This window comes from Streptomyces sp. NPDC089915, from assembly GCF_040684675.1.
In the GTDB taxonomy this organism is placed as follows: domain Bacteria; phylum Actinomycetota; class Actinomycetes; order Streptomycetales; family Streptomycetaceae; genus Streptomyces.
In genome coordinates this window covers 1-57,528 of the sequence record NZ_JBFBGN010000032.1, presented here as the reverse complement: position 1 = coordinate 57,528, position 57,528 = coordinate 1, and the positions used below count along the sequence as shown (strand labels likewise).

At 72.5% G+C, this 57,528-nt stretch carries 50 protein-coding genes and 3 pseudogenes; 32 read left to right on the top strand and 21 right to left on the bottom strand.

The annotated features are described in order from the left end of the window. The 3 genes and pseudogenes from AB0O29_RS13205 to AB0O29_RS13195 form a co-directional block, all read left to right on the top strand. The coding region (locus AB0O29_RS13205; RefSeq protein ID WP_365150630.1) for a helix-hairpin-helix domain-containing protein at positions 1-520 on the top strand (520 nt) is incomplete at its 5' end. A gap of 254 nt (positions 521-774) precedes the next feature. Then, a pseudogene (locus tag AB0O29_RS13200) lies at positions 775-3,120 on the top strand (ComEC/Rec2 family competence protein); the annotation flags it as partial. A gap of 136 nt (positions 3,121-3,256) precedes the next feature. Next, positions 3,257-4,138, top strand: coding sequence for a YceI family protein (locus AB0O29_RS13195; protein ID WP_365150627.1), 882 nt, complete (start codon positions 3,257-3,259; stop codon positions 4,136-4,138). A 20-nt stretch (positions 4,139-4,158) separates the two neighbouring features. On the opposite strand, the gene AB0O29_RS13190 is transcribed toward AB0O29_RS13195, so the two are convergent. Continuing rightward, on the bottom strand, positions 4,159-4,401 hold the full coding sequence (locus AB0O29_RS13190; protein WP_365150624.1) for a hypothetical protein: 243 nt from the start codon (positions 4,399-4,401) through the stop codon (positions 4,159-4,161). Between the two features lie 61 nt (positions 4,402-4,462). Here AB0O29_RS13190 and holA point away from each other — a divergent pair, with 61 nt between their 5' ends. Then, on the top strand, positions 4,463-5,458 hold the full coding sequence (gene holA, locus AB0O29_RS13185; protein ID WP_365150621.1) for a DNA polymerase III subunit delta: 996 nt from the start codon (positions 4,463-4,465) through the stop codon (positions 5,456-5,458). Between the two features lie 264 nt (positions 5,459-5,722). Here the strand turns inward: holA and rpsT are convergent, their stop codons facing one another. After that, entirely contained in the window at positions 5,723-5,983 is a 261-nt protein-coding gene (rpsT, locus tag AB0O29_RS13180; protein WP_030030523.1) for a 30S ribosomal protein S20, read from the bottom strand. Between the two features lie 199 nt (positions 5,984-6,182). Here rpsT and lepA point away from each other — a divergent pair, with 199 nt between their 5' ends. The 3 genes from lepA (at position 6,183) to hemW (ending at position 11,485) form a co-directional block, all read left to right on the top strand. Continuing rightward, entirely contained in the window at positions 6,183-8,048 is a 1,866-nt protein-coding gene (gene lepA, locus AB0O29_RS13175; protein WP_365150618.1) for a translation elongation factor 4, read from the top strand. A gap of 267 nt (positions 8,049-8,315) precedes the next feature. Continuing rightward, on the top strand, positions 8,316-10,208 hold the full coding sequence (locus AB0O29_RS13170; protein ID WP_365150615.1) for a long-chain fatty acid--CoA ligase: 1,893 nt from the start codon (positions 8,316-8,318) through the stop codon (positions 10,206-10,208). Between the two features lie 44 nt (positions 10,209-10,252). After that, positions 10,253-11,485 (top strand): radical SAM family heme chaperone HemW, encoded by a 1,233-nt coding sequence (gene hemW / locus AB0O29_RS13165; RefSeq protein ID WP_365150612.1) that lies wholly within the window; start codon positions 10,253-10,255, stop codon positions 11,483-11,485. 78 nt (positions 11,486-11,563) lie between these two features. Here hemW and AB0O29_RS13160 read toward each other — a convergent pair whose 3' ends face one another. Further along, positions 11,564-12,364, bottom strand: a complete 801-nt coding sequence (locus AB0O29_RS13160; RefSeq protein ID WP_365150609.1) for a DUF3097 domain-containing protein — start codon at positions 12,362-12,364, stop codon at positions 11,564-11,566. A 28-nt stretch (positions 12,365-12,392) separates the two neighbouring features. Next, positions 12,393-13,124: an MBL fold metallo-hydrolase gene (locus AB0O29_RS13155; RefSeq protein ID WP_365150606.1), complete on the bottom strand. Its 732-nt coding sequence runs from the start codon at positions 13,122-13,124 to the stop codon at positions 12,393-12,395. A 180-nt stretch (positions 13,125-13,304) separates the two neighbouring features. Here AB0O29_RS13155 and hrcA point away from each other — a divergent pair, with 180 nt between their 5' ends. The 12 genes from hrcA to AB0O29_RS13095 all read left to right on the top strand — a co-directional run bounded on the left by hrcA (position 13,305) and on the right by AB0O29_RS13095 (position 23,976). Then, the gene (gene hrcA, locus AB0O29_RS13150) at positions 13,305-14,321 is read left to right on the top strand and encodes a heat-inducible transcriptional repressor HrcA (protein WP_365150603.1); all 1,017 of its coding nucleotides are present in this window, start codon (positions 13,305-13,307) and stop codon (positions 14,319-14,321) included. Then, positions 14,322-15,461 carry a molecular chaperone DnaJ gene (dnaJ, locus tag AB0O29_RS13145; protein ID WP_365150600.1) on the top strand — a complete coding sequence of 380 codons (1,140 nt, stop codon included), beginning with the start codon at positions 14,322-14,324 and terminating at the stop codon, positions 15,459-15,461. A gap of 146 nt (positions 15,462-15,607) precedes the next feature. Further along, entirely contained in the window at positions 15,608-16,699 is a 1,092-nt protein-coding gene (locus AB0O29_RS13140) for a nitronate monooxygenase (protein ID WP_365150597.1), read from the top strand. After that, on the top strand, positions 16,696-17,442 hold the full coding sequence (locus tag AB0O29_RS13135; RefSeq protein WP_365150594.1) for a 16S rRNA (uracil(1498)-N(3))-methyltransferase: 747 nt from the start codon (positions 16,696-16,698) through the stop codon (positions 17,440-17,442). Before AB0O29_RS13140 ends, AB0O29_RS13135 begins: the two co-directional genes overlap by 4 nt. A gap of 89 nt (positions 17,443-17,531) precedes the next feature. Next, positions 17,532-17,891, top strand: a complete 360-nt coding sequence (locus tag AB0O29_RS13130; protein ID WP_365150633.1) for a histidine triad nucleotide-binding protein — start codon at positions 17,532-17,534, stop codon at positions 17,889-17,891. A 6-nt stretch (positions 17,892-17,897) separates the two neighbouring features. Then, on the top strand, positions 17,898-18,800 hold the full coding sequence (locus AB0O29_RS13125) for a ribonuclease Z (RefSeq protein ID WP_365150591.1): 903 nt from the start codon (positions 17,898-17,900) through the stop codon (positions 18,798-18,800). A gap of 158 nt (positions 18,801-18,958) precedes the next feature. Further along, positions 18,959-20,056, top strand: a complete 1,098-nt coding sequence (locus tag AB0O29_RS13120; protein WP_365150588.1) for a PfkB family carbohydrate kinase — start codon at positions 18,959-18,961, stop codon at positions 20,054-20,056. 140 nt (positions 20,057-20,196) lie between these two features. Then, the gene (locus tag AB0O29_RS13115) at positions 20,197-21,258 is read left to right on the top strand and encodes a PhoH family protein (protein WP_365150585.1); all 1,062 of its coding nucleotides are present in this window, start codon (positions 20,197-20,199) and stop codon (positions 21,256-21,258) included. 13 nt (positions 21,259-21,271) lie between these two features. After that, positions 21,272-21,769 carry an rRNA maturation RNase YbeY gene (gene ybeY / locus AB0O29_RS13110; protein WP_365150583.1) on the top strand — a complete coding sequence of 166 codons (498 nt, stop codon included), beginning with the start codon at positions 21,272-21,274 and terminating at the stop codon, positions 21,767-21,769. Next, entirely contained in the window at positions 21,766-23,073 is a 1,308-nt protein-coding gene (locus tag AB0O29_RS13105; RefSeq protein ID WP_365150580.1) for a hemolysin family protein, read from the top strand. Before ybeY ends, AB0O29_RS13105 begins: the two co-directional genes overlap by 4 nt. After that, on the top strand, positions 23,070-23,423 hold the full coding sequence (locus AB0O29_RS13100) for an MmcQ/YjbR family DNA-binding protein (protein ID WP_365150577.1): 354 nt from the start codon (positions 23,070-23,072) through the stop codon (positions 23,421-23,423). Before AB0O29_RS13105 ends, AB0O29_RS13100 begins: the two co-directional genes overlap by 4 nt. A 187-nt stretch (positions 23,424-23,610) precedes the next feature. Then, on the top strand, positions 23,611-23,976 hold the full coding sequence (locus AB0O29_RS13095; protein ID WP_365150574.1) for a cytidine deaminase: 366 nt from the start codon (positions 23,611-23,613) through the stop codon (positions 23,974-23,976). A gap of 116 nt (positions 23,977-24,092) precedes the next feature. Here the strand turns inward: AB0O29_RS13095 and AB0O29_RS13090 are convergent, their stop codons facing one another. Then, complete coding sequence (locus AB0O29_RS13090) at positions 24,093-25,394, bottom strand: MFS transporter (RefSeq protein WP_365150571.1); 1,302 nt, start codon at positions 25,392-25,394, stop codon at positions 24,093-24,095. 71 nt (positions 25,395-25,465) lie between these two features. Between AB0O29_RS13090 and AB0O29_RS13085 the strand changes: the two genes are divergently transcribed. Genes AB0O29_RS13085 through era form a run of 3 tightly spaced genes read left to right on the top strand, consistent with a single transcriptional unit; the run spans position 25,466 to position 28,771 of the window. Next, positions 25,466-26,488 (top strand): helix-turn-helix domain-containing protein, encoded by a 1,023-nt coding sequence (locus tag AB0O29_RS13085; protein ID WP_365150568.1) that lies wholly within the window; start codon positions 25,466-25,468, stop codon positions 26,486-26,488. 60 nt (positions 26,489-26,548) lie between these two features. Beyond that, positions 26,549-27,775 (top strand): beta-xylosidase, encoded by a 1,227-nt coding sequence (locus AB0O29_RS13080; RefSeq protein WP_365150565.1) that lies wholly within the window; start codon positions 26,549-26,551, stop codon positions 27,773-27,775. 54 nt (positions 27,776-27,829) lie between these two features. Beyond that, the gene (era, locus tag AB0O29_RS13075) at positions 27,830-28,771 is read left to right on the top strand and encodes a GTPase Era (RefSeq protein WP_365150563.1); all 942 of its coding nucleotides are present in this window, start codon (positions 27,830-27,832) and stop codon (positions 28,769-28,771) included. Positions 28,772-28,826: 55 nt separating this feature from the next. Here era and AB0O29_RS13070 read toward each other — a convergent pair whose 3' ends face one another. The 4 genes from AB0O29_RS13070 to AB0O29_RS13055 form a co-directional block, all read right to left on the bottom strand. Further along, entirely contained in the window at positions 28,827-29,525 is a 699-nt protein-coding gene (locus AB0O29_RS13070) for a class I SAM-dependent methyltransferase (protein WP_365150560.1), read from the bottom strand. A gap of 109 nt (positions 29,526-29,634) precedes the next feature. Further along, a complete protein-coding gene (locus AB0O29_RS13065) occupies positions 29,635-30,444 on the bottom strand; it encodes a GNAT family N-acetyltransferase (protein ID WP_365150557.1) in 810 nt (269 codons plus the stop codon). A gap of 75 nt (positions 30,445-30,519) precedes the next feature. Further along, the gene (locus AB0O29_RS13060) at positions 30,520-30,792 is read right to left on the bottom strand and encodes a protealysin inhibitor emfourin (RefSeq protein WP_365150554.1); all 273 of its coding nucleotides are present in this window, start codon (positions 30,790-30,792) and stop codon (positions 30,520-30,522) included. A gap of 10 nt (positions 30,793-30,802) precedes the next feature. After that, the gene (locus AB0O29_RS13055; protein WP_365150551.1) at positions 30,803-31,882 is read right to left on the bottom strand and encodes a M4 family metallopeptidase; all 1,080 of its coding nucleotides are present in this window, start codon (positions 31,880-31,882) and stop codon (positions 30,803-30,805) included. Between the two features lie 365 nt (positions 31,883-32,247). Between AB0O29_RS13055 and leuA the strand changes: the two genes are divergently transcribed. From leuA to AB0O29_RS13030, 5 genes are all read left to right on the top strand, one after another. Then, positions 32,248-34,020, top strand: coding sequence for a 2-isopropylmalate synthase (gene leuA, locus AB0O29_RS13050; protein WP_365150548.1), 1,773 nt, complete (start codon positions 32,248-32,250; stop codon positions 34,018-34,020). A 201-nt stretch (positions 34,021-34,221) separates the two neighbouring features. Continuing rightward, a complete protein-coding gene (locus tag AB0O29_RS13045) occupies positions 34,222-34,917 on the top strand; it encodes a TerB family tellurite resistance protein (protein WP_365150545.1) in 696 nt (231 codons plus the stop codon). 559 nt (positions 34,918-35,476) lie between these two features. Next, on the top strand, positions 35,477-36,991 hold the full coding sequence (locus tag AB0O29_RS13040) for a nucleobase:cation symporter-2 family protein (protein WP_365150542.1): 1,515 nt from the start codon (positions 35,477-35,479) through the stop codon (positions 36,989-36,991). Between the two features lie 95 nt (positions 36,992-37,086). After that, entirely contained in the window at positions 37,087-37,833 is a 747-nt protein-coding gene (gene recO / locus AB0O29_RS13035) for a DNA repair protein RecO (RefSeq protein WP_365150539.1), read from the top strand. 23 nt (positions 37,834-37,856) lie between these two features. Further along, positions 37,857-38,678 (top strand): isoprenyl transferase, encoded by an 822-nt coding sequence (locus AB0O29_RS13030; RefSeq protein WP_365150536.1) that lies wholly within the window; start codon positions 37,857-37,859, stop codon positions 38,676-38,678. Between the two features lie 106 nt (positions 38,679-38,784). Here AB0O29_RS13030 and AB0O29_RS13025 read toward each other — a convergent pair whose 3' ends face one another. From AB0O29_RS13025 to AB0O29_RS13010, 4 genes are read right to left on the bottom strand one after another with little or no spacing between them, the layout of a single operon-like run. Then, entirely contained in the window at positions 38,785-39,213 is a 429-nt protein-coding gene (locus tag AB0O29_RS13025) for a transcriptional repressor (RefSeq protein WP_150519707.1), read from the bottom strand. Positions 39,214-39,265: 52 nt separating this feature from the next. Then, on the bottom strand, positions 39,266-40,132 hold the full coding sequence (locus AB0O29_RS13020) for a metal ABC transporter permease (protein ID WP_365150533.1): 867 nt from the start codon (positions 40,130-40,132) through the stop codon (positions 39,266-39,268). Continuing rightward, on the bottom strand, positions 40,132-40,926 hold the full coding sequence (locus AB0O29_RS13015; RefSeq protein WP_365150530.1) for a metal ABC transporter ATP-binding protein: 795 nt from the start codon (positions 40,924-40,926) through the stop codon (positions 40,132-40,134). Before AB0O29_RS13015 ends, AB0O29_RS13020 begins: the two co-directional genes overlap by 1 nt. A 29-nt stretch (positions 40,927-40,955) precedes the next feature. After that, entirely contained in the window at positions 40,956-41,927 is a 972-nt protein-coding gene (locus AB0O29_RS13010) for a metal ABC transporter substrate-binding protein (protein WP_365150527.1), read from the bottom strand. A 156-nt stretch (positions 41,928-42,083) separates the two neighbouring features. Here AB0O29_RS13010 and AB0O29_RS13005 point away from each other — a divergent pair, with 156 nt between their 5' ends. Then, positions 42,084-43,466 (top strand): glycine--tRNA ligase, encoded by a 1,383-nt coding sequence (locus AB0O29_RS13005; RefSeq protein WP_365150524.1) that lies wholly within the window; start codon positions 42,084-42,086, stop codon positions 43,464-43,466. A 74-nt stretch (positions 43,467-43,540) separates the two neighbouring features. Here the strand turns inward: AB0O29_RS13005 and AB0O29_RS13000 are convergent, their stop codons facing one another. The 4 genes from AB0O29_RS13000 to AB0O29_RS12985 form a co-directional block, all read right to left on the bottom strand. After that, positions 43,541-44,257 carry a VC0807 family protein gene (locus AB0O29_RS13000; protein ID WP_365150521.1) on the bottom strand — a complete coding sequence of 239 codons (717 nt, stop codon included), beginning with the start codon at positions 44,255-44,257 and terminating at the stop codon, positions 43,541-43,543. A gap of 145 nt (positions 44,258-44,402) precedes the next feature. Next, positions 44,403-44,996 carry a TetR family transcriptional regulator gene (locus AB0O29_RS12995; RefSeq protein WP_365150518.1) on the bottom strand — a complete coding sequence of 198 codons (594 nt, stop codon included), beginning with the start codon at positions 44,994-44,996 and terminating at the stop codon, positions 44,403-44,405. 21 nt (positions 44,997-45,017) lie between these two features. Further along, entirely contained in the window at positions 45,018-46,082 is a 1,065-nt protein-coding gene (locus AB0O29_RS12990) for an aldo/keto reductase (RefSeq protein WP_365150515.1), read from the bottom strand. A gap of 103 nt (positions 46,083-46,185) precedes the next feature. Continuing rightward, a complete protein-coding gene (locus AB0O29_RS12985; protein WP_365150512.1) occupies positions 46,186-47,730 on the bottom strand; it encodes an MFS transporter in 1,545 nt (514 codons plus the stop codon). 51 nt (positions 47,731-47,781) lie between these two features. On the opposite strand from AB0O29_RS12985, the gene dusB reads away from it, so the two are divergent. From dusB to AB0O29_RS12965, 4 genes are all read left to right on the top strand, one after another. Continuing rightward, complete coding sequence (gene dusB, locus AB0O29_RS12980; RefSeq protein ID WP_365150509.1) at positions 47,782-48,924, top strand: tRNA dihydrouridine synthase DusB; 1,143 nt, start codon at positions 47,782-47,784, stop codon at positions 48,922-48,924. A 366-nt stretch (positions 48,925-49,290) separates the two neighbouring features. Beyond that, complete coding sequence (ppdK, locus tag AB0O29_RS12975; protein WP_365150506.1) at positions 49,291-51,999, top strand: pyruvate, phosphate dikinase; 2,709 nt, start codon at positions 49,291-49,293, stop codon at positions 51,997-51,999. Positions 52,000-52,407: 408 nt separating this feature from the next. Beyond that, positions 52,408-53,436, top strand: a complete 1,029-nt coding sequence (locus AB0O29_RS12970; RefSeq protein ID WP_365150503.1) for a helix-turn-helix domain-containing protein — start codon at positions 52,408-52,410, stop codon at positions 53,434-53,436. Positions 53,437-53,627: 191 nt separating this feature from the next. Further along, positions 53,628-54,035: a VOC family protein gene (locus AB0O29_RS12965; RefSeq protein ID WP_365150500.1), complete on the top strand. Its 408-nt coding sequence runs from the start codon at positions 53,628-53,630 to the stop codon at positions 54,033-54,035. A gap of 9 nt (positions 54,036-54,044) precedes the next feature. Here the strand turns inward: AB0O29_RS12965 and nirD are convergent, their stop codons facing one another. From nirD to AB0O29_RS12945, 4 genes and pseudogenes are all read right to left on the bottom strand, one after another. Further along, entirely contained in the window at positions 54,045-54,377 is a 333-nt protein-coding gene (nirD, locus tag AB0O29_RS12960) for a nitrite reductase small subunit NirD (RefSeq protein ID WP_365150497.1), read from the bottom strand. Then, positions 54,374-56,899 carry a nitrite reductase large subunit NirB gene (gene nirB, locus AB0O29_RS12955; RefSeq protein ID WP_365150494.1) on the bottom strand — a complete coding sequence of 842 codons (2,526 nt, stop codon included), beginning with the start codon at positions 56,897-56,899 and terminating at the stop codon, positions 54,374-54,376. The genes nirD and nirB overlap by 4 nt, the downstream gene beginning before the upstream one ends. Before the next feature lies 1 nt (position 56,900). After that, positions 56,901-57,434 (bottom strand): annotated as a pseudogene (locus tag AB0O29_RS12950) (FAD-dependent oxidoreductase); the annotation flags it as partial. After that, positions 57,434-57,528 (bottom strand): annotated as a pseudogene (locus AB0O29_RS12945) (ABC transporter substrate-binding protein); the annotation flags it as partial. The pseudogenes AB0O29_RS12950 and AB0O29_RS12945, both read right to left, overlap by 1 nt.

Here is a 57,528-nt window from a genome sequence, read left to right as displayed (position 1 = left end):
CCGGCCGCAGCCGGTGACGGCGCCCGCGGTGCTCGCCCCCGCGCCGCCGCCGACCCCGCCCCCGGTGCCGGGAGCGGGCTCCGGCGGTACGGGGGGCCGCATCGTGGTGGACGTCGGCGGCAAGGTCCGGGATCCCGGTGTGCGGAGGCTGCCCGGCGGCTCACGGGTGGAGGACGCGCTGGCCGCGGCCGGGGGAGTGCGGCCGGGCACCGACACCACCGGGCTCAACCGGGCCCGGGTCCTCGTGGACGGCGAACAGGTGCTGGTGGGCGTCACCGCGCAGCCGGCCCCCGGTGGTGGCGCGGCTTCCGCCGGCGGACCGGGCCCCGGCCCGCTGAGCCTCGGCAGCGCGACCGCCGAGCAGTTGGACGGGCTGCCGGGGGTGGGCCCGGTGCTGGCCCGGCACATCGTGGAGTTCCGTACCGCCCGGGGCGGGTTCCGGGCCGTGGAGGACCTCCGGCAGGTCGACGGCATCGGCGAGCGCCGGTTCGCCGAGCTGCGAAAGCTGGTGCGGCTGTGAGCGCCGCCGGGACGCCGGGGTCGGGGGCCGGGGCCGGGGCTGGGGCTGGGGCTGGGTCGGAGAGTGCCGGTCTGGAGAGTGCCAGGCCGGGCGGTGCCGGGTCGGGCGGTGCCGGGCCCGGAGGTGCCGGTCTGGAGGGTGCCGGGTCGGGCGGTGCCGGGCGGCAGGCCGTCGTGCCGGAGGGTGTCGGGTCGGCGGGGGCCGGGCCGAAGGAGGCCGGGTCGGGGGGTGTTGGGCCGGAGGGCGCCGGGGCTGTGGATGTGCGGCTTGTGGGGCCTGCTCTGGCCGTTTGGGGGGCGGCTGCCCTCGGGTTGGGGGTGCCGGGCGGGTGGTGCGTCCTCGGGGTGGGGGTCGCGGTGGTCGTGGCAGGGGTGTCGTTGGTGGCGGGGTGCCGGGGGGCGGGGCCGGGGTGGCGGGCCGCGACGGCCGTGGCCGCCGCCCTGCTGTGTGCGGCCGCCGGGGCCGGGGTGGCCGGGCTGGAGCGGTCCGCGGCGCGGGCGGGGCCCGTGGCCCGGCTGGCCGGGGAGCACGCCCGGGTGGACGCCGAGCTCACCGTGGGTTCCGACCCGCGCGCCGCCCGCAGCGGGAGCGGGCCGCCCGTGGTGGTGCTGGACGCGGTGGTGACCGGGGTGACCGGCCCCGACGGTGCGCGGACCCGGGTGGAGACCCCGGTACGGGTGCTGGCCGGGCATCCGCGGTGGGCCCGGCTGCAGCCTTCGACCCGGGTCTCGGTGGTGGCCCGGCTGGCACCGGCGCGGGACGGGGAGCGGGCCGTGGCGCTGCTCCGGCCGGCCGGGGACGTCCCGCCCCGGGTGACGGGCGGGCCCGACTCCGTGCAGCGGGCCGCCGGGAGGCTGCGGGCCGGGCTGCGGGAGGCCTCCGACGGGCTCCGGGGGGACGCCCGGGCCCTGCTGCCGGGGCTGGTGGTCGGGGACACCTCGCGGGTCCCGCCCGACCTGCACGACGCCTTCGAAGCCACCGACCTGCTGCACCTGCTGGCCGTCTCCGGGTCGAACCTGACCGTGGTGCTCTACCTGCTCATCGGGTCCCCGGGGCGGGCCCAGTACGTGGAGCGGAGCGGGCTCGCGCCCCGGCTGGGGCTGTCGCTGCGGTTCACCGCCCTGTGCGGGGCGGTCCTGACGCTGGGTTTCGTCGTGGTGTGCCGGCCCGACCCGAGCGTGCTGCGGGCCGCCGCCTGCGGGGCGGTGACGCTGCTGGCCCTGGCCACCGGGCGGCGCCGGTCCCTGCTCCCGGCCCTGGCCGCCGCCGTGCTCCTGCTGGTGCTCTACGACCCCTGGCTGGCCCGCTCGTACGGGTTCCTGCTCTCGGTGCTGGCGACCGGGGCGCTGCTCACCCTGGGGCCCCGCTGGGCCGGGGCGCTGCGGGCGCGCGGTGTGCCGGCGCGGCTCGCCGAGGCCCTGGCGGCCGCGGCGGCGGCGCAGGCCGTGTGCGCGCCGGTGGTGGTCGTGCTGTCGGCCCGGGTGAGCCTGGTCGCGGTCCCGTGCAACCTGCTGGCGGAGCCGGCGGCGGGGCCGGCCACGGTGCTCGGCTTCGCCGCGCTGGCCGCCGCCCCGCTGTCCATGCCCGTCGCGGAGCTGCTGGCCCGGTGCGCGGGGGTGCCCGCCGGGTGGATCGCGTCCGTGGCGCGGGCCGGGGCGCGGCTGCCGGGGGCGGAGCTGCCGTGGCCGGGCGGTCCGGGAGGGGGCCTGCTGCTGGCCGTGGCCGCGGCGGCCGTGGTGGGGCTCGGGGTGAGGTTCGGGCGGCGGCGCGGGGTGCGGGCCGCCGTGGCGGTGCTGCTGCTCGTCGCGGTGCTGCGGCCGCCGCAGTTGACCCGTACGCTCACCGGCTGGCCGCCGTCCGGCTGGAGTTACGTCCAGTGCGCGGTGGGCCAGGGGGACGCCGCCGTCCTCGCGGCGGGGCCGGGGACGGCCGTCGTGGTGGACGCCGGACCGGAGCCCGGCCCGGTGGACGCCTGTCTGCGCGCCCTCGGTGTGAAACGCGTCCCATTGCTGCTGCTGACGCACTTTCACGCGGACCACGTGGGCGGGCTGTCCGGGGTGCTCCGGGGCCGCTCCGTGGGTGTGATCCAGACCACCGCCGTGGCGGATCCGCCCGGGCAGGCCGCGCTGGTGCGGCGGACGGCGGCGGCCGCCGGGGTGCCGGTGGTGGCGGCCGTGCCGGGGGAGCGGCGGCGGGCCGGGCCGCTGGAGTGGCGGGTGCTCTGGCCGCCGGCCGTCGGGCCTGCTCCGCAGGGGCCCAACGACGCGAGCGTGGCCCTGCTGGCCCGCACCTCGGGGCTGACGTTCCTGCTGCTCGGCGACCTCGAACCGCCGTCCCAGCAGGCCCTGCTGAGGGAACATCCGGAGCTGGGGCCGGTGGACGTGCTCAAGGTCGCCCACCACGGCTCGGCCCATCAGGATCCCGCCCTCATGGACCGGATCCGGCCACGGCTCGCTCTGGTCCCGGTGGGCGCGGACAACCGCTACGGGCACCCGGCGCGCGGTACCCTCGCACGGCTCGAAGCCCTTGGGGCGGCTGTGCTGCGCACCGATGAGGACGGCTCCGTGGCCATCTGCGGCAGCGGCCTCGGGATGCGCGCCTTCCCGGCCGGGCGGCGTCCGAAAAGGCGCGGTCATACCGGGCGTGACCGCTCTGTTTGCCCACAACCCGACAGCATGATCGAATGCGTCTTCGCCAGAACCGACCAAGTACACACAGCACGGGGGTGCATCAGCCATGTTCGGTCGCCGACGGGGGACGGATACGGCCGGGAGCGGAAGTTCACAGACGTCCGCCACACTGACTCTGCCGCCCACGGCACGCCTGTTGAGCTGCCGGGTCCTCGACACCGTCCACCAGCCCATCCGCCAGGCCAAGTTCGAGGTGACCGACCCGATCGGCCGACGGGTGGTCAGCGGGGAGACGGATCCGTACGGGGGGTTCACGGCGGCCATGCCGGAGGGGGAGTACCGGCTCTCGGTCAGCGCCGAGGGGTACGCGCCGTTCCACGGGGCGACGCTCGTGGGGGATCCCGCCCAGCCGGGTACCGCGGAGATCATCCTGGACTCGGTGGAGCCGCCGGTGCTCCCGCAGCCGGGCCACTGGGAACTGGACCCGACGCACTCGTCGATCGGGTTCACCGCGAAGCACATCGGCTTCGCCCGGATCCACGGCCGGTTCACCACCTTCGCCGGAGCGGTGCGGATCGCGGAGCGGATGGAGGACTCCTCCATGCACGTCATCCTCGACGCGGCGAGCATCGACACCGGGCTGCGGATGCGGGACGACCACCTGCGGTCGGCGGACTTCCTGGACGCGGCCCGGTACCCGACGGTGGAGTTCTACAGCGAGCGGTTCATCCACCGCGGCGGCAGCCGCTGGGCCGTCGCGGGCGCCCTGACCCTGCACGGGGTGAGCCGTACCGTCACCCTGGACACCCGGTACCTGGGCGTCGGCACGGGCCTGGAGGGCGAGCCGCGCGCCGCCTGCCGGGCCACGGCCGAGCTGAACCGCGAGGACTTCACCCTGAACTGGCAGTCGATGCTGGCCCAGGGGATCGCGGCGATCGGTTCGAGCGTGGAGGTGGCGCTGGACGTGCAGATCGTCCACAAGGCCTGAGGCGGGCGCGTCCGGCCGGCTCAGGGGGCTTCGAGCCAGCCGTCGTACGAGGCGGCGAGCTCGTCCAGGACGGCGGCGTCGAGCCGCTGCCGGGGGTCCTCCAGGACCACCAGCCACTGGGCGTCCTCGGCGTCGTCCTCGCCGGCCAGGGCGTCGCGCACCAGCTGGGGTTCCTCGGGGAGGCCGAAGCGGTCCACGGCCTCCCGGGCCACCTCCTCGGCGGCGTCGCGATCGGGCAGGACGAGTACATGGCGCAGGTTCACCGCATCATTCTCCTGCACCGGGGGCCGGGCGCTGTCAGTGCGCCGTGGGATGCTGGGTCCGATGGCCACCAGGAAGAACCCCACCGACGATCCCCTCGCCCCGATCACCCTCGCGGTGGGGCAGGAGGACCTGCTGCTCGACCGCGTCGTCCGGGACGTGGTGAAGGCCGCCCGCGCGGCCGACGCCGACACGGACGTGCGGGACCTCACCTCCGACCAGCTCCAGCCCGGCACCCTGGCCGAGCTGACGAGCCCGTCGCTCTTCTCCGAGCGCAAGGTCCTGATCGTGCGGAACGCGCAGGACCTCGGCGCGGACACGGTGAAGGAGGTCAAGGCCTACGTCGCCGCCCCGTTCGAGGAGATCGCCCTCGTCCTCCTCCACGCGGGCGGGGTCAAGGGCAAGGCCGTCCTGGACGCCGCCCGCAAGGCGGGGGCCCGGGAGGTCGCCTGCCCGAAGATGACGAAGGCCGCGGACCGGCTCTCCTTCGTCCGGGCGGAGTTCCGGGCGCTGGGGCGTTCGGCCACCCCCGAGGCCTGCCAGAACCTGGTCGACGCGATCGGGGCCGACCTGCGGGAGCTGGCGAGCGCGGCGGCGCAGCTGTGCGCGGACGTCGAGGGCACCATCGACGAGGCCGTGGTGGGCCGCTACTACACCGGCCGGGCGGAGGCCTCCAGCTTCACCGTCGCCGACCGGGCGGTCGAGGGGCGGGCCGCGGAGGCCCTGGAGGCCCTGCGCTGGTCGCTGGCCACCGGGGTGGCGCCGGTGCTGATCACCAGCGCGCTGGCGCAGGCCGTCCGGGCGATCGGGAAGCTGGCCTCCGCCCCGCGCGGTGCCCGGCCCGGCGACCTCGCCCGGGACCTCGGGATGCCGCCGTGGAAGATCGACCGGGTCCGGCAGCAGATGCGGGGCTGGTCGGCGGACGGGGTGTCCGAGGCGCTGCGGGCCGTCGCGCTGGCCGACGCGGGGGTCAAGGGCGGCGGGGACGATCCCGAGTACGCGCTGGAGAAGGCCGTCGTCGCGGTGGCGCGGGCCGCGAGGGCCTCGCGGGGGCGGTAGGGGTTCCGTCGTTCCCTCTGGGGGCTCCGCCCCCAGACCCCCGCGCCTCAAACGCCGGCGGGGCTGGAATGGGCGCGGCACGGCTGGATGTGCGAAGGCCCCGGCCTCTGCCCTGGGGAAGGGCTGAGGCCGGGGCCTTCGGTCACTGCTGTGTGCGCCGCACCCGCGTGGCGAACGCAGGCCGCGTGCGGCGCGGGGTGCCGGTCAGGAGCGGGAGAGAGGGCCCGCTGGGTCCGTCCCGGCGTTCACATCGAGTGCGGAACCTCAGATGGCGGCAACCTTGGAGGCCAGCGCCGACTTCTTGTTGGCGGCGGCGTTCTTGTGGATGACACCCTTCGAGACGGCCTTGTCCAGCTTCTTGGAAGCCAGGCGGGCCGCAGCGGTGGCCTTCTCCGCGTCGCCGGCGAGGATGGCCTCGTTGGCCTTGCGGATGAAGGTGCGCAGCTCGGACTTGACCGACTTGTTGCGAAGGCGAGCCTTCTCGTTGGTCTTGTTCCGCTTGATCTGGGACTTGATGTTCGCCACGAAAGAGCCTTTTCAGGTTCAGAGTATTTTTCCGGATGTGCCCCGTCTGCTTGAGAGGGCATGCGAGACACAGCCACCCAGACTACCAGGCACGCTTCGACCGGCCCAAACCGAGCGCATCGCCCGGTCCATGGGACCATGGGAGCCTGCGTACCGTTCGACAGCAGACCCGACAGCGACCCGAGAATCAGGACACTGCGTGCCCGCCATCCCCAGCCACGTGCCCGAGCCGAGCCGTACCGACCCGGCGCTGATCCGTAATTTCTGCATCATCGCGCACATCGACCACGGCAAGTCGACCCTCGCCGACCGGATGCTCCAGCTGACCGGTGTCGTCGACCAGCGGCAGATGCGCGCCCAGTACCTCGACCGCATGGACATCGAGCGTGAGCGCGGCATCACGATCAAGTCGCAGGCGGTCCGTCTGCCCTGGTCGCCCACCGAGGGCGCGGGGACCGGCACCACGCACATCCTGAACATGATCGACACCCCGGGTCACGTCGACTTCACCTACGAGGTCTCGCGCTCCCTCGCCGCGTGCGAGGGCACGGTCCTGCTGGTGGACGCCGCCCAGGGCATCGAGGCCCAGACCCTCGCCAACCTGTACCTGGCGATGGAGAACGACCTCGCGATCGTCCCGGTCCTGAACAAGATCGACCTGCCGGCCGCCCAGCCGGAGAAGTTCGCCGAGGAGCTGGCGAACCTGGTCGGCTGCGACCCCGACGACGTCCTGCGCGTCTCGGCGAAGACCGGCCTCGGCGTCGACGCGCTGCTCAACCGCGTGGTCGAGAAGGTCCCGGCCCCGGTCGGCGTCAAGGACGCCCCGGCCCGCGCGATGATCTTCGACTCGGTCTACGACTCGTACCGCGGCGTGGTCACGTACGTCCGTGTCGTCGACGGCACGCTCAACAAGCGCGAGCGCATCCGGATGATGTCCACCGGCGCCACGCACGAGCTGCTGGAGATCGGCACCAACTCGCCCGAGATGCTCCCGGCCGACGGCCTGTCCGTCGGCGAGGTGGGCTACCTGATCACGGGTGTGAAGGACGTCCGCCAGTCCAAGGTCGGCGACACCATCACCCAGCAGACCGGCGGCGCCACCGAGTCCCTCGGCGGCTACAAGGACCCGAAGCCGATGGTCTTCTCGGGCCTGTACCCGCTCGACGGCTCGGACTACCCGGAGCTGCGCGAGGCCCTGGACAAGCTCCAGCTCAACGACGCCGCGCTCGTCTACGAGCCGGAGACCTCGGCGGCGCTCGGCTTCGGCTTCCGCGTCGGCTTCCTCGGCCTGCTCCACCTGGACGTGGTCCGCGAGCGCCTGGAGCGCGAGTTCGGCCTCGACCTGATCGCCACCGCGCCCAACGTGGTCTACCGGGTGGTGCTGGAGGACGGCAAGGAGGTCACCGTCACCAACCCGAGCGAGTTCCCCGAGGGCAAGATCAAGGACGTCTTCGAGCCGGTCGTCCGGGCCACCGTCCTCGCGCCCACCGAGTTCATCGGCGCGATCATGGAGCTCTGCCAGACCCGCCGCGGCACCCTGCTCGGCATGGACTACCTCTCCGAGGACCGCGTCGAGATCCGCTACACGCTCCCGCTCGCGGAGATCGTGTTCGACTTCTTCGACCAGCTGAAGTCCAAGACGCGCGGTTACGCCTCCCTCGACTACGAGCCCACCGGCGAGCAGGCCTCCAGCCTGGTCAAGGTGGACATCCTGCTGCACGGCGACAAGGTCGACGCCTTCTCCGCCGTCTGCCACAAGGACGCGGCCTACGCCTACGGCGTGCGCCTGGTCGCCAAGCTGCGCGAGCTCATCCCGCGGCAGGCCTTCGAGGTGCCGATCCAGGCGGCCGTCGGCTCCCGCGTCATCGCCCGCGAGACCATCCGCGCCATCCGCAAGGACGTCCTCGCCAAGTGCTACGGCGGTGACATCTCCCGTAAGCGGAAGCTGCTGGAGAAGCAGAAGGAAGGCAAGAAGCGCATGAAGATGGTCGGCTCCGTGGAGGTGCCGCAGGAGGCCTTCATCGCCGTCCTCTCCAGCGACGACTCCGGCGCCAAGAAGAAGTAGCCGCGGCCGTTCCCATGTCGCGCGAAAAGGGTCCACATGCACACGCATGGGGGCCCTTTTCGTTATGAAGCGGCCGCTCGGGGGCCCTTACGCACCGGGCGGGCGGCCTCTACCCTGATCAAAGCTCGATGGTTACCGGCCAGTTAACCGGCCGGTAATGAAACCGGTAATGAAACATGCCAGCCGCGTACCCGGTGGCTGCACCCCGCCAGTCCCAAGCGCCCCACGCCCACGCCCTGGCCGCGTGGACCCGGTCCGGAGGATGTCGTGAGCGACACACAGACCTTGATCGAGAACCGCCCGCCCACCGTGGCGGCCCTCTTCCTTGACCGCGTCGCCGCCACACCGAACGGGGAGGCCTACCGCTACCCCGTCCCCTCGGCCCGCCCCGGGGGAGGGCCGGACGACTGGAAGTCGCTCAGCTGGCAGCAGGCCGCCGACCGGGTCTTCGCCATCGCCGGCGGACTCATCACCCTGGGCCTGCGCCCCGAGGAGCGCGTCGCCCTCGCCTCCAACACCCGCGTCGAGTGGATCCTCGCCGACCTGGGCGTGATGTGCGCCGGCGGCGCCGTCACCACCGTCTACCCCAGCACCAACGCGGACGAGTCCGCCTTCATCCTCTCGGACTCCGAGAGCCGGGTGCTCATCGCCGAGGACGCCGCCCAGCTGGCCAAGGCCCGCGAGCGCCGCGCCGACCTCCCCGACCTGCGCCACGTGGTCGTCATGGAGGCCGCCGACGCGGTCCCCGCCGAGGGCGACCCGGAGGGCTGGGTGCTCTCCCTCGCCGACCTGGAGGAGCGCGGCAGGGAGTACCTCGGACAGCACCCGGCGGCGGTCAAGGACCGGATCGCGGCCATCACCGCCGACCAGCTCGCCACCCTCATCTACACCTCGGGCACCACCGGCCGCCCCAAGGGCGTCCGGCTCCCGCACGACAACTGGTCGTACATGGCCAAGGCCACCGTGGCCACCGGCATGATCAACAGCGACGACGTCCAGTACCTGTGGCTGCCGCTCGCGCACGTCTTCGGCAAGGTGCTCACCTCCGGCCAGATCGAGGTCGGGCACGTCACCGCCGTCGACGGCCGCATCGACAAGATCATCGAGAACCTGCCGGTCGTCCAGCCCACCTACATGGCGGCCGTCCCGCGCATCTTCGAGAAGGTCTACAACGGCGTGGCCGCCAAGGCCCGGGCCGGCGGCGGCGCCAAGTACAAGATCTTCCAGTGGGCGGTCGGCGTCGCCCGCGAGTACGCCAAGGTCACCCAGGACAACTACCGCCGCACCGGCCGGGCCACCGCCCCCTTCGGCCTCGCCACCAGGCACAAGGTCGCCGACGCGCTCGTCTACTCCAAGCTCCGCGAGGCCTTCGGCGGCAAACTGCGCGCCGCCGTCTCCGGCGCCTCCGCCCTCGCCCCCGAGATCGGCTACTTCTTCTCCGGCGCCGGCATCCACATCCTGGAGGGCTACGGCCTCACCGAGTCCAGCGCCGCCTCCTTCGTCAACCCCGGCGAGGCGTACCGCACCGGCACCGTCGGCAAGCCCCTGCCCGGCACCGAGGTCCGCATCGCCGACGACGGCGAGGTCCTGCTGCGCGGCCCGGGCATCATGCAGGGCTACCACCGCCAGCCCGACAAGACCGGCGAGGTCCTGGAGAGCGACGGCTGGCTGCACACCGGCGACATCGGCGAGCTCTCCCCGGACGGCTACCTGCGCATCACCGACCGCAAGAAGGACCTGATCAAGACCTCCGGCGGCAAGTACGTCGCCCCCGCCGAGATCGAGGGCCAGTTCAAGGCGATCTGCCCCTACGTCTCCGCCATCGTCGTCCACGGCGCCGACCGGAACTTCTGCAGCGCCCTGGTCGCCCTCGACGAGCCCGCCATCCTCGGCTGGGCCGCCGAGAACGGCCTGGAGGGCAGGACGTACGCCGAGGTCGTGGCCGCGCCGGAGACCGACCGCCTGATCGAGACCTACGTACAGACCCTCAACGAGAACCTCCAGCGCTGGCAGACGATCAAGAAGTTCCGGATCCTGCCGCGCGACCTGGACGTCGAGCACGGCGACCTCACGCCCAGCCTCAAGCTGAAGCGGCCCGTCGTCGAGCGCGAGTTCAAGCACCTCATCGAGGAGATGTACGCGGGTTCCCGCGAGGCCTGAGCGAGGGCGTAAACGACCATGGGGCGGTGCGGGACAATGGGCCCATGCCTTCCGCACTGCCCGATGGTGACCCCATGCCCGAAGACGGCTCGCTGCCGTCGCATGCCCTGGCGGGCGCCGGGGGGCGGCCGCTGGGGTTCTACCTGCACGTCCCGTACTGCGCCACCCGCTGCGGGTACTGCGACTTCAACACCTACACCGCGACCGAGCTGCGCGGCACCGGCGGCGTCCTCGCCTCCCGGGAGAACTACGCCGACACGCTGATCGACGAGGTCCGCCTGGCCCGCAAGGTGCTCGGCGACGACCCGCGCGCCGTGCGGACCGTCTTCGTCGGCGGCGGCACGCCCACCCTGCTGCCCGCCCGTGACCTCGTCCGCATGCTCGCGGCGATCCGCGACGAGTTCGGCCTGGCCGAGGACGCCGAGGTCACCACCGAGGCGAACCCCGAGTCCGTGAACCCCGAGTACCTGGCCGAGCTGCGCGCCGGCGGGTTCAACCGGATCTCCTTCGGCATGCAGAGCGCGAAGCAGCACGTCCTGAAGGTGCTCGACCGCACGCACACCCCCGGCCGCCCCGAGGCCTGCGTCGCCGAGGCGCGCGCGGCGGGCTTCGAGCACGTCAACCTCGACCTGATCTACGGCACCCCCGGCGAGTCCGACGAGGACTGGCGGGCCTCCCTGGACGCCGCGCTCGGCGCCGGGCCCGACCACGTCAGCGCCTACGCGCTCATCGTCGAGGAGGGCACCCAGCTGGCCCGCCGGATCCGCCGCGGCGAGGTCCCGATGACCGACGACGACGTCCACGCCGACCGGTACCTGATCGCCGACGAGGTCATGGAGCGGTCCGGGTACTCCTGGTACGAGGTGTCGAACTGGGCCACCTCCGAGGCCGGCCGCTGCCTGCACAACGAGCTGTACTGGCGCGGGGCCGACTGGTGGGGCGCCGGCCCCGGCGCCCACTCGCACGTGGGCGGGGTCCGCTGGTGGAACGTCAAGCACCCCGGCGCCTACGCGGCCGCCCTCGCCGAGGGCCGTTCCCCGGGCGCGGGGCGCGAGCTCCTCTCGGAGGAGGACCGCAGGGTGGAGCGGATCCTGCTGGAGCTGCGCCTCGTCGACGGCATCCCGCTCTCCCTGCTGGCCCCGGCGGGCCTGGCGGCCTCCCGGCGCGCCCTCGCCGACGGCCTGCTGGAGCCGGCCCCGTACGAGGCCGGGCGCGCGGTGCTGACCCTGCGGGGGCGGCTGCTGGCGGACGCGGTGGTGCGGGACCTGGTGGACTGATCCCCCGCCCGGGTGAAGTCCCGGAGCGGCGGGGGTGAGGGGACCGGCCCGCGCGGCGGGCCGGTGCCGCGGCCCCGCTCAGGGGGCCGTGACGAAGTCGATCAACTCCTCCACCCGCCCCAGCAGCGTCGGCTCCAGGTCGCGGTAGGACGTCACGCGGGACAGGATGTGCTGCCAGGCGGCCCCCGTGTGCTCCGGCCAGCCCAGGGCCCGGCAGACGCCCGTCTTCCAGTCCTGGCCGCGCGGCACCTCGGGCCAGGCCGCGATGCCCAGCGCCGACGGCTTCACCGCCTGCCAGACGTCCACGTACGGGTGGCCCACCACCAGCACGTCCGGGCCGGTCACCGAGGCCGCGATGCGGGACTCCTTCGACCCCGGCACCAGGTGGTCCACCAGCACGCCCAGGCGGGCGTCGGGGCCCGGGGCGAACTCCGCCACCACGGCCGCGAGGTCGTCGACGCCCTCCAGGTACTCCACCACCACGCCCTCGATCCGCAGGTCGTCGCCCCAGACCCGCTCGACCAGCTCGGCGTCGTGCCGCCCCTCCACGTAGATCCGCCCGGCCCGCGCCACCCGCGCCCGCGCCCCAGGGACAGCGAGGGAGCCCGAGGCCGTACGGGCCGGCGCGGCAGGCGCCCGTGAGGGGCGGGTCAGCGTCACGACCGCGCCGTCCAGCAGGAAGCCGCGCGGCTCCAGCGGGAACACCCGCCGCCTGCCGAACCGGTCCTCCAGGGTCACCGTGCCCGCCTCGCAGGCCACCACCGCCCCGCAGAAGTCCGTACCCGCCACCTCGACCACCAGATCGGGGTCGGCCGGCACCTCCGGCACCGGCTTGGAGCGCTTCCACTGCGGGGTCAGGTCGGGCGAGTACTCACGCATCCGGCCGACACTAGGAGCGCGGCCGCGTTCACGCCCGCGACACGCCGAACCGGTCCGCCAGTGTGGCGCGTTGCGCACGCACGAAGGCCGCGTCCACCACCGCTCCGTGACCCGGCACGTACAGCGCGTCCTCCCCGCCCAGCGACAGCAGCCGGTCCAGGGCCGCGGGCCACTGCCCGGGGACCGCGTCCGAGCCCGCCTGGGGCTCGCCCGACTCCTCGACCAGGTCCCCGCAGAACACCGTCTCCCGCTCGCCCGGCACGAAGACGGCCAGGTCGTGCTGGGAGTGGGCCGGCCCCACGTTCGCCAGCAGCACCTGCACCCCGCCCAGCTCCAGCGTCCACTCGCCCGACACCAGGTGCCCCGGCGCCTTGAGCAGGTCACAGGCCTCGGCGGCCTCCTCCTCCGCCAGGCCCTGGGCCACCGCGCTGTACCGGAGCTCCTCCCGGCCCCCGGGCGTGGCCAGCAGCCGGTCCAGCCCCACCGCGCCGTAGACCTGGGCGCCCGCGAAGGCGGAGCCGCCCAGTACGTGGTCGAAATGTCCGTGGGTGAATGCGATATGGGTCACGTGCCGGCCGGTCAGTCGTTCCGCCTCGGCACGGATCCCGGCCCCCTCGCGGACACTCGATCCGGGGTCGATCAGGAGCACCGAGTCGTCCCCCACCACCAGCCCCACCGTGCAGTCCCACACCGGGAGGCGTCGCCGGCCCGCCCGCCCGGTCAGCCGTTCCCAGCCCGCCTCTTCCCATCGCATGTCCATGCCGCGACGCTACCCTGGCAGGCCGCCCTTGCCCCCGGCGTACTACCCGGCCGTACACTGACCGGGGGATCTCTGGCACTCGGACGCGCAGAGTGCCAACCGATCAAGACCGCAGGACCGCAGGACGGCAGCACCGCATGGCCGCCCGACCACGACCGACCGCATCCGGAGGTGTGCGCGATGCTCAGTGAACGCAGACTCGAAGTGCTGCGCGCCATCGTCCAGGACTACGTCGGGACGGAGGAGCCCGTCGGCTCCAAGGCCCTCACCGAGCGGCACCGGCTGGGCGTCTCGCCGGCCACCGTGCGCAACGACATGGCCGTGCTGGAGGAGGAGGGCTACATCGCCCAGCCCCACACCAGCGCCGGCCGGATCCCCACCGACAAGGGCTACCGCCTCTTCGTCGACAAGCTGGCCGGGGTCAAGCCGCTGTCGACGCCCGAGCGCCGGGCCATCCAGAACTTCCTCGACGGGGCCGTCGACCTCGACGACGTCGTCGGCCGCACGGTCCGGCTGCTCGCGCAGCTCACCCGCCAGGTCGCCGTCGTCCAGTACCCGTCGCTGACCCGCTCCACCGTCCGGCACGTCGAGCTGCTGTCGCTGGCCCCGGCCCGGCTGATGCTCGTGCTGATCACCGACACCGGGCGGGTCGAGCAGCGGCTGGTCGACACCCAGACCCCCTTCGGCGAGAACTCCCTCGCCGACCTGCGGGCACGGCTCAACAGCCGGGTGGTCGGCCGGCGTTTCACCGACGTCCCGAACCTGGTGCAGGACCTTCCGGAGTCGTTCGAGATCGACGACCGGGCCACCGTCAAGGCGGTGCTCGCGACCCTCCTCGAAACGCTGGCGGAGGAGGCGGAGGAGCGGCTGATGATCGGCGGCACCGCCAACCTCACTCGCTTCGGACATGATTTTCCCTTGACGATCAGGCCGGTGCTCGAAGCGCTGGAGGAGCACGTGGTGCTCCTCAAGCTGCTGGGCGAGGCCGGGGAGTCGGGGATGGCCGTACGGATCGGGCACGAGAACGCCTACGAGGGGCTCAACTCCACGTCGGTCGTGTCCGTCGGCTACGGTTCGGGCGGCGAAGCAGTCGCCAAACTCGGCGTGGTCGGACCGACCCGCATGGACTACCCCGGAACGATGGGAGCGGTACGCGCAGTGGCACGTTACGTCGGACAGATCCTGGCGGAGTCGTAAGTGGCCACGGACTACTACGCCGTACTCGGCGTGCGCCGCGACGCATCGCAGGACGAGATCAAGAAGGCCTTCCGCCGCCTCGCGCGTGAACTCCACCCGGACGTGAACCCGGACCCGAAGACGCAGGAGCGCTTCAAGGAGATCAACGCGGCCTACGAGGTCCTCTCGGACCCGCAGAAGAAGCAGGTCTACGACCTCGGCGGCGACCCGCTGTCCTCCTCGGGCGGCGGCGCGGGCGCGGGCGGCTTCGGAGCCGGCGGCTTCGGCAACTTCTCCGACATCATGGACGCCTTCTTCGGCCAGTCCCAGCAGCGCGGCCCGCGCTCGCGGACCCGCCGCGGCCAGGACGCCATGATCCGCCTGGACCTGGAGCTGGACGAGGCCGCCTTCGGCACGACCAAGGACATCCAGGTCGACACCGCCGTCGTCTGCGGCACCTGCTCCGGCGAGGGCGCCGCCCCCGGCACCTCGGCGCAGACCTGCGACATGTGCCGCGGCCGCGGTGAGGTCTCGCAGGTCACCCGGTCCTTCCTGGGCCAGGTCATGACCTCGCGCCCCTGCCCGCAGTGCCAGGGCTTCGGCACCGTGGTCCCGACCCCGTGCCCCGAGTGCGCGGGCGACGGCCGGGTCCGCTCCCGCCGCAGCCTGACGGTCAAGATCCCGGCCGGCGTCGAGAACGGCACCCGCATCCAGCTCGCGGGCGAGGGCGAGGTCGGCCCCGGCGGCGGCCCCGCCGGCGACCTGTACGTGGAGATCCACGAGCTGCCGCACCCGACCTTCCAGCGGCGCGGGGACGACCTGCACTGCACGGTCACCATCCCCATGACGGCGGCGGCCCTGGGCACCAAGTGCCCGCTGGAGACGCTGGACGGCATGGAGGAGATCGACATCCGGCCCGGCACCCAGTCCGGCCAGGCGATCCCGCTGCACGGGCGCGGTGTCACGCACCTGCGCGGCGGCGGCCGCGGCGACCTGATCGTCCACGTCGAGGTCACCACCCCCGGCAAGCTGGACGCCCAGCAGGAGGAGCTGCTGCGCCAGCTCGCCAAGCTGCGCGGCGAGGAGCGGCCCATGGGCCAGTTCGCGCCGGGCCAGCAGGGCCTGTTCAGCCGTCTGAAGGACGCGTTCAACGGCCGCTGACCGCCGAGCGGCAGCGTGTTCAGGAGCCCGGTACGGGAGACCCCGTACCGGGCTCCTCGCCGTTGCGCGCCCCTCGGGGAAAGCGGACTATGCCAGGCGAATGCCATGATTCGGTGCCGTGACCCGGACATGGCACGATGCAGTCCATGTCCTCCGCACCGAACGGTCTCCACCAGTACCCGATCGTGCAGGCTCCCATGGCGGGCGGGATCTCCGGCCCGCCCCTCGTCGCCGCCGTGTGCGAGGCCGGCGGGCTCGGTTTCCTGGCCGGCGGCTACAAGACCGCCGACGGCATGTACCAGGAGATCAAGCAGACGCGCGGGCTCACCCGGCGCCCCTTCGGCGTGAACCTCTTCCTGCCGCAGACCGCCCTCGCCGACCCGGCCGCCGTCGAGGCCTACCGCGGGCAGCTGGCGGGCGAGGCGAGCTGGTACGAGGTCTCCCTCGCCGAGGAGGACATCATCGGCACCGACGACGACGGCTACGACGCCAAGCTCGCCATCCTGCTGGAGGACCCGGTCCGGGTCGTCTCCTTCACCTTCGGCTGCCCCGACCCGGCCGCCCTCGCCCGGCTGCGGGCCGTCGGCACGTACACGGTCGTCACCGTGACCTCGCCCGAGGAGGCCCGCGCGGCCCAGGCGGCCGGCGCCGACGCCGTCTGCGTCCAGGGCGTCGAGGCGGGAGGCCACCAGGGGACCCACCGCGACGACCCGCAGACCGACGGTACGGCGGGCGTCGGCCTGCTCGCCCTGGTCACCCGGGTACGGGAGGCCGTGGCGCTGCCGATCATCGCGGCGGGCGGGGTGATGCGCGGCGCGCAGATCGCGGCGCTGCTCGCGGCGGGCGCGGAGTCCGCGCAGCTCGGCACGGCCTTCCTGGCCTGCCGGGAGTCGGGCGCCCATCCGCTGCACAAGAAGGCCCTGACCGACCCGATGTTCCCGCACACCGAGCTCACCCGGGCCTTCTCGGGCCGTCCCGCGCGCGGCCTGGTGAACCGGTTCATGCGCGAGCACGGCCCCTACGCCCCGGCCGCCTACCCCCGGATCCACCACATGACGGCGGGGCTGCGCAAGGCGGCCGCCGCGGCCGGGGACCCGCAGGGCATGGCGCTGTGGGCGGGGCAGGGGCACCGGCTGGCCCGGGCGCTGCCGGCGGGGGAGCTGGTGGAGGTGCTGGCGGCCGAAGTGGCCGAGGCACAGAGTGCGTTGAAGGTGTTGCAGATGAGGAGAGCGTCATGACGGCCCCCGTGTTCGTGGTCGAAGAGGTCCCCGCGGGGCCGGAGTTCGTGCTGGAGGGCCCCGAGGGGCGGCACGCGGTGTCCGTGAAGCGGCTGGCGCCCGGTGAGGACGTGGTCCTCACCGACGGGCGGGGCCGCTGGACGGAGGGCGTGGTCAAGGCGGCCGAGGGCAAGGACCGCCTGGTGGTCACGGACCTGAACGCCGTCGAGGAGGAGCCGGAGCCGGCCGTGCGGATCACGGTGGTGCAGGCGCTGCCCAAGGGCGACCGGGGCGAGGTCGCCGTGGAGACGATGACGGAGACCGGGGTCGACGCCATCGTGCCGTGGCAGGCCTCGCGGTGCATCACCCAGTGGCGCGGCGAGCGCGGGGCCAAGTCCCTGGCCAAGTGGCGGTCCACGGCCCGGGAGTCGGGCAAGCAGTCGCGCCGGGTCCGCTTCCCGGAGGTCGGCGAGGCGCTGTCCACCAGGCAGGTGGCCGCGCTGCTGGCCGGTGCCGACCTGGCGATGGTGCTGCACGAGGACCGCGGGGCGGACTCGGAGCCGCTGGCGACGGCCGCGCTGCCGGAATCGGGCTCGGTGGTCCTGGTGGTGGGCCCCGAGGGCGGGGTCTCCCCGGAGGAGCTGGCCGCCTTCGCGGAGGCGGGCGCCCGCCCGTACCGCCTGGGCCACAGCGTGCTGCGCACCTCGACGGCGGGCACGGCGGCCACCGCCGTCCTGCTGGCGCGCACCGGCCGCTGGTCGTAGCGCCGTCGAACCCCGCTCGGCCGCCGGGCCGGGCGGGGGGCCGGGCCGGTAGCATGCCCCGACCGATCAACATCACGGGAGGCGTGGCCATGGCCGGGGAACCGCAGGCGGACTGCCTGTTCTGCAAGATCGTCGCGGGCAGCGTCCCGGCGACCGTGGTCCGGGAGACCGAGACCACCCTCGCCTTCCGGGACATCAGCCCGCAGGCGCCGACGCACGTGCTGATCATCCCGAAGGTGCACTACCCCGACGCGGCATCGCTCGCCGCCGCCGAGCCGTCCGTGATCGCGGACATACTGCGCGAGGCCGGGGAGATCGCCGCCGAGGAGAAGATCGACGACCACGGTTACCGGGTCGTCTTCAACACCGGCGCCGGTGCGGGCCAGACCGTCTTCCACGCCCACCTGCACGTCCTGGGCGGCCGCGGCCTCCAGTGGCCCCCCGGGTAGCGGTCCGTGTCCGTACGCGAGTTCGTGGTCCTCGGCACCGCCAGTCAGGTGCCGACCCGGCACCGCAACCACAACGGCTACCTGCTGCGCTGGGACGGCGAGGGCATCCTCTTCGACCCGGGCGAGGGCACGCAGCGGCAGATGCTGCGGGCCGGGGTCGCGGCCCACGACATCAACCGGATCTGCGTCACGCACTTCCACGGTGACCACAGCCTCGGCCTGGCCGGGGTGATCCAGCGGATCAACCTCGACCAGGTCCCGCACCCGGTGACCGCGCACTACCCGGCCTCCGGGCAGAAGTTCTTCGACCGGCTGCGGTACGCGACCGCCTACCGGGAGACGGTGCGGCTGCGGGAGGAACCGGTCGCGGAGGACGGGGTGCTGGCGCAGGGGCCCTCGTACGTCCTGGAGGCCCGGCGGCTCTCGCACCCGGTGGAGTCCTTCGGCTACCGGCTGACCGAGCCGGACGGCCGCCGGATGCTGCCGGAGCTGCTCGCGCGGCACGGGATCAAGGGCCCGGACGTCGGGCGGATCCGGCGCGAGGGGCGGCTGGGGGAGGTCACCCTGGACGACGTCAGCGAGCACCGGGCCGGGCAGCGGTTCGCCTTCGTGATGGACACCCGGCTGTGCCCGGGCGTGGAGGAGCTGGCCGAGGGCTGCGACATGCTGGTCATCGAGTCCACGTTCCTCGACGCGGACCGGGCGCTCGCCGAGGACCACGGCCACCTCACCGCCGGTCAGGCGGCCGGGGCGGCGCGGGACGCGGGCGTCCGGCACCTGGTCCTGACGCACTTCTCCCAGCGGTACTCCGACCCCTCGGAGTTCGAACGGGAGGCGCGCGCGGCGGGGTTCGAGGGCGAGCTGACGATCGCGGCGGACCTCTCCCGGGTGTCCCTTCCCAAGCGCTAGGGCCGACGCCCGTCAAGGGCGGGACGAGTGGGGCGAGGGCGGCAGGAGAGCCGGGCTCAGGTGAGGTGCGTCACACTGGGTTTGGCGACCGGGTGCCCGGGCAGGCCTGGCAGCCCGCCTGCCGAACGCAGAAACGACACTTCAACGGGGAGCACACCGTGACCAGTCGGGACAGCCGCACCAGCCGCCCCGCAACACTCGACCCGCTGGGCCCGCTGCGCGACCCCCTGGAGCCGGGCTGCGACGTCTTCCTGACCGGCACGGTCTTCCTCGACATCATCCTCACCGGCCTCGACTCCGCCCCCGTCCGGGGGACGGAGTCCTGGGCCCGGGGCATGGGCTCCAGCCCCGGCGGCGTCGCCAACATGGCCACCGCCCTGGCCCGCCTCGGCCTGCGCACCTCCCTCGCCGCCGCCTTCGGCGACGACCACTACGGCGAGTACTGCTGGGACGCCCTGGAGCAGGGCGAGGGCATCGACCTGTCCATGTCGCGCACCGTCCCCGGCTGGCACAGCCCCGTCACCGTCTCCATGGCCTACGAGGGCGAGCGCACGATGGTCTCCCACGGCCACGAGGCACCGCCCCCGGCCGGACCCGGCCCCTTCCCCTGGTGTCCGCCGAAGACCCGGGCCGCCGTGGCCTCGCTCGCCGCCGGCCGCCGCGAGGACTGGATCGGCGAGGCGGCCCGCCGCGGCTCGCGGATCTTCGCCGACGTGGGCTGGGACGACACCGGCCGCTGGGACCTCGGCGCCCTGTCCGACCTGGAGCACTGCGAGGCCTTCCTGCCCAACGCCGGGGAGGCCATGCGGTACACCCGCACCGACTGTCCCCGCGCCGCGGCCCGGGCCCTGGCGGAGAAGGTCCCCGTCGCGGTGGTCACGATGGGCTCCGAGGGCTCGTACGCCGTGGACTCCCGGACGGGGGAGACCGCGGAGGTCCCCGCGATCGCCGTGGAGGCCCTGGACCCGACGGGCGCCGGGGACGTGTACGTGGCCGGGTTCGTCACCGGCAGCCTCGCGGGCTGGCCGCTGGCGGACCGGCTGGCCTTCGCCGGCCTGACCGCCGCCCTCTCGGTGCAGGAGTTCGGCGGCTCCCTCTCCGCCCCCGGCTGGTCCGAGGTCGCCCACTGGTGGCGCACCGCCCCCGAGGAGCTGCGGGGCCGCTACGCCTTCCTGGACGCCCTCGTCCCCGCGGGCGCCGTCCCCTGCCACCGCCGCCGGGCCGTCCCCACCATCGGCTTCCGCAGCCCCGCCTAGCGGCGCCCCAGCCGGTGCCGGCCCCCGGGCCGGAAAACCCCTCGGGAACCGTCCGGGGTGGACGTACCCTTGGTACTCCGGAGGCCGTCGATCGGCGCGGCCCCTCAGCGGGAGGTATGCGCAGGCCACAGTGCCGGCCCATGACTCAGACACCGACAGCCCACAGCCCCGTGCCGGGCCAGGCGCGAGCCCACTTCACCGTCCCCGCGAAGCACCCGATGGTGACCGTTCTCGGCTCGGGTGACGCGCTGCTGCGCGTGATCGAGAAGGCCTTCCCGAGGGCCGACATCCACGTTCGGGGCAACCAGGTCAGCGCGGTCGGGGAGGCGGCGGAAGTCGCCCTCGTCCAGCGCCTGTTCGACGAGATGATGCTGGTGCTCCGCACCGGGCAGCCGATGACGGAGGACGCAGTGGAACGCTCGATCGCCATGCTCAAGGCGAACGGCAGCGACGCGGAGGGGCGTCCGCTGGAGACGCCGGCGGAGGTGCTCACCCAGAACATCCTCTCCAGCCGCGGCCGCACCATCCGCCCCAAGACCCTCAACCAGAAGCGCTACGTCGACGCGATCGACAAGAACACGATCGTCTTCGGCATCGGTCCCGCCGGTACCGGCAAGACCTACCTCGCCATGGCCAAGGCGGTGCAGGCCCTGCAGTCCAAGCAGGTCAGCCGCATCATCCTGACCCGGCCCGCCGTCGAGGCGGGGGAGCGGCTCGGCTTCCTGCCGGGCACGCTCTTCGACAAGATCGACCCGTACCTGCGCCCGCTCTACGACGCCCTGCACGACATGATGGACCCGGACTCCATCCCCCGTCTGATGGCCGCCGGGACCATCGAGGTGGCGCCGCTGGCGTACATGCGCGGCCGGACGCTGAACGATGCCTTCGTCGTCCTCGACGAGGCGCAGAACACCAGCCCGGAACAGATGAAGATGTTCCTGACCCGCCTCGGCTTCGACACGAAGATCGTGATCACGGGTGACGTGACCCAGGTCGACCTGCCGAACGGCGCCAGGAGCGGTCTGCGCCAGGTCCAGGAGATCCTCGAAGGGGTGCCCGACATCCACTTCTCGCGGCTCACGTCCGAGGATGTCGTCCGGCACAAGCTGATCGGCCGTATCGTCGACGCGTACGAGAAGTACGACGACAGCCAGGCGGCCCGGGAGACCGGACCCGCCCGGAACGGCAACCAGCGGAAGTAGACCCCAGCGCACCATGTCGATCGACGTCAACAACGAGTCCGGAACCGAAGTCGACGAGCAGGCGATCCTCGACGTTGCCCGCTACGCGCTCACCCGGATGCGGATCCACCCGCTCTCCGAGCTGTCCGTCATCGTCGTCGACGAGGCGGCGATGGAGCAGCTCCACATCCAGTGGATGGACCTGCCCGGACCCACCGACGTCATGTCCTTCCCGATGGACGAGCTGCGTCCGCCGTCGAAGGACGACGAGGAGCCCCCGCAGGGGCTCCTCGGCGACATCGTCCTGTGCCCCGAGGTGGCGAAGAAGCAGGGCGAGGAGGCCCCGACGCAGCACTCCATGGACGAGGAGCTCCAGCTCCTGACCGTCCACGGGGTGCTGCACCTGCTCGGGTACGACCACGAGGAGCCGGACGAGAAGGCCGAGATGTTCGGCCTCCAGGCGGCCATCGTCGACGGCTGGCGCGGTGAGCGCGGGCTGACCGGTCCGTCCCCGGCCCCGACCGTCTCGTGAGCAGCGCCTATCAGCTGATCACCGGTGCGGTCCTGCTGACCGTGGTGGCCTGGTTCGCGGCCTGCGCCGAGTCCGGGATCGCCCGGGTCTCCAGCTTCCGCGCCGAGCAGGCCGTGCGGGAGGGCCGGCGCGGCAGCGCCAAGCTGGCCCAGGTCGCCGGGGACCCCACCCGCTACGTCAACGTGGCCCTGCTGGTCCGCGTCACCTGCGAGATGGCGGCGGGCGTGCTCGTCACGTACGTCTGCCTGGACGCGTTCGGGGAGAACTGGACCGCGCTGCTGGTGGCCATCGCCGTGATGGTGCTGGTCTCCTTCGTCGCGGTCGGGGTCTCCCCCCGCACCATCGGCCGCCAGCACCCGCTGAACACCGCGACGGCGGCCGCGTACGTCCTCGTCCCGCTGGCGCGGATCATGGGGCCGATCCCGCAGCTGCTGATCCTCATCGGCAACGCCCTCACCCCGGGCAAGGGCTTCCGCAAGGGGCCCTTCGCCTCCGAGGCCGAGCTGCGCGCGATGGTGGACCTGGCGGAGAAGGAGTCGCTGATCCAGGACGAGGAGCGCCGGATGGTGCACTCGGTCTTCGAGCTCGGCGACACGCTCGTGCGCGAGGTGATGGTGCCGCGCACCGACCTGGTCTGCATCGAGCGCTACAAGACGATCCGCCAGGCGACCACCCTCGCCCTGCGCTCGGGCTTCTCGCGGATCCCGGTCACGGGGGAGAACGAGGACGACATCGTCGGCATCGTCTACCTCAAGGACCTCGTCCGGCGCACGCACATCAACCGGGAGGCGGAGAGCGACCTCGTGTCGACGGTGATGCGGCCGGCGGTCTTCGTACCCGACACCAAGAACGCCGGCGACCTGCTGCGCGAGATGCAGTCGGTGCGCAACCACGTGGCCGTCGTCATCGACGAGTACGGCGGCACGGCGGGCATCGTCACGATCGAGGACATCCTGGAGGAGATCGTCGGCGAGATCACCGACGAGTACGACCGGGAGCTCCCGCCCGTGGAGGAGCTCGGCGACGACCGCTACCGGGTCACGGCGCGCCTGGACATCACCGACCTCGGCGAGCTGTTCGGGGCCCTGGCCTTCGACGACGAGGACGTGGAGACCGTCGGCGGACTGCTGGCCAAGGCCCTGGGCCGGGTGCCGATCGCCGGTGCCTCGGCGGTGGTGGACCTGCCGGACGGGCGTCCGCTGCGGCTGACGGCCGAATCCCCGGCGGGCCGCCGGAACAAGATCGTCACGGTGCTCGTGGAGCCGGTGGTTCCCGAGGCCGGCGAGGGTGAGGAGGGGGAATGACCCCGGCGGAGCTGCGCGCGTTCTGTCTGAGCTTCAACGCGGCGGTGGAGGAGTTCCCCTTCACCCCCGAGACCTCGGTGTTCAAGGTGCTGGGCAAGGTGTTCGCCCTGTCGGCCCTCGACGGCGAGCCGCTCAAGGTCAACCTCAAGTGCGATCCGGAGGCCGCGGTGCGGCTGCGGGAGCGGCACGCCGCGATCGTGCCGGGCTGGCACATGAACAAGCGGCACTGGAACACGGTGACGGTCGGCGAGCTGCCGGACGCGCTGGTGCGGGAGCTGGTGGAGGACTCGTACGACCTGGTCGTGGCGGGCCTGCCGAGGGCGGAGCGGCTGCGGCTGGACCGGCCGTAAGTCCTGGCCGCCCCCGGGCCGAAGGTTAGGGTCCAAGGTCATACGGGTTCAGGACCTTCGGATCGCAGGGTGTGGGCGGTTGACTGTTTAGGTTTGTCCTGCGTCCCGGGGGGAGACGTGACGGGGGAACCGCGCCCCGGCGGGGTCGTTGCACGTCGCCGCCGGGGCGCTCCCTATGCTTTCGCCTATGACCGAGAGCAGCGTGGGAGCGGGGATCGACCCCGAGGACAGCAAGATCATCACCCTGGCGCGCAGCGCCCGGGCCCGCAACGGGGTCCCGGAGGGCGCGGCGGTACGCGACGAGACCGGCCGCACCTACGTCGCCGGAACCGTGGAGCTGGACTCCCTCAAGCTCAGCGCGCTCCAGACGGCCGTCGCCATGGCGGTGGCCAGCGGCGCCCGCTCCCTGGAGGCCGCCGCCGTCGTCAGCGCGGCCGACGCCCCGGCCGAGGCCGACCGTGCGGCCGTCCGCGACCTCGGCGGCCCGGCCACCCCGGTCCTGCTCGCCGCCCCGGACGGCACCCTGAAGTCCACCACCCCCGCCGGAGCCTGATCCCCGCACCCGCCCCGTCCCGCCGCAGGCCGGTCCGGCCCCGCCGCGCCGCAGGCCGGTCCGGCCCCGCCGCGCCGCAGGCCGGTCCGGCCCGCGCCCCGACGGCCCGGCCCGGCTCAGGCCGCGGCCGGCTGCGCGGGGCGGCGGCGGATCACCATCGCCATCAGCGCGGCCACCGCGCACAGCCCGCCGGCGGCGTACCAGACCAGGTCGTAGGAGCCGAAGGCGTCACGGGCCACCCCGCCGAGGAAGGCCACGACCGCCGCGCCCACCTGGTGCGAGGCCAGCACCCAGCCGAAGACGATCGCGCTGTCCTGCCCGTAGTGCTCCCGGCACAGGGCGATGGTCGGCGGGACGGTCGCGACCCAGTCCAGCCCGTAGAAGACGATGAAGAACACCATCGGCGGGTGCACGGCGGGCGCCAGCAGCACCGGCAGGAACAGCAGTGACACCCCGCGCAGGGCGTAGTACACCGCCAGCAGGCGGCGCGCCTCGAACCGGTCGGTGAACCAGCCGGAGGCTATGGTGCCGAGCACGTCGAACACCCCGATCACCGCGAGCAGTCCGGCGGCCGCCGTCACCGGCATCCCGTGGTCGTGGGCGGCCGGGGTGAAGTGGGTGCGGACCAGCCCGTTCGTCGAGGCCCCGCAGATCGCGAAGGTGCCCGCCAGCAGCCAGAACGGCCCCGTCCGGGCCGCCCGGAACAGCACGGTCACCGCCCGCCGGGCCGCCCCCCGCACGGGCGCGGGCCTGGGCTCGTAGACGCCCCCGTACGGGGCGAGGCCCACGTCCGCCGGGTGGTCGCGCAGCAGCAGCCAGACGAAGGGGACGACGGCCAGCGCGGCCAGCGCCACGGTGACCGACGCCGGACGCCAGCCGTGGTGCTCCACCAGCCAGGACAGCAGCGGCAGGAAGATCAGCTGCCCGGAGGCGCCCGCGGCGGTCAGGACGCCCGTGACCAGCCCGCGCCGGGCGGTGAACCAGCGGTTGGTCACCGTCGCCGCGAAGGCCAGCGCCATCGAGCCGCTGCCCAGGCCCACCAGCACGCCCCAGAACAGCACGAGCTGCCAGGACGCGGTCATCCACACCGTGGCCAGCGAGCCGCCCGCGATCACGGTCAGGGCCAGCGCGACCACCTTCCGGATGCCGAAACGGTCCATCAGCGCGGCGGCGAAGGGGGCGGTGAGCCCGTAGAGCGCCAGGTTGACGGAGACCGCGAAGCCGATGGTGCCGCGCGACCAGGCGAACTCCTCGTGCAGCGGCTCGATGAGCAGTCCGGGGAGGGAGGCGAAGGCGGCGGCGCCGATGATCGTCACGAAGGCGACGGCGGCGGCGAACCAGGCCCGGTGGATGCGGCCGGGCTCGCGGGGTGCCGGGGCGGCGGCCCGGGGGCTGGAGGAGGGGGCTGTCTGCGTCACCCCGACAGCTTCCGGTGGACGGGCCGGTTCACGACAGTGTCCTGACCGACACCCTTCGATACGATCGGGCCATGACCACCGAGTCCCGGCCGCACCGCGTCGTCGTCCTCGTCCTCACCGGGCTGCTGCCCTTCGAACTCGGCATCCCGCACCGGATCTTCGGGCTGGCCAGGGACTCCGCCGGGCGGCGCCTGTACGAGATCCTGACCTGCGGACTCGCCCCCGGGCCGGTGCGGACGGACGCCGACTTCGCGGTCCACGTCGAGCACGGCCCCGAACTGCTCGCCACGGCCGACACCGTGGTGGTGCCGGCCTCGCACGAGCTGGGGCCGATCCACTCCGAGGGCCGGCTGACCGAGGAGCTGGCGGCGGCCCTCGCCCACGTCAGGCCCGGCACCCGGATGGTGTCCATCTGCACCGGCGGCTACGTCCTGGCCGCGGCCGGCTACCTGGACGGCCGTCCGGCCACCACCCACTGGGCCTACGCCGAGCACTTCCAGCGGCTGTTCCCGGCCGTACGGGTGGACGCGGACGTGCTCTACACGGACGACGGCGACGTGCTGACCTCGGCCGGGGTCGCCGCCGGGGTCGACCTCTGCCTGCACATCGTGCGCCGCGACCACGGCGCGGCCGTCGCGAACGACACGGCCCGCCGCACCGTCGTACCGCCCCACCGGGACGGCGGGCAGGCGCAGTTCGTCGACCGTCCCGTGCCCGAGCCGCAGCAGGCCAGCACCACGGCCGCGCGGGCCTGGGTGCTGGACCGGCTGCACGAGCCGCTGCGGCTGAGCGACCTGGCCCGGCAGGAGGCCGTGTCCGTGCGGACCCTCACGCGCCGCTTCCGCCAGGAGTCGGGGGTCAGCCCGGGGGAGTGGATCACCGCCCAGCGGGTGGAGCGGGCGCGGCGGCTGCTGGAGCGCACGGAGCTGTCGATGGAGGAGGTCGCCCGGGAGGCGGGCTTCGGGACGGCGCAGTCGCTGCGCAAGCACGTCCAGGCGGCGCTGGGGGTGAGCCCGACGGCGTACCGGCGGACGTTCCGGGCGGAGCGCACCGGTTCTGATGCTCCGTCAGTTTCCGGGCGTCCCGTGCATTGACTTCTCCCGTCGCCCGGCCGTGAATGGCCTTCTGGCGGGGCGGCGGGAGGGGGCCGGACGGTGCGGAGAGGCGCGCGCGGGAGGAGCTGGGCGGCGGCCGCGGGCATCGCCGTACTCGCGGCCACGGCCGCGGCGGGGACGCCGGCGGCGGCCGACGGGGCGACGCCCGCCGGGCGGGTGGAGTTCCCCACGCACTGCCTGCCGTCCGCCGGGGGGACGACCACGGCCCGCGTCGAGGCCGACGACCCGGCCCCGGCGGTCGGCGACACCGTCACGGTGACCTACCGGCTGGACCGGACCCCGCCCGAGACCCCGCCCGAGGGCGAGACCGCCGGACCGGTCGAAGATCGCGAGCGACGTGTACCCGAGACCCCGCCGCAGGGCGGGACCCCCGCCGCGACCGGGCGGATCCTGCTGGGCGGGGCCCAGGGCGGGGAGGTGCCGGTGGCCGCGGTGGCGGGGGAGTCCGGCCTGGTCATGCGCGGCGGCTTCACCGTCACCGAGCCCGGGGAGATCACCCTCGCCCCGGGCGGCTACGCCCTGGCCGGGGCCGCCTGCGCGCCGGCCGGGGCGCAGGCGCCGGTCGCGCTGCGGATCCTCGCCGTCCGGCGGCCCGTGATGAACCTGCGCGGGGTCGCCGTCGCCGCCGCGTACGGGGAGCCCGGCGCCCGGGTCCGGGTGAGCGGGGCCGGGTTCACCCCGGGCGCGGCCGTCACGGTCGCCGGGCGCGCGGGCGCCGCCGGGACGGCCGACCGGGTGGCGGCCACCGCGGACGCGTCCGGGGCCTTCGCGGCGGAGCTGGCGGTGGAGGACCGCAGGACGACGGGGGTGGTGGCCTACGAGGGCCCCTCCTGGACGGCGGCGCGGGGCTCGGGCCCGGCGGCGTACGCGGTCGTCGAGCCGGCCGCCCCGGCGGCGGGCTCCCTGACGATGACGCAGGCCGGAGCGGCGGTCACGCTGGGCGCGGTCGGGTTCGGGGGCGGGGGCGCGGCCGCCGGGCGGATCGGGACGGTGACGGTGGCCGACACGCGGGGTCCCGGCGCGGGGCGGTGGATGCTGCGGGGGAGGCTGGACGGGGTACTCGTGCCGGGGGCCTCGCTGTCCTGGACCCCCTCCTGCGGGGGCGGGTGCGAGGCCGGTGCCCCGGGGACGGCCGGGCCGGAGGGTGCGGTGCTGGCCTCGGGGACGGGCGGGACGTTCACGGTCGACGCCGCGCTGCTGCTGCGGGTGCCCCCGTACACCCGGCCGGGCGCCTACCGGGCGGCCCTCACCCTCACCCTGTCGTAGCCGTCCGGGGCGGTCTGGTCGGCGGGCCGGGCCGCATCGGGGAGAATGGCCCGTATGAGCGATCGTTCCCCCGAGCCCACGGCCCCGCACCGCGCGGGCTTCGCCTGCTTCGTCGGCCGCCCCAACGCGGGCAAGTCGACCCTGACCAACGCGTTGGTGGGCACCAAGGTCGCGATCACCTCGAACCGGCCGCAGACCACCCGCCACACCGTCCGCGGCATCGTGCACCGCCCCGACGCCCAGCTGGTGCTGGTGGACACCCCCGGCCTGCACAAGCCGCGCACCCTGCTGGGCGAGCGGCTCAACGACGTCGTGCGCACCACCTGGGCCGAGGTCGACGTCATCGGCTTCTGCCTGCCGGCCGACCAGAAGCTCGGCCCCGGCGACAAGTTCATCGCCAAGGAGCTCGCGGGGATCAAGAAGACCCCCAAGATCGCCATCGTCACCAAGACCGACCTGGTCGAGTCCAAGCAGCTGGCCGAGCAGCTCATCGCGATCCAGCAGCTCGGCGCCGAGCTCGGCATCGAGTGGGCGGAGATCGTCCCCGTGTCCGCCGTCGGCGACACCCAGGTCCAGCTGCTGGCCGACCTGATCGCCCCGATGCTGCCGGAGAGCCCCCCGCTCTACCCGGAGGGCGACCTCACCGACGAGCCCGAGATGGTCATGGTCGCGGAGCTGATCCGCGAGGCCGCGCTGGAGGGCGTCCGCGACGAGCTCCCGCACTCCATCGCCGTCGTGGTCGAGGAGATGATCCCGCGCGAGAACCGCCCGGCGGACCGGCCGCTGCTCGACATCCACGCCAACGTGTACATCGAGCGGCCCAGCCAGAAGGGCATCATCATCGGCCCCAAGGGCTCCCGCCTGAAGGAGGTCGGCATGAAGTCGCGCAAGCACATCGAGGCCCTGCTCGGCACGCCGGTCTTCCTCGACCTGCACGTGAAGGTCGCCAAGGACTGGCAGCGGGACCCCAAGCAGCTGCGCAAGCTCGGCTTCTGATCCAGGCCCCCGCCCCGGCGCCCTCCCCCGTCCGCCGCCGCCCGCCGCCGCCCCGTCAGGGCAGGCGGCGGAGCTTGAGGGTGTTGTCGTAGCCGTGACCGGGCCGGTCGGCCTCCGCGCCGACCCGCTCGTGCTCGGCGCAGACCAGCACCTCCCAGCCGTCCTCGGCGAGCTCCAGACCGGCCAGCACCTCCTCGGGGGCGGGGAAGTGCAGCTCCGGGTGGGGGTTCTCGGCGCCCGGCGCCGGGCCTCCGTGCCCGGCCACCAGCAGGACGCCGCCGGGGGCGACGGCCGCCGCGGCGGTGCGCAGGATGCGCTCGCGGGGCATCTCGCCCGGGCTGTGCAGGAAGCAGGCGGCGACCAGGTCGAACTCCCCGGCGGGGAAGGACTCCCCGAGGTCGTGGCGCTCGAAGGCGATCCGGTCGGCCAGGCCCGCCTCGGCCGCGTGCCCGGCGGCCCGCTCCAGTGCCACGGGCGAGATGTCGGTCCCGGTCACCCGCCAGCCCCGCCCGGCCAGCCAGACCGCGTCGGCGCCCTCGCCGCAGCCCAGGTCCAGGGCCCGGCCGGGGGAGAGGTCCGAGGCCTCGCGGACCAGGACGGAATTGGGCCGGCCGCTCCAGATCCGCTCGCTCTCGCGGTAGCGGGAGTCCCAGAACTCCTGGCCGGCCGCTTCGGGGCCGTGGCCGTGGCCGGGGCCGGGGCCGTGGCCCTGGCCGTGCTCGTGGTGGGCGTGGGCGGGGGAGTGGGTGGGCACGCGGTCTCCTCGGTGGCGCCTGTACGGACACCGCCGATGCTCCGGCCCCTCCCGTGACCCCGGCAATCCTTCTTGCCGTTTCCGCAAAAAACCCGGCCCTCAGGCGGCCTCAGCCCTGCGGGGGCTCCGCGATCAGGGCCGTTCCGACGCGGCGGAAGCCGGCGCGGGCGTAGATCCGGGCCACGTCCTCGTCGCCGGCCGACAGGAACACCGTCGTCGCCCCGCCGCCGAGGGCCTGCGCGACCAGTGCCGCCGTCACGCCGAGGGCCAGGCCCTGGCGCCGGGCCGCGGGCAGCGTACCGACCCCGACGACCTCGGCGACCTCCCCGACGGGGATGTACTGGCCCGAGCAGAGCACCACCCCGTCGCGGACCGCCGCCGCCATCCCGGTGCGCCCGTCCGCGAGCATCCCCGACACCCGGACCCGGCGCTGCTCCACCGCCGGGTCGGCCAGCGCGGCCGCCAGCTCCGCCGGGCCGGCCTCGCCGAGCGCCGTCCCCGGTTCGGCGAAGGCCAGCCCCGCCACGGTCACGGCGGCCGCGAGCAGGGGGTCCTCGGTGGGGAGGGAGCGCACCTCCGGGTGCGGGGGGAGCGGGCCGGCACCGGGGTCCAGCACCATCAGCGGGTGCGCGTGGACGTGCAGCCCCGCCGCTTCCACGGCGGCCCGCAGGGAGGGGCTGTTTTCGGCCACCCATTCGAAGGCCTCGGGCACCTCCAGCTCCCGCTGCCTCTCCAGCACCTTCCGTACGTCCGCCGGGGTCGCCGCCGGGCCCCCGAGCGAGGGCCGCGCGTAGTAGGGCCAGCCCTGCCCCTCCTGTACGAACAGGGTCAGCGGCCCGAAGTCCTCACCCCGGGCGCCGCCCCGGCGGGGGGCGGCGTCGTAGTACTGCTCCAGGGTGTTCAGGATCGTCGTGGTCATCCGGACATCCAAGCAGGACGGTCCGGCCCGGGCACCCGGATTCCCGCCCGGGCCGGCCGGCCCGGGCGGGAGCGGTCAGGCGCCCTCCTTCAGCACCCGGGTGATCAGGCTGCGCTGGGCGTCCGAGAGGTGGGGGTCGTGGCAGGAGACCGTCCGCCCGTCTACCGTGATGCGGTACGAGAACCCGTCCCGGACGCCGCCGGGCCCCTCGGTGGCCCGCGGGTCGGGCCGCAGCGCCAGCAGGGCCAGGGCCTGCCACTCCTCCGCGTCGGGCCGGCCCGAGGTGTCCACCTCCGCCCGGCGCTCGATCCCCGCGAATCCGCCCGTCCGCACCACTTCGATCCTCATGCCCCCTTACCTACCCCAGGCCGACGGTCGCCCAGGCCTTCTGGAGGGCCAGGTGCTCGGCGCCGCCCTCGCCGTACCGGGCGACGGCCGCCGCCGTCGACAGCCGGGCGAAGTCCTTGAAGTCCGCGCGCGAGTCCAGCTGCCCGCCGGTCAGGGCGTCGTACCAGACCTGCCCGGCCCGCTCCCAGGCCTTGCCGCCCAGCTCGGTCGCCGCGATGTAGAAGGCGTGGTTGGGGATGCCGGAGTTGATGTGGACGCCGCCGTTGTCGCGCGAGGTGGTCACGTAGCCGTCCATCGTCGCCGGCTGCGGGTCCTTGCCGAGCTCGTCGTCGTCGTACGCCGTCCCCGGCGCCTTCATCGAGCGCAGTGCCACCCCGGTGACGTTCGGGCCCAGCAGCCCGGCCCCGATCAGCCAGTCCGCCTGGTCGGCGGTCTGTCCGAGCGAGTACTGCTTGATCAGCGAGCCGAAGACGTCCGACATCGATTCGTTGAGGGCGCCGGACTGGCCGTGGTAGTCGAGGTTGGCCGTGTACTGGGTGACCCCGTGGGTCAGCTCGTGGCCGATGACGTCCACCGACACGGTGAAGTCGAGGAACAGGTCCCCGTCCCCGTCGCCGAAGACCATCTGCTGACCGTCCCAGAAGGCGTTGTTGTAGTCCTCGCCGTAGTGCACGCTCGCGTCCAGCGGCAGGCCGGAGCCGTCGATGGAGCGGCGGCCGTACCCCTTGAGGTAGAGCTCGTACGTGGCGCCCAGCCCCGCGTACGCGCGGTTGACGGTGGCGTCCTTGGCGGCGTCGGCCCCCTCGGCGCGGACCTTCTTCCCGGGCAGCCGGGTGTGGTGCTGGGCGTCGTAGATCGTGCGGCGCGGCCCGTCGGGGGCGGGGGCGTCGGCATCGGCCGGGACGATCCCCCGGACCGTGCTGATCCGGCGCCGGGTGCGCAGGAGGGCGTCGGTCTCCAGGGTGCGCTGCGCGGCGTCGGCCCGGGTGGAGTCGGCGGACCGGGCGGCCTTGTCCAGGAGGTGCGGCGGCACCACGGTGCAGAAGACGGGGTGGCGGGGGGCGTGTCCGTGGGAAAGGAAGGCATCCATGCCCGGAAATGTGGCAGTGGGTGATGGCGGTGTCACTAGCGGCGAGCATGATTCATTCGGTTGTCTCAAAGGCGACGCGCCGTGTTGACGGATCCGCCGGACCTTGCCGGAGGAAAGGAGTCCTGGGTCACAAAGGGTGCAAATCGGGCGCGCCGGTCTTGCATACTGAAACAGGTCCTCGCGACACGGCGCGGCTCGGTTAGGCTCGGCCCATCATGCGTTTCGGGCTGCTTCTCCTTAGCTGCCGCGGCGAGGGTCTGTAGTCGTAGGCCGGCCCCCTCCCCGCGGAGTTTGGTGTTGCGGTTTTCACTACCGCCGTCGGCCGTCCCAGCGAACTACCGCGGACACGCGAGGAGCCCAACGCCATGAGCCAGCAGCCTTTTGTCGGTCGCCCCACGCCCATCACCAACGCGACCCACACCCAGAAGCCCTCCGGGATGCCGATCCACAAGTACGGCTTCTACGAGCAGGTGGAGATCCCGGACCGCACCTGGCCGAACGCCCGCGTCACCAAGGCTCCGCGCTGGCTGTCCACGGACCTGCGCGACGGCAACCAGTCGCTGATCGACCCGATGACCCCCGCCCGCAAGCGCGAGATGTTCGACCTGCTGGTGCGCATGGGCTACAAGGAGATCGAGGTCGGCTTCCCCTCCTCCGGCGAGACCGACTTCGCCTTCGTGCGCTCCATCATCGAAGAGGGCGCGATCCCGGACGACGTCACCATCTCCGTACTGACCCAGGCCCGCGAGGACCTGATCGAGCGGACCGTCGAGTCGCTGATCGGCGCCAAGCGCGCCACCGTGCACCTGTACAACGCGACCGCCCCGACCTTCCGCCGGGTCGTCTTCCGCGGCTCCAAGGAGCAGATCAAGCAGATCGCCGTCGACGGCACCCGCCTGGTCATGGAGTACGCCGAGAAGCTGCTGGGCCCGGAGACCGTCTTCGGCTACCAGTACAGCCCGGAGATCTTCACCGACACCGAGCTGGACTTCGCCCTGGAGGTCTGCGAGGCCGTCTGCGACGTCTGGCAGCCGGCCGAGGGCCGCGAGATCATCCTGAACCTGCCCGCCACCGTGGAGCGCTCGACGCCCTCCACCCACGCGGACCGCTTCGAGTGGATGGCCCGCAACCTGACCCGCCGCGAGCACGTCTGCATCTCCGTGCACCCGCACAACGACCGCGGCACCGCCGTCGCCGCCGCCGAGCTGGCCCTGATGGCCGGCGCCGACCGCATCGAGGGCTGCCTGTTCGGCCAGGGCGAGCGCACCGGCAACGTCGACCTGATCACCCTGGGCATGAACCTGTTCTCCCAGGGCATCGACCCGCAGATCGACTTCTCGCAGATCGACGAGATCCGCCGCACCAGCGAGTACTGCAACCAGATGGAGGTCCACCCGCGCCACCCCTACGCGGGCGACCTGGTCTACACCGCCTTCTCCGGCTCCCACCAGGACGCCATCAAGAAGGGCTTCGACGCCATGGAGGCCGACGCGGCCGCCCAGGGCAAGACCGTCGACGACATCGAGTGGGCCGTCCCGTACCTGCCGATCGACCCGAAGGACGTCGGCCGCTCCTACGAGGCCGTCATCCGGGTCAACTCGCAGTCCGGCAAGGGCGGCATCGCCTACGTCCTGAAGAACGACCACAAGCTGGACCTGCCGCGCCGCATGCAGATCGAGTTCTCGCGGATCATCCAGGCCAAGACCGACGCCGAGGGCGGCGAGGTCACGCCGAAGGCGATCTGGGAGGTCTTCTCGGACGAGTACCTGCCCAACCCCGAGAACGCTGCGGCTCAGTGGGGGCGCATCCAGCTGCGCTCCGGCTCCACCGCCACCGACAAGGACGGCACCGACACGCTGACCGTCGAGGCGGTCGTGGACGGCGTGGAGACGGTCCTGAACGGCACCGGCAACGGTCCGATCTCGGCCTTCTTCGACGCGCTGGGCGGCATCGGCGTCGACGCCCGCCTGCTGGACTACACCGAGCACACGATGAGCGAGGGCGCCTCCGCCGTGGCCGCCTCGTACATCGAGTGCGCGATCGACGGCCGGGTCCTGTGGGGCATCGGCATCGACGCCAACACCACCCGCGCCTCCCTGAAGGCGGTCATCTCCGCCGTCAACCGCGCGGGCCGCTGAACCACCCCCGACGGAGCCCCGCCCCTCCCGCCGGAGGGGCGGGGCTCCGCCGCGTTGCGGGGCCCGTCGGCCGGGGGCGCAGATCGGCCAAGTGCGCCCCCCGGCCCATGTTGTCTTGTCGCACGGCTGACGCACACTCACCGATGTGGCTAACATCACGCCAACCCGGCGTCGTTGCCCGGGGAGTTACGGAGGTGCGACGTGCTGCCAGTTCGGGGTGGGGACGGCCGGAAGCTGACGCTCTGGGGCATCCGTACCAGCTGGAACACCGTGGGCGACGGGGAGTTCTTCTGCCCCGGCTGCGGAGGTGACCGCAACTACCGCCGGCGCACCGGGCGCCGCCGGTTCACCGTGCTCGGCCTGCCGCTGCTGCCGCGCGGGGAGGCCGGGCCCGTCGTCGAGTGCCAGGCCTGCCGTGAGCGCTTCGGCACCGAGGCGCTGGACCACCTGACCACCACCCGCTTCTCCTCGTTGCTGCGCGACGCCGTGCACACCGTGACGCTGGCCGTGCTCGCCGCGGGCGGGACCACCTCGCGCAGCGCGCTGGAGGCCGCCGTGACGGCCGTACGCGGGGCCGGGTTCCCGGACTGCACCGAGGAGCAGCTGGAGTCCCTCGTGGAGGCGCTGGCCACCGACGAGGGCCGGCTGGGGCTGTACGACGGGCCCGAGTGCTGCGGGGCGGCGCTGTCGATCGAGCTCCACGAGGCGCTGGAGCCGCTCGCCGCGCACCTGGCCGCCCCGGGCCGCGAATCGATCCTGCTGCAGGGCGCCCGGATCGCCCTGGCGGACGGGCCCTACATCCCCGCCGAGCGCGAGGTGCTGGCCACCGTGGGCGCGGCGCTGCGGATGGGTTCGGACGAGGTGGCGGGGCTGCTGTCGGCGGTGCGCGCGCCGTAGCGGAGGCGCGCGCGTACGCGGATCCGGGCCCGGCGGAGGTTTTCCGCCGGGCCCGGAGGTGTTTTCGGGGGCGAAATCCCGGCATGTGGGCGTCCGGGAGGTAACGATTGGGCCGTACCGGCCGGAAACGGAGCCCTCCACGGCCTTCGCGAGGGGCGGAGTTCCATCTTCCGTACAGATCTTCCGCATTTCGGACGGCCGGAATTACACCCTCTGATTTGCGTGGCCGAAGGCTTGCTCGCCGGGAAATTGCCTGTCAGGACCGGGAACTTCGCAGGTGTGCAGGGGAACGGCGCGGCCGGAGGCCCCGTCCCCATACTCCGGCAAGCGGGCGCCCGCCACTGGAGGAACCTCCAGAGAGGGAGTCCCGGAACGTCAACTCTTTGTCGAAGTCTCCGATATCTGTGAGCACTTCCACAGGCGTTCAATTCCGGTCACACGACGAGATCTGCGTGTTCCCACTGACAACCCCGGCGGACCAACGGGTTAACGACCCACTCCGGCCAGGGGATAACCAGCTTCCTCTCAATTACCTACCTCCTTGAAGGGCAAGGCAGAGATGGCACGTGTCGCCGCCCGGCTTTCCGCAAGCGGAGAGCAGAGCTCGCACCCGGTCGACGAGGTGCTCCCCCTCCCCAAGCTCGCGCTGTACGGCTTCCAGCACGTACTCGCCTTCTACGCCGGCGCGGTGATCGTCCCGATCATCGTCGGCAGTGCGCTGAAGCTGAGCCCTGAACAGCTGGTCTACCTGATCAACGCGGACCTCTTCACCTGCGGTATCGCCTCGATCATCCAGGCCTTCGGCGTCGGCCGCGTCGGCGCCCGGCTCCCGCTGATCCAGGGCGTGACCTTCACCGCGGTCTCCCCGATGATCGCCATCGGCCTCGGCGCGGGCGGCGGAACGGCCGCCCTGCTGGTCATCTACGGCGCCGTCATCACCGCCGGCATCGCGACCTTCGCCTTCGCCTGGCTGCCCGCCAAGGCCTTCCGCGCGGTCATGCGGCTGTTCCCGCCGGTGGTCACCGGCACGGTGATCACGGTCCTCGGCATCGTCCTGATCCCCGTCGGCCTCAAGGACGCCGCGGGCGGCGCCCCCACCGTGGCCGACGGCGGCGTCCCCACGCAGCTGGCCTACGCCGGCGGCACCATGCTCTTCATCCTCGTCCTGATGAAGTTCGGCGGACCCTTCCTGCGCAGCATCGGCATCCTGCTCGGCCTGGTCGGCGGCACGGCCGTCGCGTTCCTGCTCGGCGACGCCAAGTTCGGCGACGTCGGCCACTCCGACTGGATCGGCGTCACCACCCCCTTCCACTTCGGCGCCCCGAAGTTCGAATGGTTCCCGATCCTCCTCATGCTGATCGTCATGCTGATCACCATGGTCGAGACGACCGGTGACACCTACGCCGTCGGCGACATCGTCGGCAAGGAGATCGACAGCGAGACCGTCGCCCGCGCCCTGCGTGCCGACGGCGCCGCGACCGCCCTCGGCGGTCTGCTCAACTCCTTCCCGTACGTCGCCTTCGCCGAGAACGTCGGCCTGGTGCGGATGACCAAGGTCAAGAGCCGCTTCGTGGTCGTGGCCGCCGGCGTCTTCATGATCGTCCTCGGCCTGATCCCCAAGGCCGCCGCGATCGTCGCCTCCGTCCCGCCCGGCGTGCTCGGCGGCGCCGCCACGGTGATGTTCGGCATGGTCGCCCTCGCCGGTATCCAGACCCTGGCCAAGGTGGACCTCAAGGAGGAGAAGAACGCCCTGATCGTCGGCGTCTCGCTGGCCTTCGCGCTCTTCCCCGCCACGGTCCCGGCCTACTTCGACAAGCACATGAGCCCGGACCTGTCCTCGCTCCTCAACAGCGGCGTGACCCTCGGTGCCAGCGCCGCCATCATCCTGAACCTGGTCTTCAACGGCCTGGCCAAGGACGACGCGCAGAACGCCCCGGCGGCCGAGGCCCTGGCCGAGACGCTGGCCGAGGCCCTGACCGGCCACGCCGAGCTGCCCGCCCAGCCGGCCGCCGCCCCCGCGGCCGCCGAGAAGGCCGCCGAGGAGGCCGACGAGGCGGGCGCCCCCGCCGTCTGACCGCCTCCCCACCCGACCTCCCAAGGGGTGCCGCCCCCGTCCGGACACGTCCGGACGGGGGCCGGTGCTGTCCGCGCACGGGGGACAATGGGTCCATGAGTCTGTTCCGCGACGACGGCATCGTGCTGCGCACCCAGAAGCTCGGTGAGGCGGACCGCATCATCACGCTGCTCACCCGCGGCCACGGCCGCGTCCGGGCCGTCGCCCGCGGAGTACGGCGCACCAAGTCGAAGTTCGGCGCCCGGCTGGAACCTTTCTCCCACGCCGACGTGCAGTTCTTCGCCCGCGGCAACGAGCTGATCGGCCGCAGCCTGCCGCTGTGCACCCAGACCGAGATCATCGCCCCCTACGGCAACGGCATCGTCACCGACTACGCCCGCTACACCGCCGGCACCGCGATGCTGGAGACCGCCGAGCGCTTCACCGAGAACGAGGGCGAACCCGCCGTACAGCAGTACCTGCTGCTCGTCGGCGCCCTGCGCACCCTCTCGCGCGGCGAACACGAGCCGCACCTGATCCTCGACGCCTTCCTGCTGCGCTCCCTGGCCGTCAACGGCTACGCGCCCAGCTTCGAGGACTGCGCGAAATGCGGGATCCACGGCCCCAACCGGCACTTCTCCGTCGCCGCGGGCGGGGTCATATGCGGCGACTGCCGGGTCCCCGGAAGCGTCGTACCATCTGCTGAGGCCATCGGGCTGCTCAGCGCCCTGCTGACGGGGGACTGGCCGACGGCCGACGCGGCGGAGCCGCGGCACGTGCGCGAGGGGAGCGGACTCGTCTCCGCCTATCTGCACTGGCATCTGGAGCGCGGGCTGCGCTCCTTGCGATACGTAGAGAAGTGACCGAGATCGGAGACCGAAGCGCCATGGCAGTACGCGGATTCCTGGGACTCTCCCGACGGGACTACACGCTCCCCGAACCGCACCCGACCGGCGCCCGCCCGCCGAAGATCCCGGGCGAGCTGGTTCCGGAGCACGTCGCGATCGTGATGGACGGCAACGGCCGCTGGGCCAAGGAGCGGGGCCTGCCGCGCACCGAGGGCCACAAGGTCGGCGCGGAGCGCGTCCTCGACGTCCTCCAGGGCGCGATCGAGATGGGCGTCAAGAACATCTCCCTGTACGCCTTCTCCACCGAGAACTGGAAGCGCTCGCCCGACGAGGTGCGCTTCCTCATGAACTTCAACCGCGACTTCATCCGCAAGACCCGCGACCAGCTCGACGCGCTCGGCATCCGGGTGCGCTGGGTGGGCCGCATGCCCAAGCTGTGGAAGTCCGTGGCCAAGGAGCTCCAGGTCGCCCAGGAGCAGACCAAGGGCAACGACAAGCTGACGCTGTACTTCTGCATGAACTACGGCGGCCGCGCCGAGATCGCCGACGCCGCCCAGGCCCTCGCCGAGGACGTGAAGGCCGGCCGGCTGGACCCGTCGAAGGTCAACGAGAAGACCCTCGCCAAGTACCTCTACTACCCGGACATGCCGGACGTGGACCTGTTCCTGCGCCCCAGCGGCGAGCAGCGCACGTCCAACTACCTGATCTGGCAGAGCGCCTACGCCGAGATGGTCTTCCAGGACGTCCTGTGGCCGGACTTCGACCGCGTCCACCTGTGGGACGCCTGCCTGGAGTACGCCAAGCGCGACCGCCGCTTCGGCGGCGCCGTCCCGAACCAGCCCGAGGGCGCCGAGAGCTGACCCCCGGACACGGCTCCGCCGCCGGGCCCGGGAGGGCACGGCGGCGGAGGCGCGGGACATCGGCCGGATTCCGACCGGTGTTCGACCGGATTCCGGTCCTTCGGGGCTAGCCGGCGGCCGCGCAGTCCGCGCAGGTGCCGAAGATCTCGACGGTGTGGGCCACGTTCACGTAGCCGTGCTCGGCCGCGATGGACTCCGCCCACTTCTCCACCGCGGGGCCCTCCACCTCGACGGCCTTGCCGCACTTGCGGCAGACCAGGTGGTGGTGGTGATCGCCGGTGGAGCAGCGCCGGTAGACGGACTCGCCGTCGCTGGTGCGCAGCACGTCGACCTCGCCGGCGTCCGCCAGGGACTGGAGGGTGCGGTAGACGGTGGTCAGGCCCACGGAGTCGCCGCGGTGCTTGAGCATGTCGTGCAGCTCCTGGGCGCTGCGGAACTCGTCCACCTCGTCCAGCGCCGCCGCCACGGCGGCCCGCTGCCGGGTGGACCGTCCTCGTACTGGCGCGGTATTCGTCTCGCCAGGCGCAGTCGCCACCGGGTTCCTCCTCGTTTCGGCCTTGCCCCATTGTGCCAGGCGGCCGGTCCTCCTAGACCTTCACGTCGTCCCGGGTGCAGACCTCCTCGGCGGCCCGGGCGGCCCTCGCCCGGCGCCGGGCCAGGGGCGTGGACAGGGCCGTGGTCGCCACGAAGACGACGATCGCGAGCAGCACGATCGTCGCGCCGGACGGCGCGTCGATGTAGTAGGTGGCGGCCGTACCGCTGAGCGAGACCACCACGCCGATCCCCATGGCCAGCGACAGGGTGGCGGCGAAACCGCGGGTGACGCGCTGGGCGGCCGCGACGGGGATCACCATCATGGCGCTGACCAGCAGCAGGCCCACGATGCGCATGGCCACGGTGACCGTGACGGCGGCGGTGACGGCCATCAGCAGGTTCAGGGCGCGCACCGGCAGGCCGGTGACGCGGGCGAACTCCTCGTCCTGGCTGATGGCGAACAGCTGGCGGCGCAGGCCGACGGTGACGGCGATGACGAAGGCGGCGAGGATCACCACGGCGGTGACGTCCTCGGGCGCGACGGTGGTGATCGAGCCGAAGAGGTAGCTGCTCAGATTGGCGGTGGAGCCGCCCGGCGCCAGGTTGATGATCATGACGCCGCCGGCCAGGCCGCCGTAGAACAGCATGGCGAGCGCGATGTCGCCGCTGGTCTTGCCGCGGGAGCGGATCAGCTCCATGCCGACGGCGCCGACGACCGCGACGAGGGTGGCCATCCAGACCGGGCTGGTGTTGAGCAGGAAGCCCAGGGCGACACCGGTCATGGCGACGTGGCCGATGCCGTCGCCCATGACGGCCTGGCGGCGCTGGACGAGGTACGTGCCGATCGCGGGCGCGGTGACGCCGACCAGGGCGGCCGCGAGCAGCGCCCGCTGCATGAAGGCGTAGTGCAGGATTTCCATCAGCTCAGCAGTCCCGTCCGCAGGGGCTCGGCGTCGTGCGCCGCGTGGGGGTGTACGTGGTCGTGGCCGGGGAGGGCGTGCTGCCCGACGGCCTCGGGCGGCGGGCCGTCGTGGACGACGCAGCCGTCGCGCAGTACGACGGCGCGGCCGATCAGCGGCTCCAGCGGGCCCAGCTCGTGCAGGACGAGCAGGACAGTGGTGCCGGCGGCCACCTGCTCGCGCAGGGCGCTCGCGAGGACCTCCTGGTTGGCCAGGTCCACGCCGGCCATCGGCTCGTCCATGATCAGCAGCTCGGGTTCGACGGCGAGCGCCCGGGCTATGAGCACGCGCTGGTGCTGTCCGCCGGAGAGGGCGTTGACGGAGGCGTCGGCGTACGGGTCCATGTCGACGAGGGCGAGGGCCCGCTCCACGGCGGTCCTGTCGGCCTTGCGCAGGATCCCGAAGCGGGAGCGGGCGAGGCGGCCGGAGGAGACGACCTCGCGGACGGTGGCGGGGACGCCGCTGGCGGCGGTGGTGCGCTGGGGGACGTACCCGATGCGCGACCACTGGCGGAAGCGCTTGAAGTCGGTGCCGAAGAGGGACAGGGAGCCGTCGGTGAGCGGTACCTGGCCGACCACGGCGCGGACGGCCGTGGACTTGCCGGAGCCGTTGGCGCCGAGCAGGGCGACGACCTCCCCCCGGCGGACGGTGAGGTCGACCCCCCGGAGCACGGGGCGGGAGCCGAGCGAGGCCGTGGCCCCGCGCAGGGATATGACGGTCTGGTCGTCCGTCGCCGGTCGGGGCGTTGACTGCATGGCTCGCGCCTCCGTTGCTGCTGCTGTCGTCACTTGGTTCCGAGGGCCTTCTGGAGGTTCTTCAGGTTGGACCGCATGACCTCGAAGTAGTCGGCGCCCTGCGACTTGTCGGTGATCCCCTCCAGGGGGTCGAGGACGTCGGTCCGCAGCCCCGTGTCCCGGGCGAGGGTCTTGGCCGTCTTGTCGCTGGCCAGGGCCTCGAAGAACACGGTGGTGACATTGTCCTTCTTCGCGATGGCCTGGAGGTCCTTCATCCGGGCCGGGCTCGGCTCGGACTCGGGGTCGACGCCGGAGATGCCCTCCTGGTCGAGGCCGTAGCGCTCGGCGAAGTAGCCGAACGCGGCGTGGGTGGTGATGAAGGTCTTGGAGGCCGTGTTCTTCAGGCCCTCCCGCAGCTCGGTGTCCAGCGCGCCCAGCTTGGCCACGAGCTCGTCGGTGTTCTTGCGGTAGTCGGCCGCGTGGCCGGGGTCGGTCTTCTCCATGGCGGCGCCGAAGCCCTTGGCGATCTCCGCGTACTTGACCGGGTCGAGCCAGACGTGGGGGTCCTCGGCCGTCCCGCCGTGGTCGTGGCCGTGGTCGTGGCCCTCGGCGGCGTGGTCGTGGTCCTCCTCGCCGGAGGTGCCGTGCACCTCAAGCTTCGTGAGGCCGGCCGCGTCCACGACGTCCTTCACGCCGGACTGGGCCACGGCGTTGTCGACGGCGGGCTGGAGGCCCTTGAGGTAGAGGACCACGTTGGACTCGCCCAGGCTGCCGGTCTGCTTGGGGGTGATCTCCAGGTCGTGGGGTTCGACGCCCGGCTTGGTCAGGGTGTCGACCTTCACGTGGTCGCCGCCGACCTGCTCGGCGAGGAACTGCAGGGGGTAGAACGACGCCGTCACGCGCAGCTTGCCGTCCTTGTCCGCGCTCGCCGTGCCCGCCCCCGAGCAGGCGGTGAGGGCCGTCCCGGCGAGGGCGACGGCACCGGCGAGAGCGGCGGTGGGTATGAGGCGTCGTACGTTCATGACATCCATTTTCATCAAAGATGGAAACGGTTGTCAAAAAGGCAGGTGAAGGGTCCGCGGGAGCATGCTGGAAGGGGGGTACCGACTTGAAGAGGAGGGTGCGGGCGCCGGTAACCTAAAGCCTTCGCCGTTCGTCCTCGTAATGAAGAGAGCACCGTGGCCGCCGACAAGATCGAGACCATCGTCAGCCTGAGCAAGCGCCGTGGCTTCGTTTTCCCTTGCAGTGACATCTACGGCGGTTCCAGGGCTGCCTGGGACTACGGTCCGCTGGGTGTGGAGCTCAAGGAGAACATCAAGCGCCAGTGGTGGAAGGCGATGGTCACCGGGCGCGAGGACGTCGTCGGTCTCGACTCCTCCGTGATCCTGGCCCCCGAGGTCTGGGTGGCCTCCGGCCACGTCGCGACCTTCTCGGACCCGCTGACCGAGTGCACCTCCTGCCACAAGCGTCACCGCGCCGACCACCTGGAAGAGGCGTACGAGGCCAAGCACGGCCGCCTCCCCGCGAACGGCCTGGCCGACGTCAACTGCCCCAACTGCGGTGTGAAGGGCCAGTTCACGGAGCCGAAGCAGTTCTCCGGCATGCTGGAGACCCACCTCGGCCCGACCCAGGACACCGGCTCGAAGGCGTACCTGCGCCCCGAGACCGCCCAGGGCATCTTCACCAACTTCGCCCACGTGCAGACCACCTCGCGCAAGAAGCCCCCGTTCGGCATCGCGCAGATGGGCAAGTCCTTCCGCAACGAGATCACGCCCGGCAACTTCATCTTCCGCACGCGCGAGTTCGAGCAGATGGAGATGGAGTTCTTCGTCAAGCCGGGCGAGGACGACCAGTGGCAGGAGTACTGGATGCAGGAGCGGTGGAACTGGTACCGCGGCCTGGGTCTGCGCGAGGAGAACATGCGCTGGTACGACCACCCGAAGGAGAAGCTGTCCCACTACTCGAAGCGCACCGCTGACATCGAGTACCGCTTCAACTTCGGCGGCAGCGAGTTCTCCGAGCTGGAGGGCGTCGCCAACCGCACCGACTACGACCTGAAGGCGCACTCGGCCGCCTCCGGCCAGGACCTCGTCTACTTCGACCAGGAGTCGAAGGAGAAGTACACCCCGTACGTCATCGAGCCGGCGGCCGGCGTCAACCGCGCCATGCTCGCCTTCATGCTCGACGCGTTCAACGAGGACGAGGCCCCGAACGCCAAGGGCGTCATGGAGAAGCGCACCGTGATGCGCTTCGACCCGCGCCTGGCCCCGATCAAGGTCGCCGTCCTGCCGCTGTCCCGCAACGCGGAGCTGTCGCCGAAGGCCAAGGGCCTCGCCGCCGACCTGCGCAAGTTCTGGAACATCGAGTTCGACGACGCGGGCGCCATCGGCCGCCGCTACCGCCGCCAGGACGAGATCGGTACGCCGTTCTGCGTCACCGTCGACTTCGACACCCTGGACGACAACGCGGTGACCGTGCGCGAGCGCGACACCATGAAGCAGGAGCGCGTCTCCCTGGACCAGATCCAGACCTACCTCGGCAGCCGTCTGCTCGGCTGCTAGGACCTGCACGAAAGACCGGTGGCCCGGTGCGCGGATCGCGCACCGGGCCACCGGTCTTTTCGCGGGTGCGGCCGTCAGGCCGCGGAGCCCTGATCGGCCGCGGCCGCTGCGGCGGCCGCCTCGGCGGCCCGCCTCTCGCCCTCGGCCTTGGTGCGCTTGACGAACCGGATGGTCCACAGGGCCAGGCCGCCGAGCGTGCCGTAGATCAGGAACGGGCTGACGGTCACCATGGTGGAGGTGTCCAGGACGTACGACAGGGCGACCCGGACGGCCGCCTCGATCAGGTAGACCACGCCCCAGACCAGCGTCATGCGGCGCTGGGCGTTGCGGAAGCCCTCGTACTGCCACAGGCCGTTGTAGTACGCCACGCCCGCCGGGGTGCCGTCCGTGCCGAACTTCCGGCCGAAGTAGAACATCAGCGGACGCGGCGCGAGCAGCGTGGCCAGGCAGAGCAGCCCGAACAGCCCCGTGACGGCGGAGTCCTTGACCAGCAGGGCACGGGTGGAGTCGGCGCCGACGAGGGAGACGGCGGCGGTGATCGCCAGGAACACCAGGGTGACGATGGCGAACTCGTCCAGCTTGCGGCGCCAGGCCACCATGATGGCGCTGTCGAGCACCGGCCAGGCCCCGCTGACCAGCAGCGCCGAGGCCTCGCTCCAGCCGTGGTCGTCGACGAGGGTGTTGTAGGTGACGATCGGTGCGACCACGCTGAGCGCGATGGTCAGGACCAGGCCTAGGGCCGCCGCGGCGCCGGAGCGTGCGGGAGGTGAGGGCTGTACTGCCGTGGACAAGGTTCCCCCTGGAACGTGCTGAGTAGTGCGGTAAGGGGACCGTAAGGAACTGTCAATGGCATGTACAAGGCGACACGGCTCAAAATGATCGCCAAGCCGTACGGAGCGTCTCCTTCCGCACAACGGGGCGCGTAGCCCCGCCGGTTCAGGCGCGCAGGCCCCTGACGAGGAGCGCCACGACGGCCTCGAACTCCGTGATGATCGTGGGGGAGAACCAGTCCGCCACGTACTGGGGGTCATGGAAGCGGCCGGTGGCGTCGAAGACGGCGCGCGCGGCGGCCGGTACGTCCGGCGCGGCCAGGGTGCCGGCGGCGACCCCCTCGCCGATGATCCGGGCCAGCTGGTGGATCAGCTCCGTCAGGTGGGTGTCGACCACCCCGCTGTTCTCGCCGAGCAGCACCGTGTACGTCGCGAACAGCTCCGGGTCGTCGCCCGCCTTGTGGCGCTTGGCCTCGAAGAGGGCCTCCAGCCAGGACTCCAGCTTGGTGGGGGCGGCCTCGCCCGGCGCCGAGGCGATCCCCTCCAGCATGACCACGCTCTTGGCGAGCCAGCGGTCCGTGACGGCCTCGCGCAGCGCCGCCTTCGAGGGGAAGTGCCGGTAGACGCTGCCGTGGCTGACGCCCAGGGCGCGCGCCACGTCCACCACGGTCGCCTTGGTGGGGCCGAAGCGGCGCAGCACCTCCTCGGTGGTCTCGAGGATGCGCTCGGGGGTCAGGGGCTCGGCAGCAGCGGGGGGCATGGGTACGACCGTACCGTCAGCTCAGTGCTCACTGTCGAGGTGGGCCATCTGTGCCGCCGGGTACCGGTCGCCGGAAGCGGAGCCGGCCGGCACCGCCGCCTCGATGGCGGCCAGGTCGGACGCGGTCAGCTCGACCCGCAGGGAGCCGAGGGCCTCGGTCAGCCGGTCCCGGCGGCGGGCGCCGACCAGCGGCACGATGTCGACCCCGTGGCGCGGGCCCTGGGCGAGCACCCAGGCGATCGCGATCTGGGCCACGCTCACGCCCTTCTCCCCGGCGACCTTGCGCAGGGCGTCGACCAGGTCGAGGTTGCGGCCCAGGTTCTCGCCCTGGAAGCGGGGGCTCATGCCCCGGAAGTCGCCCGGGGGCAGGGCGCGGTCACGGTCGAAGTGCCCGCTGATCAGGCCCCGGGACAGCACCCCGTACGCCGTCACGCCGATGCCGAGCTCGCGGGCGGTCGGCAGGATGCGGTCCTCGATGCCGCGCGAGATCAGCGAGTACTCGATCTGCAGGTCCGAGATCGGGGCCACGGCGGCGGCCCGGCGCAGGGTGTCCGCGCCGACCTCGGACAGGCCGATGTGCCGCACGTGCCCCGCCTGCACGGCCTCGGCGATGGCGCCGACGGTCTCCTCGATCGGGACGTCCGGGTCCACGCGGGCGATCCGGTAGACGTCGATGTGGTCGCGGCCGAGCCGCTGGAGCGAGTAGGCCAGGAAGTTCTTCACGGCCTCGGGCCGCCCGTCGTACCCGGTGAAGCCGCCCTCGACCGTCCGCAGGGCGCCGAACTTGACGCTGGTCAGCGCCTGCTCGCGGGCGGCGGCCGGGGCGGTGCGCAGGGCCTCGTTGATCAGCAGCTCGTTGTGGCCCATGCCGTAGAAGTCGCCGGTGTCCAGGAGCGTGTTCATGCCCTCGGGGGCGGCTTCCAGGTAGGCGTGGATCGTCGCCAGGGACTCGGCCCGGTCGGCCTCGCCGTAGAGGGCGGACATGCCCATGCAGCCCAGCCCCAGGGGGAAGACGGCCGGGCCGGTGGCGCCGAGGCGGCGGGCGGCGGGGACGGCGGACGCGGAGGTGTTCTCGTTCGTGGTCATGAGAAGAGAATGACATGACGGCTGACAGATTTCAATATCTGTCAGCCGTTGGTTTGAAGGTGTCGTGGAACGGAGGTCGGACGGGCGCCCGCCCCGGCCGGGCTCAGCCCGCCGGAGCCGGTCCCGGAGCCGGGGGGAGCCCGCCGTCCATCCGCGACCCCGGAGCCTGCCCCGGGGGCTGCTGCGGCGGCTGCTGCGGGGGAGCGGCGGGAACCGACGGCGACGGCTGGAGCTCACGGGCCGTCCGCAGCGCGGTGGCGTGCGCCCACGGGCCGGTGGTGACCGCCCCGACGACCAGCACCACGAAGGCGCAGCCGGTGATGATCCACCAGGCGGGCCGGGTCGCCGTCGCGAAGTCCGCGCCGCCCGCCGTCCCGGACGCCAGCACCGCCCCTATCACCGCCACGCCCAGCGCCCCGCCCGTCTGCCGGCTGGTGGAGGCCACGGCGGCCGCCACCCCCGCCTGGGAGCGCGGCATCCCGGACAGCGCCGTATTGGTGATCGGGGCGTTGACCAGGCCGAACCCGATGCCGAAGAGCACGTACCCGGTGAACATCAGCGGCGTCGAGGTCTCCGCGGAGAAGGCCGCGAACAGCAGCCCGCTCGCCCCCATGGCCACCCCGGACACCAGCAGCGAGGGGCGGGGCCCGTGGTTGGCGACCAGCCGCCCCGAGAGCGGCGCGCACAGGAAGGCGAACGCGGCCATCGGCAGCATGTGCAGCCCCGCGTCCAGGGCGTTCAGCCCCCGTACCTCCTGGAGGTAGAGGGTGGTCAGGAAGAGGAACCCGGAGAGCGAGGCGAAGGTGCTCACCGCGATCACGGTCGCCCCGCTGAAGGGGGCGCTGCGGAAGAACCGGGGGTCGATCAGCGGGTCCGTCCGCCGGGACTCGTAGAACAGCAGCCCGGCCAGCGCCGCCGCGGCGCCCAGCGCGCACCCGAGGACCGGCGGGGCGTCCCACCCCTGGGCGGGCGCCTCGATGATCGCGTACGTCACCCCGCCCAGCAGCACCACCACCAGCAGCTGCCCCACCGGGTCCGCCCGGCGCGGCCGCTCGGCCCGGGACTCCGGCACGAAGCGCAGCGTCAGGGCGAGGGCGACCAGTCCGACCGGCAGGTTGACCCAGAAGATGGACCGCCAGCCCACCGAGTCCACCAGCAGCCCTCCGACCAGCGGCCCGGCCGCCATGGAGATGCCGACCACCGCGCCCCACACGCCGATGGCGCGGGCGCGCTCCTTCGGGTCGGTGAAGGTGTTGGTGATGATGGACATGGCGACGGGGTTGAGCATCGCCCCGCCGACGGCCTGGACCATCCGGAAGACGATCAGCCAGTGCAGGCCGGGTGCCAGCGAGCACAGCACCGACCCCGCGGTGAAGAGGACCAGCCCCACGGCGAACACCCTGCGCCGCCCGATCCGGTCCGCCGTGGACCCGGCCAGTATCAGCAGCGAGGCGATGACCAGGGTGTACGCGTCGATGGTCCACTGCATCCCCGAGACCGACGCGTCGAACTCGCGGCGCATCGCGGGCAGGGCCACGTTCAGCACGGTGTTGTCCAGGCTGACGATCAGCAGGCTCATGCAGCAGACCGCCAGGACGAGCAGGCGGCGGCGACGGCTCGGCTGGTCCACGCCACTCATGTGATGCATACCGCCGATCGTACGAATAAGTAAGGAACGGCGCTGCGGGACAATGGGGGGATGACCACGCTTCCCGCCCCCCTCGCGATCGGGCCGCACACCGTGCAGCCCCCGGTGGTGCTCGCGCCCATGGCCGGCATCACCAACGCCCCCTTCCGGACCCTCTGCCGCGAGTACTCGGGCGGCAAGGGGCTGTTCGTGAGCGAGATGATCACGACCCGCGCCCTGGTCGAGCGCAACGAGAAGACCATGCAGCTGATCCACTTCGACGCGAGCGAAAAGCCGCGGTCGATTCAGCTGTACGGGGTGGACCCCGTGACGGTCGGCAAGGCCGTCCGCATGATCGTCGAAGAGGACCGCGCCGACCACATCGACCTCAACTTCGGCTGCCCCGTCCCCAAGGTCACGCGCAAGGGCGGCGGCTCGGCCCTGCCCTACAAGCGCCACCTGCTGCGCGCCATCCTCCGCGAGGCCGTCGCGGGCGCCGGCGACCTGCCGGTGACGATGAAGATGCGCAAGGGCATCGACGACGACCACCTCACCTACCTCGACGCCGGCCGGATCGCCGTCGAGGAGGGCGTCACCGCCATCGCCCTGCACGGCCGCACCACCGCCCAGCACTACGGCGGCACCGCCGACTGGGAGGCCATCGCCCGCCTCAAGGAGCACGTGCCGGAGATCCCCGTGCTCGGCAACGGGGACATCTGGTGCGCCGAGGACGCGCTGCGCATGGTCCGCGAGACCGGCTGCGACGGCGTGGTCGTCGGGCGCGGCTGCCTGGGCCGCCCGTGGCTCTTCAACGACCTGGTGGCCGCCTTCGAGGGCCGCCCCGAGGACTTCCACAAGCCGACGCTGCGCGAGGTCAAGGCCGCCATGCTGCGGCACGCGCAGCTGCTGGGGGAGTGGATCGGCGACGAGGCGCGCGGGGTGATCGACTTCCGTAAGCACGTCGCCTGGTACCTCAAGGGGTTCTCCGTCGGGTCCGAGATGCGCGGCAAGATGGCGGTCGTCTCCTCCCTGGCCGAGCTGGACGCTCATCTGAGCGAGCTCGATCTGGATCAGGCGTGGCCCGAGAGTGCGGACGGCCCGCGTGGCCGGACGTCCGGAAACAACCGAGTTGTCCTCCCGGAGGGCTGGCTGAAGGATCCGTACGACTGCGCCGGTGTGAGCGAGGACGCCGAGCTGGACACGTCCGGAGGCTGACAAATCGCCCTGCGAGGCGCGTGATATACGCCACGCATGGGAGAGGTTTCGCTCAGATGAGCGCGTAAGTCACGGGTAAGACTTCCAAAGGGTGGCACTGGGTGCCACCCTTTGTGCGTTCAAGAGTTGAACGCAAATGTATCGATGATCGCTCATTCGAGCGGGATCAAGCCTCAAACGCCACCTCACCCTTCGGGATGTGAACGCCGTTCGTAGGTTCTCATTACCGACCGGTTACTTTCGATACGGTGGCGCACGGGTGGTTACGGCCCCATGACCGCCAAGTGGACGTACCGATAAGCCTTCGATCTGGGTATGTTCCTGGCCGTCAGGGCAGCCACCCGAGTCCTCGAGGAGTCGAGACCCGTGTCGGAAAACAAAGATCAGAAGCTCGTCTACGACTTCACCGAGGGCAACCGGGACCTCAAGGACCTTCTCGGCGGCAAGGGAGCCAACCTCGCCGAGATGACCAACCTCGGTCTTCCGGTCCCTCCCGGCTTCACCATCACCACCGAGGCCTGCAAGGTCTACCTCGAAAGCGGCACGGCCCCGGCCGCGCTCCGCGACGAGGTCAGCGCGCACCTCGCCGCCCTCGAGGCGAAGATGGGCAAGAAGCTCGGCCAGTCGGACGACCCGCTCCTGGTCTCCGTGCGCTCCGGCGCCAAGTTCTCCATGCCGGGCATGATGGACACGGTCCTCAACATCGGCCTCTCCGACGAGTCCGTGTCCGGCCTCGCCGCCCAGGCCGACAACGAGCGCTTCGCGTGGGACTCCTACCGCCGCCTCATCCAGATGTTCGGCAAGACCGTCCTCGGCGTCGAGGGCGAGCTCTTCGAGGACGCCCTCGACGAGGCCAAGGCCGCCAAGAAGGTCACCGTCGACACCGACCTCGACGCCGCCGACCTCAAGAAGGTCGTCAAGGCCTTCAAGAAGATCGTCGCGAAGGAGGCCGGCCGCGAGTTCCCGCAGGACGCCCGCGAGCAGCTCGACCTCGCCGTCGAGGCCGTCTTCAACTCCTGGAACACCGACCGCGCCAAGCTCTACCGCCGCCAGGAGCGCATCCCCGGCGACCTGGGCACCGCCGTCAACATCTGCTCCATGGTCTTCGGCAACCTCGGCCCCGACTCGGGCACCGGCGTCGCCTTCACCCGCGACCCCGCCAGCGGCCACGCCGGCGTCTACGGCGACTACCTGCAGAACGCCCAGGGCGAGGACGTCGTCGCGGGCATCCGCAACACCGTGCCGCTCGCGGACCTGGAGGCCATCGACAAGGCCTCGTACGACCAGCTCATGGCGATCATGACGAAGCTGGAGACCCACTACAAGGATCTCTGCGACATCGAGTTCACCATCGAGCGCGGCCAGCTGTGGATGCTCCAGACCCGCGTCGGCAAGCGCACCGCCGGCGCCGCCTTCCGCATCGCCACCCAGCTCGTGGACCAGGGCCTGATCAGCGAGGCCGAGGCGCTCCAGCGCGTCACGGGCCACCAGCTGGCCCAGCTGATGTTCCCGCGCTTCGACGAGGCCGCCGAGACCACCCTGCTCGGCCGCGGCATCGCCGCCTCCCCGGGCGCGGCCGTCGGCAAGGCCGTCTTCGACTCGTACACGGCCGTCAAGTGGTCCCGCTCCGGCGAGAAGGTCATCCTGATCCGCCGCGAGACCAACCCCGACGACCTCGACGGCATGATCGCCTCCGAGGGCATCCTGACCTCGCGCGGCGGCAAGACCTCGCACGCCGCCGTCGTCGCCCGCGGCATGGGCAAGACCTGCGTCTGCGGCGCCGAGGACCTCGACGTCGACACCAAGCGCCGCCGGATGACGGTCGGCGGGACGGTCATCGAAGAGGGCGACGTCGTCTCCATCGACGGCTCCACCGGCAAGGTCTACCTCGGCGAGGTGCCCGTCGTACCGTCCCCGGTCGTCGAGTACTTCGAGGGCCGCATGCACGCCGGTGCCGACGACGCCGACGAGCTCGTCGGCGCGGTGCACCGGATCATGGCCTACGCGGACCGCGTCCGCCGGCTGCGGGTGCGCGCCAACGCCGACAACGCCGAGGACGCGCTGCGCGCCCGCCGCTTCGGCGCCCAGGGCATCGGCCTGTGCCGCACCGAGCACATGTTCCTCGGCGAGCGCCGCGAGATGGTCGAGCGCCTGATCCTCGCGGACACCGACTCGGAGCGCGAGGAGGCACTCAGTGCCCTCCTGCCGCTCCAGAAGAAGGACTTCGTCGAGCTGTTCGAGGCGATGGACGGTCTGCCCGTCACCGTCCGCCTGCTGGACCCGCCGCTGCACGAGTTCCTGCCCGACATCACCGAGCTGTCGGTGCGCGTCGCCCTCGCCGAGTCCCGCCAGGACGCCAACGAGAACGACCTGCGCCTGCTCCAGGCCGTGCACAAGCTGCACGAGCAGAACCCGATGCTGGGTCTGCGCGGCGTCCGCCTCGGCCTGGTCATCCCCGGCCTGTTCGCCATGCAGGTCCGCGCGATCGCCGAGGCCGCCGCCGAGCGCAAGAACGCCAAGGGCGACCCGCGCGCCGAGATCATGGTTCCGCTCGTGGGCACCGTCCAGGAGCTGGAGATCGTCCGCGACGAGGCCGACGCGATCATCGCCGAGGTCGAGGCCGCCACCGGCACCAGCCTCAAGCTGACCGTCGGCACGATGATCGAGCTGCCGCGTGCCGCGCTGACCGCCGCCCAGATCGCCGAGGCCGCGCAGTTCTTCTCCTTCGGCACGAACGACCTGACCCAGACGGTGTGGGGCTTCTCCCGCGACGACGTCGAGGCCAGCTTCTTCACCGCCTACCTGGAGAAGGGCATCTTCGGGGTCTCGCCCTTCGAGACCATCGACAAGGACGGCGTCGGCTCCCTCGTGCGCCACGCGGTCCAGCAGGGCCGGGCCACCCGCCCCGACCTCAAGCTCGGCGTCTGCGGCGAGCACGGCGGCGACCCCGAGTCGGTGCACTTCTTCCACGAGGTCGGCCTCGACTACGTCTCCTGCTCGCCCTTCCGGATCCCGGTGGCGCGCCTGGAGGCCGGCCGTGCCGCCGCCGAGGCCAAGGGCTCCGACAGCCGCTGAGCCCGGCCCACTGACAGCGCCCGCCCCCGGTTCCCTGACTGCCGGGGGCGGGCGCTTCCATCTATTAGGAAGACCCCCGCGCCGCACCGGCCGGGTTTCGCGCATATTCAACGAACTCATTACGGCGCCAGGCGGCGGACGGATCCCCACCCGTCCGCCGCCTGCCGCCTATCCGCCAGGCACGTCGGCGCTTCCCGGTGCGACCGACCGCCAGGCCCCGCAAAGCCCCCCACGGCCTTCACGGAGCGTTTCGGTCGCGCCGGAGTGTGCCTGGCGGAGTACAGGATTTCGCTTGTCACGCCCCTGCCGAAAGGGGTTTCAACTGTGGCCGAAAGGGCGTGGTGACCACGTGTGACGGCATGCATACTCATGGGGCGGGGGGATTGCGGTTGCACAGGTGGGGGTTCGGTGCTTCGTATCCATTTCACTGGAGTGGACCTGGCACGCGTACGGATGGCAGGGCGTCCCGATGCGTTGTGGGAAACGATTCTTAGTTTTCATCGCTTAAGAGACCGGCGTGACGCCCGGCTGTTCGGCGAATGGCGTACGGAAGCCCGGAGCCGGTTGAATGGTGAAACAAGGCTGCTGGGTGCCCTGATACCGGCTCGCGGGTATTTCCCAGATTTCCTGACGCCCTCCGAGGGCCAGTACGGGTGGGACCTCGGCCTCGACGCCCTGCGCGGGCTGCGCGCGGACCGGCTGCGCCACGAGCTCTCCCTCGTGGGCGCGGGCGCCGCCGCGGGCTTCGGCGCGGCCTTCGGGACCCCGCCGCCGACCCGGCTGCGGGAGTTCATGGACGGCGGCACCAAGTACCTGCCCCGGCTGCTGGGCGAGCTGCGCGGCTACCACCGGGCGGCCGTGGAACCGTACTGGACCCACATCCAGGCCCAGATCGAGGCCGAGCGGGCCGCGCGCGGCCGCGCCCTCCTCGACGGGGGCGCGGACGAGCTGCTGGCCTCCCTGCCGCCGATGCTGCGCTGGCGGGCCCCGGTGCTGGAGTGCGAGTACCCGGTGGACCGGGACGTACGGCTGCGGGGGCGCGGGCTGCTGCTCCAGCCGTCCTTCTTCTGCCGGCGCACCGCGGTGACCCTCCACGACCCGGAGCTGCCGCCCGTGCTGGTCTACCCGGCCGCCGCCCAGCTGGCCTCGGCCGGCGCGGGCGGGGAGGCCGCCCGGCCCGCCGAGGAGCAGCGCCAGCGCACCCTGGGCAAGCTGGTGGGCCACACCCGCTCGGTGGTGCTGCGGGCCATCGGCGACGGGGCCACCACCAGCGAACTGGCCCGCCGTGCCGGGGTCTCCCTGGCCTCGGCGAGCCAGCACGCCTGTGTGATGCGCGAGGCCGGCCTGGTGACCACCCTGCGCCACGGCAGCGCCGTCCTGCACACGGTGACCCCGCTGGGCGCGGCCCTCCTCAAGGGCGGCGCGGTGGTCTCCTGAAGGATCGGTTCACCTGGGCGGCGGCCTCCCGGCCCCCGCCCGGGTACCGACCCTGACCTGCGGTTTCCCGGACCGCAGAAAAAAGTCGAAGAAATCCCGCCGCACGGCGATGAGTTCCCGGGCCGCCCCCGGTCTACCCCTCGACAGCACCACGCGGGGCACGCGCCCCACCACAGAGAAGAGACACCGGGATGTCCTCCACCATGATCTTCGTCAACCTGCCCGTCAGCGACCTGGAGGCCACCAAGGCGTTCTGGGGCAAGCTGGGCTACTCCTTCAACGCCCAGTTCACCGACGAGAACTGCGCCTCCATGCCCATCACCGACACCATCGTCGCGATGTTCCTGACGCACGGCCGCTACAAGGACTTCACCCACAAGGCCATCGCCGACGCCCGGACCACCTCCGAGGTGCTGGTGTGCCTGAGCGCCGAGAGCCGCGCCGCGGTCGACGAGCTGGTCGACGGGGCCCTGGCGGCCGGGGCCACCGAGCCCCGCCCCGCCCAGGACCACGGGGTCATGTACGGCCGGGCCTTCGACGACCTCGACGGCCACACCTGGGAGATCATGTGGATGGACCCGTCCGTGATCCAGGGCTGACCGTCCGCCCTACGAGGTCGCGGCGGTCCGCACCGGGTACGTCCGGACCGCCACCTCCTCGTCGTCCAGGCAGCGCCCCGACTCCAGGTCGAAGCGCTGCTTGAGCAGGGGCGAGGCCACGAACGGCCGGCCCGCCGACCAGCCCACCAGCCCCCGCGACAGCACGTGCGCGCCGGTGAAGGGGTCCTGGTTGCCGATCGCGTAGGGGCGCCCCGCGCGGTCGACGAACACCGCGGCCTGGGACCCGTCCGGGAGCAGGGCCGCGACCCCGCGCCCCGGTACCAGCGAGGACAGCTCGCACACCGTCAGCCAGCCTTCGGCCACCCGCAGTTCGACGGTCATCGGACAGGACCTCCAATGGTCAGGACGGCCAGGTCGGGCTTGACCTGGTCGCGCTCCGGGACGAAGCGCACGGTCGGGTCGGGGGCGCCGGGGGCGTTCACGAAGGACACGAACCGCCGCAGCCGCTCGGGGTCCCGCAGGGTCTCGGCCCATTCGTCGCGGTAGTGCGCCACGTGCTCGGCCATCAGCGACTCCAGCTCCGCGCACAGCCCGAGCGAGTCGTGGACCACCACGTCCCGCAGGTGGTCCAGGCCCCCCTCCAGCCGCTCCAGCCAGGCCGAGGTGCGCTCCAGCCGGTCGGCGGTGCGGATGTAGAACATCAGGAACCGGTCGATGAGCCGCACCAGTTCGGCGTCGGACAGGTCCTGCGCGAGCAGGTCCGCGTGGCGCGGGACGGCCCCGCCGTTGCCGCCGACGTACAGGTTCCACCCGCCGGCCGTCGCGATCACCCCGAAGTCCTTGCTCTGCGCCTCCGCGCACTCGCGGGTGCAGCCGGACACCGCAGACTTCAGCTTGTGCGGGGCCCGCAGGCCCCGGTAGCGCAGCTCCAGGTCGATGGCCATCCGCACGCTGTCCTGGACCCCGTAGCGGCACCAGGTCTGCCCCACGCAGGACTTCACCGTCCGCAGGGCCTTCCCGTACGCGTGCCCCGACTCGAATCCGGCGTCGACCAGCCGCGCCCAGATCCTCGGCAGCTGGTCCACGCTCGCGCCGAACAGGTCGATGCGCTGGCCGCCGGTGATCTTCGTGTAGAGGCCGAAGTCGCGGGCCACCTCGCCGATCACGATCAGCTTCTCGGGGGTGATCTCGCCGCCCGGGATGCGCGGCACGACCGAGTACGAGCCGTTGCGCTGGAGGTTCGCCAGGAAGTGGTCGTTGGTGTCCTGGAGGGCGGCCTGCTCCCCGTCGAGCACGTAGCCGCTCGCGCCCACGGCGGGGGCCAGGGAGGCGATGATCGAGCCGACGGCGGGCTTGCAGACCTCGCAGCCCTCGCCGCCGCGCGCCTGCGGCCTGCCGTGCCCGTCGAGGAGCTCCCGGTACGAGGCCAGGCGCCGGGTGCGGACGATCTCGTACAGCTCGGAGCGGGTGTACGGGAAGCAGCCGCAGAGCCCCGGGTCGGCGGCGGCCGGCAGCAGCTGGCCGATCACCTTGAGGCAGCCGCCGCAGCCCGTGCCCGCCTTGGTGCACTTCTTGACCTCGGGCAGGGTGGAGCAGGCGGTGATGGCCTTCTTGGTGACGTTGTGGCAGGAGCAGATCACCGCCGTGTCGGGCAGCGCGGACGGGCCCAGCCGGGTGGCGGGGCCGAGCCCGGCGGGCAGGACCAGCTGCTCGGGGGCGACCGGCGGGACGCTGCCGGTGAGCGGGCGCAGCAGCCCGTAGGCGTCGGCGTCGCCGACGAGGACCCCGCCGAGCAGGACCCCGTCGGAGGAGATGACGAGCTTCTTGTAGGTCCCGGAGCGGGAGTCGGACCAGACGACGTCCAGGCTGCCCTCAGCCGTGCCGTGCGCGTCGCCGAAGGAGGCCACGTCCACGCCGAGCAGCTTGAGCTTCGTCGACAGGTCGGCGCCGGTGAACTCGCGTTCGCGGCCCAGCAGGTCCTCGGCGGCGGTCTCCGCCATCTCGTAGCCCGGCGCGACCAGGCCGTAGACCCGGCCGTCGACGGCCTGGGCGCACTCGCCGATCGCGTACACGTGCGGGTCGGAGGTGCGGCAGCGGGCGTCGACGGAGATCCCGCCGCGCTCGCCGACGGCCAGGCCGCAGTCCCGGGCGAGCTGGTCGCGGGGGCGGACCCCGGCGGAGAAGACGACGAGGTCGGCGTCGACGGCGGTGCCGTCGGAGAGGCTCATCCCGGTGACGGAGCCGTCCTCGCCGGTCAGCACCGCCTGGGTGCCGACGCCGGTGTGCACGGTCAGGCCCATGTCCTCGATGGTGCGCAGCAGGGCCGCGCCGCCGCCCTCGTCCACCTGGACGGGCATCAGCCGGGGTGCGAACTCCACGATGCGGGTGGTGAGCCCGAGGCCCTGGAGGGCCCCGGCCGCCTCCAGCCCGAGGAGGCCGCCGCCGACGACGGCGCCGGTGGTGCGGGTCTTCGCGTACTCCTCGATCGCGAGGAGGTCCTCGATGGTGCGGTAGACGAAGCAGCCCGGGGCGTCCTTGCCGGGCACGGGCGGGACGAAGGGGTAGCTGCCGGTCGCCAGGACGAGCACGTCGTACGGGATGACGCGCCCGGAGCGGGAGGTGACGGTGCGGGCCTCCCGGTCGACGCTCTCGGCGGGGTCGCCCAGGTGCAGCTCGATTCCGTGCTCGGCCATGAACCCGGCCGGGGTGAGGGAGAGCTCCTCGGGGCTGCTGCCGGAGAAGTACGAGGTGAGGTGCACGCGGTCGTAGGCGGGCCGGGGCTCCTCGCAGAGCACGGTGACGCGGTGCGTGGCGGTGGCCCCGCGCTCGGCGAGCGCCTCCAGGTAGCGCTGGCCGACCATGCCGTGCCCGATGAGCACGATCGCGGGCAGGGGCTCGGTCATGTCAGTGGCCTCCGTCGTCGGTGAGCAGGTGGAACAGGTCGTGCGGGGCGTCCAGGGGCTCGTCGCCCTCCCAGGTGCGGGCCAGGGCGCCCACGGTGGAGAGCTCGCCGAGCAGGACCCCGCCGACGAGCCGGTCGCCGCGCAGGACGACCTTGCGGTAGGTGCTGCGGGTGGCGTCGGCGAGGCGGACCACGTCGTCGCCGGGGAGCGGGGTGGGGTCGCCGAAGGCGGCGAGGTCGAGGGGGCGGCCGGCGCCGCCGAGGGTGAGCCGGGTCAGGGCGCGGGTGCCGGTGTAGGGGGTGGGGGTCCCGGTGAGGGTGGCGGCGAGGGCGTCGGCCTGCTCCAGCGCGGGGCCGGCCAGGCCGTAGAGCCGGCCGGCGTGCTCGGCGCAGTCGCCGATGGCGTGGACGGCCGGGTCGCCGGTGCGCAGGAGGTCGTCGACGACGACGCCCTTGCGGACCTCCAGGCCGGCCGCCTGGGCCAGTCCGGTGCGGGGGCGCACGCCGCAGGCGAGGACGACGAGGTCGGCGTCGAGGCGATGAAGTAGGGCCCGGCGAAGCCGACCTGCTTCTTGCGCTTGTCGTTGATCGTGTAGGTGCCCACGTAGTAGTCGATCTGGCCGTTCTGCA

Coding starts and splice junctions, on each gene's coding strand:
- AB0O29_RS13010 (WP_365150527.1), bottom strand. CDS start 41,927: ATGAACGTACGACGCCTCATACCCACCGCCGCTCTCGCCGGTGCCGTC.
- hrcA (WP_365150603.1), top strand. CDS start 13,305: ATGCTCAGTGAACGCAGACTCGAAGTGCTGCGCGCCATCGTCCAGGAC.
- nirB (WP_365150494.1), bottom strand. CDS start 56,899: ATGACCGAGCCCCTGCCCGCGATCGTGCTCATCGGGCACGGCATGGTC.
- AB0O29_RS13085 (WP_365150568.1), top strand. CDS start 25,466: ATGACCACCGAGTCCCGGCCGCACCGCGTCGTCGTCCTCGTCCTCACC.
- leuA (WP_365150548.1), top strand. CDS start 32,248: ATGAGCCAGCAGCCTTTTGTCGGTCGCCCCACGCCCATCACCAACGCG.
- AB0O29_RS13160 (WP_365150609.1), bottom strand. CDS start 12,364: ATGCGTGAGTACTCGCCCGACCTGACCCCGCAGTGGAAGCGCTCCAAG.
- hemW (WP_365150612.1), top strand. CDS start 10,253: ATGCCTTCCGCACTGCCCGATGGTGACCCCATGCCCGAAGACGGCTCG.
- holA (WP_365150621.1), top strand. CDS start 4,463: ATGGCCACCAGGAAGAACCCCACCGACGATCCCCTCGCCCCGATCACC.
- AB0O29_RS12990 (WP_365150515.1), bottom strand. CDS start 46,082: ATGACCACGAACGAGAACACCTCCGCGTCCGCCGTCCCCGCCGCCCGC.
- AB0O29_RS12995 (WP_365150518.1), bottom strand. CDS start 44,996: ATGCCCCCCGCTGCTGCCGAGCCCCTGACCCCCGAGCGCATCCTCGAG.
- AB0O29_RS13100 (WP_365150577.1), top strand. CDS start 23,070: ATGACCCCGGCGGAGCTGCGCGCGTTCTGTCTGAGCTTCAACGCGGCG.
- recO (WP_365150539.1), top strand. CDS start 37,087: ATGAGTCTGTTCCGCGACGACGGCATCGTGCTGCGCACCCAGAAGCTC.
- ybeY (WP_365150583.1), top strand. CDS start 21,272: ATGTCGATCGACGTCAACAACGAGTCCGGAACCGAAGTCGACGAGCAG.
- AB0O29_RS13130 (WP_365150633.1), top strand. CDS start 17,532: ATGGCCGGGGAACCGCAGGCGGACTGCCTGTTCTGCAAGATCGTCGCG.
- AB0O29_RS12985 (WP_365150512.1), bottom strand. CDS start 47,730: ATGCATCACATGAGTGGCGTGGACCAGCCGAGCCGTCGCCGCCGCCTG.
- AB0O29_RS13195 (WP_365150627.1), top strand. CDS start 3,257: ATGTTCGGTCGCCGACGGGGGACGGATACGGCCGGGAGCGGAAGTTCA.
- dusB (WP_365150509.1), top strand. CDS start 47,782: ATGACCACGCTTCCCGCCCCCCTCGCGATCGGGCCGCACACCGTGCAG.
- AB0O29_RS13115 (WP_365150585.1), top strand. CDS start 20,197: ATGACTCAGACACCGACAGCCCACAGCCCCGTGCCGGGCCAGGCGCGA.
- AB0O29_RS13140 (WP_365150597.1), top strand. CDS start 15,608: ATGTCCTCCGCACCGAACGGTCTCCACCAGTACCCGATCGTGCAGGCT.
- nirD (WP_365150497.1), bottom strand. CDS start 54,377: ATGACCGTCGAACTGCGGGTGGCCGAAGGCTGGCTGACGGTGTGCGAG.
- AB0O29_RS13055 (WP_365150551.1), bottom strand. CDS start 31,882: ATGGATGCCTTCCTTTCCCACGGACACGCCCCCCGCCACCCCGTCTTC.
- AB0O29_RS13060 (WP_365150554.1), bottom strand. CDS start 30,792: ATGAGGATCGAAGTGGTGCGGACGGGCGGATTCGCGGGGATCGAGCGC.
- AB0O29_RS13095 (WP_365150574.1), top strand. CDS start 23,611: ATGACCGAGAGCAGCGTGGGAGCGGGGATCGACCCCGAGGACAGCAAG.
- AB0O29_RS13020 (WP_365150533.1), bottom strand. CDS start 40,132: ATGGAAATCCTGCACTACGCCTTCATGCAGCGGGCGCTGCTCGCGGCC.
- AB0O29_RS13135 (WP_365150594.1), top strand. CDS start 16,696: ATGACGGCCCCCGTGTTCGTGGTCGAAGAGGTCCCCGCGGGGCCGGAG.
- AB0O29_RS13065 (WP_365150557.1), bottom strand. CDS start 30,444: ATGACCACGACGATCCTGAACACCCTGGAGCAGTACTACGACGCCGCC.
- AB0O29_RS13155 (WP_365150606.1), bottom strand. CDS start 13,124: ATGGACATGCGATGGGAAGAGGCGGGCTGGGAACGGCTGACCGGGCGG.
- AB0O29_RS13030 (WP_365150536.1), top strand. CDS start 37,857: ATGGCAGTACGCGGATTCCTGGGACTCTCCCGACGGGACTACACGCTC.
- AB0O29_RS12965 (WP_365150500.1), top strand. CDS start 53,628: ATGTCCTCCACCATGATCTTCGTCAACCTGCCCGTCAGCGACCTGGAG.
- era (WP_365150563.1), top strand. CDS start 27,830: ATGAGCGATCGTTCCCCCGAGCCCACGGCCCCGCACCGCGCGGGCTTC.
- AB0O29_RS13040 (WP_365150542.1), top strand. CDS start 35,477: ATGGCACGTGTCGCCGCCCGGCTTTCCGCAAGCGGAGAGCAGAGCTCG.
- AB0O29_RS13015 (WP_365150530.1), bottom strand. CDS start 40,926: ATGCAGTCAACGCCCCGACCGGCGACGGACGACCAGACCGTCATATCC.